Genomic DNA, 55286 nt, shown 5'->3' on the forward strand with positions numbered 1-55286 from the left:
CCATGGCCAGCCGCATGTCCTTCAACGCCAAATCCATCGTGAAGGCGCAGTTGTTGGACCCGTTCAGGACGAGCTGCCCTTCGGTCTCATGGGCGAAAGAGTTGCCGGACGAGATGCGAATGCCTTCGAAAGCCTTGGCCAGATCGACGCCGGAGCGCTTGGCTAGCATCATGCCTTCGGCGCTCGCCAGCAGGTGGATGAAGGCCAGCATGTTGGTGATGACCTTGACGATGGAGGCGTGGCCCATCGGCCCCATCAAAGCGATCTCTCCGCCCATCACCTCAAGCAGCGGCCGACACCGCTCGAATACGCCCTCCTCGCCGCCGACGAGAATGGAAATCTCCCCAGTCCATGCCCTGTTGGAGCCGCCGGTGATCGGCGCTTCCAGCGCATCGATCCCCAAGCCGGCGGCCTCCTCCGCGTTGCGGCGCATGTCGCCGACGTCGGTGGTGGACATCTCGATCCAGGCGGCGCCGCGCGGCATCGCCGACAGGATCCCCGAGGGCCCCGGCACCACGGCCGCCACGGCCCGCGGGTTGGGCAGGGAGGTGATCGCCACCTCGCAGCCGGCGACCGCGTCGCGCGCGCTCTCCGCCCAGCGCGCTCCGGCGGCCAGGAGCGGTTCCGCCCGACTTTTGTCGAGATCGAAGAGGGTCATCTCGTGACCCGCCGTCAAGAGGTTGCGCGCCAGGGGGAAACCGACGTTGCCGAGGCCGATGAAGGCGATGCGCATGCTGGGAGGCTCCTTAGATTTCGTCGTTGCGTGTCAGAGCGGGTCTTCACCCGGCATGAGGTGCAGGGCGTTCCCGTGATCGGGGTGGGCCCGCGCGACCTCCTCATCCAGTTCGATCCCCAGGCCCGGCTCTTTGGGCGGGACCACGTAGCCCTCCTCCCAGCGGATCGGGGTCGTGAGCAGCTCCGCATGGAAACCGCCCCAGGTCTCGATGGACTCCAGGATCAGGAAGTTGGGCGAGCAGGCGGCGAGATGCACGTTGGCCGCGCCCTCCACCGGGCCGCAGTAGAGATGCGGGGCGATCTGGGCGTAATGCGCCTCGGCCATGCCGGCGATCTTCTTGGCTTCGAGCAGTCCGCCGACGCGCCCCAGCGCCGGTTGCAGGATCGAGGCCGCCCCCAGTTGCAGGACCCGGGCGAACTCGTACTTGGTCGTGAGACGCTCTCCCGTCGCGATCGGCAGGCGGCAGGCGCGCGCGACCTTGGCCATCTCCTCGGGCATGTCGGGCGGCGTGGGCTCCTCGAACCAAAGCGGTTCATAGCGCTCCAGCCGCCGCCCCATGCGGATCGCGCCGGAGGCGGTGAACTGGCCGTGGGTGCCGAACAGCAGGTCGGCGCGCGTGCCGACCGCCTCGCGGATCGCCCGGCAGAATGCCTCCGAGCGCTCCAGGGACTCCAGATCCGGCTGACGCGGATCGTAGACGCCATAGGGGCCCGCCGGGTCGAACTTCAAGGCGGTGAAGCCCAGATCGAGGTACTCCAGCGCGCGCTCGGCGGCGGCGTCTGGATCGGTGTAGACCTTGGCCGACTTGTTGTTCGCGTCGCCCTCGCCCTTGTCCGAGCGGGGATAGAGGTAGGTGTAGCTGCGCACGCCCTCGTGCACACGCCCGCCCAGCAGTTCGTAGACCGGCTTGCCGCAGGCCTTGCCGATCATGTCCCAGCAGGCGATCTCCAGGCCGCTGATGACCCCGACCAGGGTCGGATCGGGACGGCCCGAATAGCCGCGCCCATAGGCGCGCCGCCAGAAGGCCTCGATATGGAAGGGCTCCTCGCCCTCCAGGTGCTTTTGGAACACGTCCTCGATCATGGCGACCACGACCGAGGGCGAGAAGGAGGCGCAGTAGACCTCCCCAAGCCCGGTCACGCCGTCGTCGCTGGTCAGCTTCACGAAGAGGAAATAGCGGCCGCCGTAGTGCGGCGGCGGGTTGCCGACGACGAAGGTTTCCAACTCCCGAATGCGCATGCCCGGCCTCTTCCTGCTGGCGCCCCTGGAAGTGGCAGCATGCACGGATTCCCTCCGGCGCGAAGCCCCTTTTTTCAGCGCGCTTTCAGGTCAGACGAACTGGCTTGCGACCCAGTGGTGGAAGCAGTGGGTGGGACTGTCCATGACGGGGGAAAACTTGCCGCCGTCGAACTTGTCTCCGTAGCGGCCCTTCTGCATGCCCTCGACCACGCCGATGTCCTCCACGAAGATGCCTTTCCAGAGGGTTGAGTTGCGCGCGCGCAGATCGGCGAGATCCCCGTAGCAGGCGTCCTGGGTGGCGTAGTAGAGCTCGACGTGCTCGACGGTGCGGGTCTGGCTGACCGGCTCCAGCAGGATCGCGTAGGCATGGTCGCGGTGCACGCCGAACAGCACGTTGGGGAAGAAGGCGACGTACTCCGCAGCCTTGTCCCACTTCCTATCCAAGCCCTCGAAGTCCGGGAAACGCCGGCCGCCCTCGTCGAGCGTCGGGCTGTAGACCAGCGTGCCCTGGCCCGCGTAGTGGCCCGGCTCCTCGATATGATAGTGATCCTCCAGCCGGGAGTAGCTGTTGAGGCCGGGGTGCACGAAGGGCAGGTGGTAGCTCTCGCAGTAGTTCTCCACCGCCAGCTTCCAGTTGCAGTTCACCTCCAGCTTGAACGAACTATCCGGCCCCGCATGGAATAGCGGCTGATCGAACTCCCGCCAGCGTCCGATCAGGCTGCCCGCCTGCTCCTCGAAGGAGGGCGCGTCGCCCGAGAGGTTGACGAAGATCACGTCCCTGTAGACCACGGAGCGGATCTCGATGAGGCCCAGGTCCTCCTTGCGGACGGCCTCATGGCTGTCGCAGCCACTGCCGCCCACGTGCGGCGTCTTCTTCAGCGCGCCCTCCAGGCTGTAGCACCAGGAGTGATAGGGGCAGCGGATGACGCGGTGCAGGCGCGTCTTCTCCTCCAGCAGGATCATGCCGCGGTGGCGGCAGGTGTTCTGGAACACCCGCACCTGATCGTCCTGCCCGCGCACCGCGAGCAGATGCCCAGGAAGGTGATGGGCAGCGCATCGCCGCGCTCGGCGATATCCTTTGCAAAGCCGATGCCGGCCCAGTTGCGCTGAAAGACGGCTTTCTTCTCAGCCAGGAAGGCGTCCTGATCGATGTAGAGCTCGTTGGGCAAGCCGCGGGCGCTTTCCACCGGCGCCAGAACGGATTTCAGGATAGAGGCGTCGAAGTGACCCATGGCTTTCCTCCAGCACAAGAAACAATGCCTGCTGGAACAGCGTAAATCCTAATTTCGTGCGTATGGCAATAGCAGTTCACTACAGAGGTCGATTGAGATCAAATCAATCGACCCTGGCCATCAGCTCTCCCTGGCCCGGGCCAGCAACCAAACCTTGAGCGCCTCGGCCTCCTTGCTGAGGGGCCGGGTGTCGTCGCAACCAACCTTTGAGGACCTCGGCCTCTTCACTGAGGGGCCGGCTGTCGTCCCAGGTGAGGTAGTGATGGTCCGGCGCGTCGATATGGGCCTGGCTGACGGGACAAAGCCGCCCGGCCTGGATCATGGGTGCGACCAGCCGCTCCCAGCCCAGCGCCACGCCCTGCCCCTCCTCGGCGGCCTGCAGCATGACCGAGTAGTTGGTGAAGACCTGCCCGCTGAGCGGCGGGGGGCGCAGGTGCAGGCGGCGGAACCACTCGGCCCAGGAGGTCCACTCCACGTTCTCGCTGCGCATATGCAAGAGCGGCAGCTCGGCGAGCCCTTCGGGCGTCACCTCGGCGTGCTTTCTTGCGAGCTCCGGCCCGGCGACCGGCAGGATGCGGTCGCCGAACAGGCGCTCGGCCTCCTCCCCCGCCCAGGCCCCGCCACCGTAGCGAATGCGCAACTCCACCTCCGGCACGCGCAGGTCCGCCGCGCGGTCGGAGATCATGTGGTTGACGGTGATTTCCGGGTGCGTGCGCCAGAACGCGCCGAGACGTGGCATCAGCCAGAGCGAGGCGAAGGCGTTGGAGCTGCCGAGCGTCACGTTCCGGCCCTGGCTGCGCCCGCGGAAATCGCGCAGCAGCAGCGCCACCTGACCGAAGCCGCGCGCCAGCACCCCGGCAAGTTCCTCGCCCTCGCGGGTCAGGGCGAGGCCCCGGTGCAGCCGTGTGAAAAGCGCCAGCCCCAACTCGGCCTCAAGCGCCTTGATCTGGCGGCTCACGGCGCCCGGCGTGACGTTCAACTCCTCGGCCGCCGCCTTCACGCTCAGGTGGCGGGCCGCCGCCTCGAAGCTGGCGAGCGCGGTCAGACTGGGCAGATCGTAATAGCGGCGCACGTGCTGGGCCTTTCTTCTTGGAACCGGCAACGGCATTTTAACCCTCTTGAGGGCAGGATGCCTTGCCTCGATGCTCCGGCGGGTCATTCAAGCCTGACAGGCCGAGCGGGGGGAAGGGAAGAACGAGGGGGAAAGCGCAGGAAAATGAGCATCAATCCAGCAGAAGGCGAGCCGCTGGTCAGCCGGCTTTTCGTCCTGGGCGGCGCGCGTTCGGGCAAGAGCAACTTCGCGGAGGCCTGGATTCAGGCGCGGCCCGGCCCGAAACTCTACATCGCGACCGCCGAGGCGCGCGACGCCGAGATGGCCGACCGGATCGCGCGCCACAAGGAAAGGCGCGGCGCGGGCTGGCGCACGCTGGAAGCGCCGCTGGATATCGTAAAGGCGCTCTCTTCCTATGACAGCGGCGGTATGTCGGTGCTGATCGACTGCCTGACGCTCTGGGTTTCGAACCTGATCGAGGCCGAGCGGGACGTCGAGGCCGAGTGCGAGCGCCTGGTCAAGCACCTGGGGCAGAGCCGCGCGCGCATCGCCCTCGTCTCCAATGAAGTCGGGCTCGGCATCGTTCCCGACAACGAACTGGCGCGGCAGTTCCGGGACGAGGCCGGACGGGTCAACCAGAGGATCGCAGCCGAGGCCAAGGCCGTGGTCTTCATGGCCGCCGGTCTGCCGATGCTGCTGAAAGGCCCGAAGGGTCCCCTGGACGGCGGCCGCTTCAGCGGCCGGGGACGCGGCGGCGAGGGCAGCGACCGCTAGACCGGCGCGGCCTCAACTGCCAGGGCCAAGAGCCCGTCGATATCCAGCACCCGTTCCAGCGCCTCGGCCAGTTCGTCCAGGGCGCTCTCCAGGCTCTCGCCATAGGCGAAAGAGCCACCGGTCACGCCGAGGCTCTCCAGATAGCTGCGGCGGTAGGCATCGGAGGTGAAGAGGCCGTGCAGGTAGGCGCCGGCGATGCGCCCGTCGGCGGAAACCGCGCCCTCGTCCCGCCCCTCCAGCTTCAGGAAGGGCCGCGCCAGCGCCGGGCCGCTGCTGCGCCCGGCGTGAATCTCATAGCCGGTGACCCGCGCGCCGCTCAGCGCGTCCCGGGCGTCCAGGGTCGCCGTCACCTTTTCCGGCTCGATCCAGGTCTCCAGGTCGAGCAGACCGAGACCCAGCGCGTGGCGCTCCAGGCCCTCGATCCCTTTGGGGTCGTGCACCGCGCGGCCCAGCATCTGAAAGCCGCCGCAGAGACCCAGTAGCCGCCCGCCGCGCCGCAGATGGGCCCGGATATCCAGATCCCAGCCCTGCGCCTTCAGGAAGGCGAGATCGGCGATGGTCGCCTTGGTGCCCAGCAGGACCACGAGGTCGGCATCGCCGGGGATCGCCTTTCCGGGCGGCACGAACTCGACGGTCACGCCCGGCTCCTGGCGCAGGGGATCCAGGTCGTCGAAGTTGGCGATACGCGACAGAAGGGGCGCCGCCACCTTGAAGGAGCCGCCCTCTCCCGCAGCGGGTCTGTCCAGCACCACCGCATCCTCCGCCGGCAGGCGGGTCACCACCGGCAGCCAGGGCACCACCCCGAAGGAGCGCCAGCCGCTGCGCCGCTCGATCTCCTTCAAGCCTTCGTCGAAGAGGCTGACGTCGCCCCGGAACTTGTTGATCAGGAAGCCGCGCACCTGGGTCCGGTCGGCTTCCTCGAGGACGCTGTGGGTGCCGACCAGACTGGCGATCACCCCGCCCCGGTCGATGTCCCCGACCAGGACCACCGGAACGCCGGCGGGCCGGGCAAAGCCCATGTTGGCGATATCGGCCTGGCGCAGGTTGATCTCGGCCGGGCTGCCCGCGCCCTCCACGATCACCAGATCGGCCTGGGCGCGCAAGCGCGCATGACTTTCGAGAACGGCCTCCAGCAGCAGGGCGCGGCGGCTCTGATAGTCGCGCGCGTCGGCCTCCCCCCAGACCTCGCCCCGCAGGACGATCTGCGCGCCGATGTCGCTGTGCGGCTTCAGGAGCACAGGTTTCATGTCGACCGAGGGCGCGCGCCCCGCCGCCAAGGCCTGGAGCCACTGGGCGCGGCCGATCTCCCCGCCGCCGGGACAGACGGCGGCGTTGTTCGACATGTTCTGCGGCTTGAAGGGGGCGACCGATACACCACGGTTCCGCGCCGCCCGGCAGAGCCCCGCGACCAGCAGGGACTTGCCGACATCCGATCCCGTGCCTTGTAGCATCAGCGCGCCGCTCACCGCGATTCTCCGTTCAAGCGGGAGAGAAGGCTGATATCGCCCTCCGCACTGCGCCGTACGCGTACGCGGTAGACGGACTCCAGAAGCTCCTCCCGCAAGACCTCGCCCGGCGTCCCTTCAGCCATCACACGCCCCTCGTCCAGAAGGCAGAGGCGGTCGCAGTAGCGGGCGGCGAAACCCAGGTCGTGCAGCACCACCAGGACCCCGCCGCCGCGTCCGGCTTCGGCGCGCAGCGTGTCCATGACGGAGAGTTGGTGATAGGGGTCCAGCGAGACGATGGGTTCGTCGACCAGCAGCAGCGGCGCTTCCACCGCCAGCGCGCGGGCCAGCAGCACGCGGGCACGCTCACCGCCGGAAAGGTCCGTGACGACCCGCCCGACGAGATGCTTGGCGTCGGCGGCGGCCAGCGCGCGCTCGACCGCGGCGCGGTCCTCTTCGCCCAGGGACTGCCAGGCGGTGCGGTGCGGCAGACGGCCCAGCGCGACGAGGCGCTCCACGGTCAGGGGCCAGTGGACTCCCTGCCCCTGCGGCAGATAGGCGGCCCGGCCCGCGAGCGCGTGGGCGGGCTCCTGAGAGACCTCGCGGCCCAACAGCGTGATGCGCCCGGCCTCCAGCGGCAAAAGCCGCAGGAGGGCGCGCAGCGCCGAGGTCTTGCCCGCCCCGTTCGGCCCGATCAAGCCGACCACCTCTCCCTTGCCAAGGGAGATATCCACACCGTCCAGGACGCGGCGTTCGCCCAGCTTCGCGGTCAGGCCCTCACCCTTCAGCAGCAGGTCGCTCATCGCATGGACCTCCGCGTGCGGTAGACCAGTGCGATGAAGAAGGGCGCGCCGAGGAGAGCCGTCACCACGCCCAGCTTCAGTTCCTGATCCGAAGGCGAGAGACGTACGGCCATGTCGGCCAGGGTCAAGAGCAGCGCCCCGCCCAAGGCGCTGGGCAGCAAGAGGCGGCCCGGCTCGTACCCGACGAAGGGCCGGAGCATGTGCGGGACCATGAGGCCGACGAACCCGACCGTGCCCGTGACCGCCACCGACGCGCCCACGGCCAGCGCCGTGCCGAAGATCACCAGCGTGCGGGTCCGGTTGAGGTTCACCCCCAAGGTCGCCCCCGCGTCCTCGCCCAGGGAAAGACCGGTCAGCGAGCGTCCCGCGGTGAAGAGCATGGCGCCGCCCAGCAGCATGAAGGGCCCGGCCAGCCAGAGGTCGGTGTAGCTGCGGTTGGCGAGCGACCCCAGAAGCCAAAGCACCATGTCGCTCAGGGAGAAGGGATTGGGCGCGAGATTCATGGCGAGCGCCGTGAGCGCGCCCGCCAGCGAGTTCACCGCCACGCCGATCAGGATGATCGAGAGGATCGAGGCCTCGCGCAGCGCCATCATCTGAAGGATCAGGGTGGCGACCAGCGCCGAGGCGATGGCGAAGAGCGGCACGGAAAGGGCGAAGGCGGCTGCGAAACCGTAGTAGATGGCGATCACGCCGCCGAGGCCCGCCGCGGCGGAAACCCCCAGCACGCCCGGATCGGCGAGCGGGTTGCGCAAAAGGCCCTGGAGTGCGGCGCCTGAGAGGCCCAGCACCGCGCCCACCAGCGCGCCCAATAGGAGGCGCGGGAGGCGGATATCCCAGACGATCACGGATTCGACCGTTCCGGCCCCCGGCGCGCCCAGCCCGGCGAAGACCTGGGTCGGCGACAGCGGCGCGAACCCGATCATCAGGCCGAGGAAGAGAGCGCCCAGCAGCAGCAGCGCCAGGACCGAAGCCACCAGAAGAGGCGAGCGCCCGAGGTCCATCAGCTGCCCCCGCCCGAAAGCCTGGGGTCGGCGGCCAAAGCCCTGTCGATCATCTCCACCGCCTCCACGAAGAACCAGGCCGAACAGGCCACGTAGCGGCCCGGCACGATGACGCTCGGCCGCTCCTCCAGAAGCTTGCGCACATAGCTGTGGCGCGCAACCGACCAGTGGTTCATGCGGCTGGTCCGAAGATCGAAGAAGCTGCCGATGATCAGGTCGGGCGGGTTCATCACGAGGTTCTCGATGTTGAGGTCGTACCAGCCCTGCCGCCCGCCCGCAGCACCCAGGTTGGTGAGACCGGCGGAGCGGATCACAGCATCGATGAAGGTGCCAGCGCCCGAGGTGAAGCCGCCCGGCGTAAGGTAGATCGCCGTCAGGCCGCCGCCCCGCCCGCGCGCCGCGACCTCGGCCAGCCGCCGGTCCATGTCGGCGATCAGGGCCTCGGCCCGCGCCTCCCGGCCCAGGGCGCGGCCCACCAGCCGGAGGTTGGAGCGCGCGCTTTCCGGCGAGTCCGAGAAGCCGAGCTGCACGACCTCGATCCCAAGGCGCTCCAGCATCGGCAGGATCGCGGACTCCCCGCCGAACTGGCGGATCGCGATGTCGGGGGCCATGACCAGGACCTCCTCCGCGCTGGCGCGCAAGCTGGGCAGCCCCTCGGCCTCCTCCGCGAGAAAAGAGTACTCCGAGGTGGCGTTGGGGGAGACCGCCAGAAGCTGGTCCGGTCCGGCCAGGGCGATCAGGTACTGATCGGCGCAGTAGTCCAGGGAGACGGCGCGCGGTCGCTCGCCCGCAAGCGAGATTCCGGCAAGCGGGACTCCGGCGAAGAGCGCGGTCAGCGCGAGCGCCGCCAGACCCGTTGCTCTCCGCCGGAAATCCATCACCAGCTCGCCCGGACGCCGAGATAGGCCGAGAGGCCGGGCGTGCCGTATCCGGGCACCTCCTGATAGTCCTCGTTCAGCAGGTTCTCGACCCGCCCGAAGAGCTCCACGGTCTCGCTCAGGCGGTAGCCGCCCGAGAGATCGACGCGGACCCAGTCATCGAGCATCGAGCCGTCCGGCTGCTTCTCCTGGCCGTTGTAGATGACGGCCAGCGTCAGGCTGCTGGCCGCGTCCGGCCGCAGCGTGGCGCTGGCGGTCGCGCTGTGCTTGGGCTGGCGGACCAGGAGCGTATCGTTGCTCTTGTCCTCGGCGTAGACGAAGGCGTAGTTGCCGCCGAAGGAGAGCCAGTCGTTGGCGCGCCAATCGGCCGCCAGCTCCACGCCCTCGGATTGCGCCTCGCCGATGTTCACGTAGCCGTTGACGGGGAAAAGGATCAGGTTGTCGGTCTCCTGCCGGAAATAGATCGCCTCCAGCGTCAGGCTGTCGCCGAGGAGCCGCTGCTCGACGCCCAGGTCCCAGGCGGTGGACTCCTCGGGCTGAAGGTTGCTGGCGGGCCCCGCGGCGGGCGGGACACAGAAGGTGCAGACGAAGGTCAGCTGATAGAGCGACGGCGCCTTGAAGCCCTGCCCCCAGCTGGCGCGGAACACCGTGTCGGTCTCCTCCAGCACGTAGGCGCCGGTGAAGCGGAGGGTGGTGGCGCTGCCGAAGTCGTCGTGGTCGTCGTAGCGTATCCCGCCGGTCAGGGTCAGGTTATCGATCGCCTCGGTCTGGATCAGCGCGAAGAGGCTGTTGATCGCCGTGTCGGCGGAGAGCGGCGTGCCGAAAGACACCTGATCGACGGAGGTCTCCTCGCGTTCCGCGCCGAACACCAGCGTCTCGGTATCGGTCATGTAGGCCGTGCCCTGGTAGTCGAAGCTCAGCCGCTCGCCGGTCGAATCGAAGTTCTGGAACCCGCCTGCGTAGTTCTCCCGCTGGGTCTCGTGATAGGTGACGGAAAAGCGGTTCTCCAGGCGGCCTTCGAAGCTGTCGAGCGTCGCCGATCCGCCGACGGTGAGCTCGTCCGAGTAGCCGACATCGTCGCCGTCGGCGGGCACGAAGGCGACGCCGTTGAAGGCGAAGGTGTCGAACTCGCTGCGGCTGTCGGAATAGCGGAAGAGGCCGTCGAGCCTCAGAATGTCCGTGATCGCCGCCCCGAGGTCGCTGGAGAAGGAGAGGTTGCGGTAGCCGTCGTCCTCGCTGTTGCCGACATCCTCCTCGGCGCGGGAGAAGCCGTCGCTGTCGGTTCCGGTGGCGGTCAGGCGGTAGTCGAAGATACCGCTGGCGCCGGAGACCGTGCTGGTGCCGCGGACGGTCTGGTAGCTGCCACCCTCCAGGCTGGCCGTGATCTTCGGATCGCCCGAACCGCGCTTGGTGATGATGTTGATGACACCGCCGATGGCATCGGCGCCGTAGAGCGTGGACTGCGGGCCGCGCAGCACCTCGATCCGCTCGATATCGGCGACGTCGAGGTTGGCGAAGTCGAAGCCGCCGCCGGTGCCGGACGGATCGTTCACCACGACGCCATCGATGATCACCAGCGTCTGGTCGCTGGAGTTGCCCCGGATGCGCACGGTGGTGAGGCTGCCGCGCCCGCCGTTGGAGTTGACCGTCACGCCGGGCAGCGTGCGCACCGCTTCGCCGACCGTCTTGATCTGGCGTTCTTCGATCTCCTCCGCCGTGATGCTGGAGACCGAGGCGCCGACCTTGTCCGTTTCGACCGGTATGCGCGTGGCGGTGACGACGATTTCGGGTTGGTCTTCGGCTTTCGCCAGGTCCGCGGCCAGAACGGCCGGCAGGCAGGCGGCGGACAGAAGGACCGCCTTTTCGATGGAACGTTTCATGAGCGTCTTCCCCCAAGGATGCGACGTTTGCCAAGGAGGCCCGCCTCAAGAAAAGAAACGCTCGGTCCTGCCGGAGAAGAAGTCGGATGAAAGGGTCGCCGAATGCCGCCCGATCGTCCTGTCCCGGCCCTGCCGCGCGCCCTTCCCTCAAAAAAGAGCCTCGCCAGTCGCCTCGGCGGAAGTCCGGTTCCCTGGGCTGACCCGGCCCTGGGAAGGGGCGACGCGATGGCAGGTTTCCTGGCTTTGCGGGTCTCGGCCGGCGGTCCGTCTTCCCAGACGCGACGACGCGTCCAGTGACAAAAGTGGACCGCAAGCTCGCCGCTCACAGTTGCGGGTACAGCCGCGGATTTAGCACCGCGTTCCCTTTTACCCCCGGTCCGATGAACCGGGGCACCATCTGATTAAGAGGCTTACACCCCGGCCTTATCGCGTGACAAGTGTGTTAGCGACGGTTTCGGACCTGATTCCGAAAAGGGCGCCGTCTTAGAAGTCGATGCCCTGCTTGGCCTTGATGCCCTGCTCGAAGGGGTGCCGGACCTGGCCCATCTCCGTGACGAGATCGGCGGCCTCCATGATCTCCGGTTTGGCGTCGCGCCCGGTCAGGATGACGGAGGTCCGGGGATGGCGGGCTTTCAGGCCCTCCAGCACCTCCGCCGCCTCCAACTGGTCGTAGCGGAGCGCGATGTTGATCTCGTCCAGAACCACCAGGTCGTAGTCGCCGGACTCCAGATAGGCGCGCGACTGCGCCCAGGCGGCCTTGGCGGCGGCGATATCACGCTGACGGTCCTGGGTGTCCCAGGTGAAACCCTCCCCCATGGAGTGCCAGTCGACCAGCCCCTCGAAGCGCTTGAAGAACTCCCGCTCGCCGGTCTTCCAGGTTCCCTTGATGTACTGCACCACCGCGACCGAATGGCCCCAGCCGAGCGCGCGGATCACCGTGCCGAAGGCCGAGGTCGACTTGCCCTTGCCGTTGCCGCTGTAGACCAGCAGCAGGCCGCGCCCGGCCTGTTCCATCGACTTCAGCCTACTGCGGTGTTCGGCCTGCACGGCGCGCATCTTCTCGCGGTGCCGGGCGTCCTTGTCCTGATCGCTCATGCTGCTGCTTTTCCCATCTTGCGTTGCCGCTGCGGGCGGGCGAGCCTGTCACGGAGCAGTCCCGGCAGACAAGCAAAAGGATGGCAGATGATCACCGGCGCCCAATCCCCCTGGAAAGTCGACTCGGAGACCGGCAGGCTGCGCGACATCCTGCTCTGCCGCCCGGACCACTACAGCTGGCAGCCGACCAACGCCGTCGCGCTCAAGACCCTGGCCGAGGGTTCCAAGGGCTTCGACATCGAGGGCGTGAAGGCGCAGTACGAGGGCATGGTCACAGCGCTTCGGGAGAACGGCGTCACCTGTCATTTCCTGGAGCCTGAGGCCCACCTGCCCTATCAGGTCTACACGCGCGATTCGAGCCAGGTGACGCCCTGGGGCCCGGTGGTGACCCAGCTCTACAGGCCCCAGCGGCGCGGCGAATACGCGGCCATCATCGGCTTCTACAACAAGACGGGCGGGCCCTGGGCCTATTCCACCACCGGCACGCTGGAGGGCGGCGACATCCACATCATCCGCCCGGGCCTGATGCTGATCGGCCATAGCGGCGAGCGCACCGACGAGGCCGGAGCCAGGCAGTTCGCCGGCTGGTTCGAGGAGCGCGGCTGGGAAGTGCGCCTGCAAGCCTTCGCCGAGCACTTCCTGCACCTGGACCTGCTGTTCTGCATGGCGGCCGACAACCTTGCGGTCGCCTGTCTGGAGGTACTGGACGATGACCTGGTCGATTGGCTGCGCGCCCACCAGATCCGCCTGATCCCGGTCAGCTACAAGGACGCCATGGCGCTGGCCTGCAACCTTCTGTCGCTGGGCGACGGCAAGGTCATCGCCGCCGCGCACGCCCGGGAGATGAACGCAGCGCTCAAGGCCGAAGGCGTGGAGGTGATCGAGCTACCGCTCGACCTGCTGACCCGGGGCGGCGGCGGGGCGCACTGCATGACCATGCCGCTGAGGCGCGATCCGCTATGACCGAGAACCTCCTCAGCGTCGACGGCGCGCGTTTCTGGTCGACCATCGAAGCCTCCGCCGAGCTGGGCAAGGGGCCGCGCGGCGGCTTGCGGCGGCTGGCCCTGGACGAATCCGACGCGGCCATGAGGCGTCTTTTCGTCGAATGGTGCGAGGCCGCCGGGGCCGAGGTCACCGTCGACCGCCTGGGCAACATCAAGGCGCGGCGAGCGGGCCGCGAGGACCTGCCGCCGGTCATGGTGGGCAGCCACCTGGACACCCAGGCCTCCGGCGGGCGCTATGACGGCATCGTCGGCGTGCTGGCGGGCCTGGAGATTCTGCGCTGCCTCGAAGAGCGCGGCATCGTCACGCGCCGCCCCATCGAGGTTATGGACTGGACCAACGAGGAGGGCGCGCGCTTCCAGCCGCCGATGCTCTGCTCGGCGGGCTTCGCGGGCAAGGTCTCGCTGGACTGGGCGCTTTCGCGCAAGGACGACGCGGGCATCACCCTCGCAGAGGCGCTGAGCCGGGCCGGGTTCGACGGCGCGGCGCCGCCGGGCGGCTACGAGATCGATTCCTACTTCGAGCTGCACATCGAGCAGGGCCCGGAGTTGGAGGCCAAGGAGGTGCCGGTCGGACTCGTGGTCGGCTCCGATGCCTCCGTCGGGATGCGCCTGGAGGTGACCGGCGACACCGCCCACGCCGGACCGACGCCCATGGCCGAGCGCAGGGACGCGATCTTCGGCGCGGCGCTACTGGCCGTCGGCGTGAACCAGATGGGCCGCCGCTACGCGCCCGAGGGCAAGGCCACCGCGCCCCGGATCGAGGCCTGGCCCAACAAGCCCGGCATCATCTCCGAGCGCGCGACGCTCTATCTCGATTTCCGCCATCCGGAGAAGAGCGCGGTCGAGGCCATGACGCGCGAGATCGAGGAACTGGTGGAGACCAGCGCGGCTGAGGCCCAGGTCCAGATCGAGATCGCCGAGCGCTGGTCCTTTGGCGGCGTCGACTTTTCCGAGGACCTGCTCGACCTGCTGCGCGCCACCGCCCGCGAACAGAAGATCCCGACGCTGGACCTGCTGAGTCAGGCCGGTCACGACGCCTATAATCTGGCGGCGATCTGCCCGACGGCGCTGATCTTCTCTCCCTGCGAGGGCGGGCTCAGCCATAACGAGCGGGAGGCCACGCGGCTGGAGGACCAGTTGCCGGCGCTCAACCTGCTGCTGAACGCCGTGCTGGCGCGGGCCGATCGGCCTTGATGCACCGCAAGGGTCGTGATCCGAAAGAAGCTGCCAGAACCATCTTTGGGGCGGACCCCCATGGCGGCCGGCTCGGCAAGCGGCAGGTCTAAGGGCTGCTCATGAATGAGGAGATCACCGTCTTGTGACGCGGGCTTGATGGCCTGACGCCTTTTCTCCTCCGCTTTGCGGCACCACTTCCTGACGGGTGTGAACCTGCACGGAGGAGCGCCATGACCAGCCGCCGAACCGTCCTGCGCGGACTCTGCTTCCTGGCGCTGTCGCCTGCCTTGATCGCCTGGCGGTCGAACGAGGGGCTCTTCGCGCCCTCCGCCAAGCGGATAGACTTCTGGGCCGACACCGCCGCCAGTACCGGTACGCAGCCCGATTTCTCGGCCTGGAGCGGCTGGCTGGCCGAACGCGTCCAGCTGGGCGGCGACGGCGTCGCGCGGCTCGACTACGGCGCGCAGGGCCCGGAAGACCGCGCAGCGCTGGAAGCCATCATCGCGGGCTGGGCCGCGCTCACGCCGCGCGGCTTTGAGAGGGACCTGCAGCAGGCCTACTGGCTCAATCTCTACAACGCCCTCACCGTGAAGGTCGTTCTCGACCACTACCCGGTGGAATCGATCCAGGATATCGACATCTCGCCCGGCTTCTTCTCTTCGGGGCCCTGGGACGCGCCGCTTCTGGAGATCGAGGGCCGCAAGGTGACGCTGAACGAGATCGAGCACGGCATCCTGCGTCCGCTCTGGGGCGACCCCCGCATCCACTATGCCGTCAACTGCGCCTCGGTCGGCTGCCCGAACCTGCGGGCCGAGGCCTACTTGCCCGACCGACTGGAGGCGCAACTGGACGAACAGGCAACCGCCTACGTCAACGATCCGCGCGGCCTTTCCTTCACCGAGGAGGGGCCGGTCGTCTCACGCATCTACGATTGGTTTCTTGAAGACTTCGGCGGGAACGAGAGCGGCGTGATCGCCCATCTGGTGAAGTACACGACGCCGGAGCGGGCGGAGCGGCTGAAGGCCGCTGGCGAACTGGCGGGCACGGCTTACGACTGGGCACTGAACGACGCGGCGGACTGACGAAAAAGGCCCCCGCCCCTTCTGAAGGGACGGAGGCCTCTTTTCATCTCGCGTGCTCCGCGTTGAGACGGCGGTTACGCAGCCTCTTCCTTGCCCTCGGACCGCACGTCGGCGACCAGCTTGTCGAGGATGTTCTGCGGGGAGGACTCACCGTAGGGGTCCGTCTCGCAGTTGTCGGAGAAGCCGGGCTCCTCGTACCACGCCTCGACCATGCCGTTGTTGACGACGGCGGCATAACGCCAGGAGCGCATGCCAAAGCCGAGGTTATCCTTGCAGACCAGCATGCCCATCTTGCGGGTGAACTCGCCGGATCCGTCCGGGATCAGCTTCACGTTCTTCAGGTCCTGCTGGCGGCCCCAGGCGTTCATCACGAAGGCGTCGTTGACCGAGACGCAGTAGATCTCATCGATGCCCTGCTCCTTGAACTCCTCGTAGAGCTTCTCGAAATCGGGAAGCTGGTAGGTCGAGCAGGTCGGCGTGAAGGCGCCGGGAAGCGAAAAGAGGACGACACGCTTGCCGCCGAAGAAGTCGGCAGTGGTCTTGTCCTCCCACTTGTAGGGGTTCGGGCCTTCGATGGACTCATCGCGCACGCGGGTCTTGAAGGTAACGTCGGGAAGCTTTCTGTTCATCATGGTAAAGGGCTCTCCTGTCTTTTCCTGCGGTTTCGCTCTAGCGCCAAGGTCGGCCCCCGAACTGCGGCGGGCCTTCTCGACGCTGTAAATTGGAATGATTCCAATATTGGGGCTAACCGCACGGCTTCAAGGGGCGGAACGCAAAAAATTTGTGCGTTGCAGCATTATTTTCAGAAAGCTTGTTCTCAGGCCTCTTCCGGGCGTGTTTCCGGGGCGAGCGTGACCTTCAGGCCATCGAACTCCGGCTGGAAGATGATCTGGCAGGAAAGGCGGGAGTTCTCCTCCTCGCTGGGGGCGTCGCCCAGCTTGTCCTCTTCCTCCTCGGTCTTCTCGGGCAGGCGGTCGAGCCATTCCTCGTCGACGAAGACGTGGCAGGTGGCGCACTCGCAAGCGCCGCCGCACTCGGCCTTTATGGGAACGCCCCAGTCGCGGATGATCTCCATGACGCGCCAGCCGACTTCGGCCTCCAGCGCGTGCTCCTTGCCCTCCAGGTCGGTGACGAAGATCTTCAAGCCGCCACTCCCAGCTTGTTGTGCAGGTCGGTGGAGCTGGTGGTGTACTGGAACCGCAGGCGGCGGTCCGGAAAGCAGATGCGGAAGGCCTGCTGGGACATGAGCGCCGCCTCATGGAAGCCCGAGAGGATCAGCTTCAGCTTGCCGGGGTACCAGTTGATGTCGCCGATGGCGAAGATGCCGGGGGTCGAGGTCTCGAACTTCTCGGTGTCGACCGGGATCAGGCCGTCTTTCACCTCGTAGCCGAAGCCGCCGACCGGCCCCAGCTTCATGGTCAGGCCGTAGAAGGGCAGCAGCGTGTCGCAGGGAATCTCGAAGTCGCCGGTTTCCTTGCTGGTGGCGATCACGGCTTCCAGCTTGCCGTTCTCTCCCTTCAGGCCCTTGAGCTTTGCGATGTGCTTGGCGACCTTCCCCTCCTTCACCAGCGTCTCCATCTTGTTGACGCTGTCGGGGGCGGCGCGGAAACCGTCGCGGTGGTGGATCAACCCGGTGGAAGCGGCCAGGGGCTGAAGGTTCAGGGTCCAGTCCAGGGCGGAATCGCCGCCGCCCGCGATCAGCAGCTTCTTGCCCCGGAACTTCTCCATCTGACGCACGGAGTAGAAGACCGAAGTGCCCTCGTAGGCCTCGATCCCCTCGATGGCGGGCTTCTTCGGCGTGAAGGAACCGCCGCCCGCCGCGATCACCACGACCTTGCAGTCGATCACGCTGTCCTGATCGGTGGTGACGCGCCAGCCGCCGTGAGGCAGGGCCTCGCTCTCGGCCAGCTTCTCCAGCCGGATCGCCATCTGATCGAAATGGAAGGTCGGGTTGAAGGGCGCGATCTGCTCCATCAGCCGGTCGGTCAGTTCCTGGCCGGACACCACCGGCAGCGCCGGGATGTCGTAGATCGGTTTTTCCGGGTAAAGCTCGGCGCACTGGCCGCCTGGCCGGTCGAGAATGTCGATCAGGTGGCACTTCATATCCAGAAGGCCCAACTCGAAGACGGCGAAAAGGCCCACCGGTCCAGCGCCGATGATGCAGACATCCGTTTCAGCCTTCATCTTGGCTTCACTCCTTCAAAACTCGCGTCCGTCATTTTTTCGCTGCGCAATATGCGCGAAAGCGTGATGGCTTGCAAAGGGGAGAGACTGTCGCATGCAAGACCCCGGCTGCTTCAGAAGACCAGATGGTCGCGGGCCAGTTCGGACCGGGCCTCCAGCTCCGCCATGCCTCCGCCATAGCGGATCGCGCCGCCCTCGATGATATAGGCGCGGTCGGCCAGCGCGCGGGCGAAGTGCAGGTTCTGCTCGGAGAGGAGGACGGTCAGACCTTCCTGCTTCAGGGCCGCTATAGTCTCGGCCAGTTGATCGACCAGGACCGGCGCGATCCCCTCGGAAGGCTCGTCCAGCAGCAGCAGGCGCGGGTTGCCCATCAGGGTGCGGGCGATGGTCAGCATCTGCTGCTCGCCGCCGCTCAGGTCGCCGCCCGCGTTGTTCCGACGCTCGTAGAGGTTCGGGAAGAGCTCGAACAAGCGCTCAGGCGTCCAGGGGTTCTGCCCGCCAGCCGCGGGGCGCCGCCCGACTTCGAGGTTCTCGGCAACGCTCAGCCCCGCGAAGACGCGCCTGTCTTCCGGCACGTAGCCCAGACCCAGACGGCAGATCTCATAGGACGGCCGCCCGGCGATATCCCGGCCCTCCAGCAGGATCGACCCGCTCCGGGGCGTCACCAGGCCCATGACGGTCTTCAGGGTCGTGGTCTTGCCCGCCCCGTTGCGGCCCAGCAGCGCCACCACCTCTCCGCGCCCGACCTCCAGCGAGAGGTCGCGCAGGATATGCGCGCCGCCGTAGTAGCTGTTCACCCGCTCCAGGCTCAGGAAGGGATCAGGCATGGCGCGCCCCTCCGCCCAGATAAACCTCGCGCACCTCGGGGTTCTGGCGGATCTCCCCCGCCGTTCCCTCGGCGATCAGCAGGCCTCGGTTCAGCACCAGGATGCGCCGGGCGTGGGCGAAAACCACGTCCATGTCGTGCTCGGTGAAAAGGATCGAGACGCCCTTCTCCTCGACCAGGGAGGCGGCCAGCTCCATCAGTGCGCCGCGCTCGGCCGGAGCCATGCCTGCCGTCGGCTCGTCCATCAGCAGCAGGCGCGGATCGTTGGCCAGCGCGATCGCCAGTTCCAGGCGCTTGAGGTCGCCGTAAGCCAGCTCGCGGGTTGCGCGCCCCGCCTGTTCGGCGAGGCCGACCCGCTCCAGCAGCGCCTCGGCCTCCTCCCGGTGGAGCCGCGCGGCGCGGGAGAAGAGGTTGAGGCCGCGCCCAGCCTTGGAGAGCAGGGCGACCTGGATGTTCTCCGCCAGGGTCATGGAGCCGAAGGTGGCGGTGATCTGGAAAGACCGCCCCACGCCCAGCCGCCAGATGCGGCGCGGCGGCAGGCCGGTGATCTCCTCTCCCGCCAGCGACACCGACCCGGAATCGGGCGCGAGCTGCCCGCCCAGGATGTTGAAGCAGGTCGATTTCCCCGCCCCGTTGGGGCCGATCATGGCGAGCAGTTCACCCTCGGCGAGCGTGAAGGTGACGGCGTCCAGCGCCTTGACCCCGCCAAAGGCCTTGGAGAGGTCGCGCACCGAGAGGAGCGTCATGGCCGCACCTCCCGCCGTGGCGCAAGCAACGCCCAGAGTCGCCGCAAGCCGCCCGCGATGCCATCCGGCGCGGCCGTCACGATGACCAGGATCACCACCCCCAGGATCAGCCGCCAGTAGTCCAGGCGGGAAATCCAGTCCTCCAGCAGCACGAAGGCGCCCGCGCCCAGCAAGGGCCCGAAGAGCGAGTGGAGACCGCCCAGCAGCACCATCACCAAGCCGTCGACCGAACGCGGGATCGCCAGTTCGTCGGGAAAGATGCTGCCCTTGGAAAAGGCGAAGATCGCCCCGGCCATCCCGGCGAAGGTCCCCGCCGCGATGAAGGCGAACCACTGTTGGCGCTTCACGTCGATGCCTATGGCCCCGGCGCGCTGGGGTGAATCGCGCCCGGCGCGCAGCAGGTAGCCGAAGGGCGCGTGGGCGAAGCGCCAGAGCAGCGCGATGCCACCCGCCGCGATCAGCAGCGTCAGCCAGTAGACCGCCTCGCGCGACGCAGCCCAGTCCGCGGGCCAAACCCCCAGAATGCCGTCGTCCCCGCCGGTCACCTCGCGCCACTGGAAGACCAGGGACCAGACGATCTGCGCGGCGGCCAGGGTCAGCATGGCGAGATAGACGCCCGTCAGCCGCACGCAGAACCAGCCGAAGAGCGCCGCCCCGGCGAGCGCCAGGAAGGGCCCGCCCAAAAGCGCCGGCACCATCGGCAGCGCCGCCTTGGTCGCCAGCAGCGCCGCGCCGTAGGCGCCGAGGCCGAAATAGGCGGCATGGCCGAAGGAGGTCATGCCGCCCAACCCCATCATGAACTGGAGGCTGGCGGCGAAGAGCGCGGCGATCATCACATCGGTCATCAGCACCAGCGTGAAGGACTCGGCGAACAGCGGCAGCGCGGCCAGCAACAGCAGTCCCGCCAGCAGCGCCGCCTTCAGGGCCGGGCCCGGCAGACTCAGGGGCCGCTCGGCCAGCAGCGTCTCATGACCGCCCCGTTCGGGCTTTCCGAGCAGGCCCCAGGGCCGGGCGATCAGGACGGCGGCCATGACCAGGAACGGCAGCACCAGCGTGATCTCCGGCAGCCAGAGCACGCCGAAGGCGTTGAGCTCCCCGATCAGGACGGCGGCCAGATACGCGCCGGGCACCGAGCCCATGCCGCCGATCACCACCACCACGAAGGCCTCGGCGATGACGTTCAGGTCCATCAAGAGGCTGACGGATTCGCGCGGAAGCTGGAGCGCGCCGCCCAGCCCGGCCAGGAAGGAGCCGACGAAAAAGACCGAGGTGAAGAGCCAGCGCTGGTTCACGCCCAGGGCGGCGAGCATCTCGCGGTCCTCGGTCGCGGCCCGCACCAGCACGCCCCAGCGGCTGCGGTAGAACAGCAGCCAGGTCGCGAACAGCACCAGCGGGCCGATGACGATCAGCGCCAGGTCGTACTCCGGGATCGCCTCGCCCAGGATGCGCACCGCGCCGTCCAGGCCGGGCGCGCGCGGGCCCACCAGATCCTCCGCGCCCCAGATCCAGAGGGCTACGTCCTGGATGATCAGCACCAGCGCGAAGGTGGCGACGAGCTGAAAGAGCTGCGGGGCCCGATAGAGACGGCTGAGAAGAGCGAATTCGATCAGGGCCCCGATCAGCCCGACGATCAGCGCCGCCAGCAGGACCGCGCCCCAGAAGCCCAGGACGCCCAAGGGCAGCAGCCCCACGATGCTGTAGGCCAGATAGGCCCCCAGCATGAAGAAGGAGCCGTGGGCGAAGTTCACGATCCGGGTGACGCCGAAGATGATCGACAGCCCGGCGGCCACCAGAAAGAGCGAGGAGGCCGAGGCGAGCCCGGTCAGGAGCTGCGCGATGAAAAAGCCCATGGCGTCGCTTTCCTTCCCGGACGGCGCGCCCGCGCGGCCCTCGGGCGCTTACTCCGCGGGACGGAGCTTCATGGCCTCCTCGGGCGACGGCAGGTAGTCGCCGCCCGGGGCATAGCGCCAATCGATCATCTTGGGCTCGCCGTCGACGACCGCCGTGCGCCCGACCCAGGCGCCCATGGTGGACTGGTGGTCGGAGGCGCGGAAGGTGATCTCGCCGATCGGCGAGTCGAAGGTCAGGTCCTCCATGGCGGCCAGCAGGTCTTCGGTTTCCAGGGACTCGGCCTGCTCCAGAACGGCGGCGATGGCGAGCATGGAGTTGTAGCCCACGAGCGAGCCGTTCTTGGGCGTCTCGTCCCAGCGCTCCTCATAGGCCTCAACGAAGGCCTGATGCGCGGGATCCTCGATGGCGTACCAGGGGTAGCCGGTGACGATCCAGCCCTCGGGCGCTTCCGCGCCCAGCGGGTCGAGATACTCCGGCTCGCCGGACAGGAGGCTCACCACCTCGCGGCCCTCGAAAAGGCCGCGCAGGGAGCCCTCGCGCACGAACTTGGCGAGGTCGCCGCCGAAGGTGACGTTGTAGATCGCATCGGGGTCGGCGGCTTCCAGCGCACGGGCCGTCGCGCCTGCGTCGATCTTGAAGAGCGGCGGCCACTGCTCCTCCACGAAGACCACATCGGGACGCAGCTCGGTCAGCGCCTCCTTGAAGCGCGCCACGGCGTCGGTGCCGTAGGCGTAGTTCGGCGCGACCGTCGCCCAGCGCTTGGCCGGCAGCTTGGCCGCTGCCTCCGCCAGCATGGCGGCCTGCATGTGGGTGGAGGGCCGCAGGCGGTAGGTGTAGCGGTTGCCCTTGGACCAGACCAAGGCGTCGGAGAGCGGCTCGGTCGCGATGAAGAGCTCCTGGCGCTGCTTGGCGAAATCCGTCACCGCCAGCCCGACGTGGGAGAAGAAGGTGCCCCAGAGCAGCACCACCTCGTCGCGGGTCACCATCTCCTCGGCGATGCGGATGGCGGTGCCGGGCTCGCCCGCGTCGTCGCGCGAAATGACCTCGATCTCGCTGCCCTTGACGCCGCCGGCGGCGTTGATCTCCTCCAGCGCCAGCTGCCAGCCCTTCTTGTAGGGCTCGGTGAAGGCGGGAAGGCGGGTGTAGCTGTTGATCTCCCCCACCTTGATGGTGTCGGCGCGCAGCTCAGAGGCCAGCAGCGAGGTAAAGAGGAGAGCCAGGGCGCAGACGGCGCCAAGCCCGGTGCGGAGAAGGATCATGTCCCGAAAACTCCCAATCGGCGGTCTCTTTCAGCCTGTCAGCGGGCTCGCAGCGCCGCGCAGGCCGGGTTCGCCGCCCAATCTGCGACTTCTGGCCGCCAATCTCAAGAGGGCTGGGGCCGAATCACGCGCGGGGCAGCCTTGCGCAGAAAGCCTCCACCAGCGCCTCGAAATCGCGGGAAATCGCCGCCGCCTTGGTTTTGGTCTCGCTATGGCTTGGACCTTGCGGGGTCATGCCCGCGCCAAGGTTGGTGACCGCCGACAGGGCGGCCACGCGCAGCCCCAGGTGGCGGGCGATCAGGGTCTCCGGCACGGTCGACATGCCGACAAGGTCCGCGCCCAGGCGCCGCGCCATCTCGATCTCCGCCGGGGTCTCGAAAGATGGGCCGGAGAACCAGGCGTAGACCCCTTCGTGCAGCTCGATCCCGCAGGCCTTCGCCGCCTCGGCGAGACAGGCGCGCAAGGCAAAGTCATAGGCGCCGACCATGTTGACGAAGCGGCTGTCGCCGGACAGCCCGATCAGGGGATTGGCGCCCGCCAGATTGATGTGGTCGCGGATCGCGACCAGAGACCCGGGCCCGGCCTCCGGGCGCAGCGATCCGGCGGCGTTGGTCAGCAGGACGCTCTCGCAGCCCAGTGCCGCCAGGCATTCCAGGGGGGCGCGCATGGCGCTGGCATCGCCCGCCTCGTAGTAGTGCGCCCGGCCCGAAAGTAGGGCGACGCGGCGCCCGCCCAGCGCGCCCAGGACCAGTTCGCCCTCATGCGCGCTGACGCCCAGGCGCGGGAAGCCGGGCAGGTCGCGATAGTCGATGGACTGGGAAAGTTCGAGGCGCGCGGCCAGCCCGCCGAGGCCCGAGCCGAGCAGAATGCCGAGCGCCACGGGCTCTGCGCTCAAGCGGGCCTTGATGACATCGGCAGCCTCGCTCATGGCGGCAAGGTCCTTCTTTAGCTGCGTTCGCGCACCCGGGAGAAGGTGATGTCGGGAAAGTTACGCTCAAGCCGGTCCAATTCCCAGCGGTTGCGCACAAGAAGCACCGGATTCTCGTCCCGGTCCTCGGCCATGGAGCCGCGGTTCTGGTCGATGAAGGTCTTGATGACCTGCTTGTCGGCGGCGCTCACCCAGCGCGCGGTCTCGTAGCCGGCATCCTCGTAGGAGACCTCGACCTTGTATTCGCCCTGGATGCGCGTCTTCAGCACGTCGAGCTGCAGGGCGCCGACCACACCGACGATCCAGTCGGACCCGAAGACGGGACGGAAGACCTGGGTCACCCCCTCCTCCGCGAGGTCCTCCAACGCGCGCTTCAACTGCTTGGCCTTCATGGGGTCGTCCAGGCGGATGCGGCGCAGAATTTCGGGCGCGAAGTTGGGGATGCCGGTGAAGCGCAGCGCCTCGCCGCCGGTCAGGCTGTCCCCGACCCTGAGCGTGCCGTGGTTGGGGATCCCGATGATGTCGCCGGGAAAGGCCTCCTCCACCAGTTCGCGCTCCTGGGCGAAGAAGAAGATGGGGTTGTGGACCGCCATGGGCTTTCCGGTGCGCACCAGGTTCAGCTTCGCCCCGCGCTCGAACCGGCCGGAACAGACGCGCAGGAAGGCGACGCGGTCGCGGTGGTTGGGATCCAGGTTGGCCTGCACCTTGAAGACGAAGCCGGAGAAGTCCTTTTCCTCGGGCACCACCTCGCGCGGCTCGGCGGGCTGCGGGCGCGGCGCGGGCGCGTGGGCCTCCAGCATGTCGAGAAGCTGATCGACGCCGCACTCCTTCAAGGCGGAACCGAAGAGGACCGGCGTCATGTGGCCCTCGGCGAAGGCCTGGGCGTCGAAGGGCTTGTAGGCCTCCCCGGCCAAGAGCGCCTCTTCCTCATAGCGGGCCTTGAGGTCGGGCGGCAGCTTTTCGGTCAGCGCCGGGTCCTCCAGACTCTCGTATTGGCGCTGCTCACCGCCGTTGGCGGGCGAAAGACGGAAGGTCTTGAGGTCGAGCGCGCCCTGGAAGGCGTTGCCGACCCCGACCGGCCAGGTGACCGGCGAGACGTCGAGGGCCAGCTGGGACTCGATCTCGTCCAGAAGCTCGAAGTTGTCGCGCCCCTCGCGGTCCAGCTTGTTGACGAAGGTGATGATCGGAATGTCGCGCAGGCGGCAGACCTCGAAGAGCTTCAGGGTCTGGGCCTCGATGCCCTTGGCCGCGTCGATCACCATCACGGCGGAATCGACCGCCGTCAGGGTGCGGTAGGTGTCCTCGGAGAAGTCGGCGTGGCCGGGCGTGTCCAGGAGGTTGAAGGTGAGCCCGCCGTGCTCGAAGGTCATGACCGAGGAAGAGACGGAGATGCCGCGCTGGCGCTCGATCTCCATCCAGTCCGAGCGGGTGCGCCGGCTCTCGCCCTTGGCGCGCACCTGTCCCGCCGCGCGGATCGCGCCGCTCCGGAAGAGCAGCTTTTCGGTCAGCGTCGTCTTGCCCGCGTCGGGGTGGGAGATGATGGCGAAGCTGCGCCGGTCGAACTGCCGTCCGCGCGCCGCCTGCCGTTCAAGGGCTGCGGTGTCGCTCAAGGGTGTCGCTCTTCTTCAATAAGGCACTACGGGCGCGCCTCATAGCGCGCCCGTAGCAGATTGTCACGGAAAGTCGGCTTTTGAAGGCCCCTCAGCCCCCCGCCATGCGGGAGAAGACGAAGACTTCGCTGTCCGGTTCGATGGGCTGGAACCAGGAGTCGCGGTAGATGCGCCCGTCGATGGAGACGGCGACGCCCCGGTCCAGGGCCGGTTTCAACTCCGGCGCCGCCTCGGCGAGGGCGTTGACCAGCTCGCGGACGTTCTTCGCTTCAAGCTCGAAGTCCGCCTTGCCCGCCATCGACTTCAGACCGCCCTGGAGCGTGACAGCGACCATCAGACCAGGCCCTTGTCCTCCAGCGCCTTCAGGACGCGCGGCGGCGACATGGGCAGCTCGGTCAGGCGCACGCCGACCGCGGCCGAGACCGCGTTGGCGACGGCGGCCAGCGGCGGCACGATGGAGGTCTCCCCCACCCCGCGCACGCCGTAGGGGTGGCCGGGGTTCGGCACCTCCACGATCACCGTGTCGATCATCGGCAGGTCGGAGGCGACCGGGATCCGGTAGTCGAGGAAACCCGCGTTCTCCATCTTGCCCTTGTCGTTGTACATGTAGCACTCGTTCAGGACCCAGCCGATGCCCTGCACCGCGCCGCCCTGGAACTGGCCCTCGACATAGGCCGGGTGGATCGCCTTGCCCGCGTCCTGCACGACCGTGTAGCCGTTGACCCAGACGCGGCCGGTATCGGGATCGACCTCGGCATCCACGATGTGGGTGGCGAAGGACGGGCCCGCCCCATCGGCGGAAACCTCGTAGTGCCCGGCGATGGGACCGCCGGTGTTGCCCGCCACCGCCGCGATGTCGGCGATGGAAAGCGGCTCGAACTCGCCCGCGTTGGGACCGGCGGGCCGCGCCTCGCCGTCGACCCACTCCACGGCCTCGACCGGGATGCCCCACATGGCCGCCGCCCGCTCGCAGAGCTTCTTCTTCGCCTCGCGCGCCGCCGTGATGGTGGCGAGGCCGGAGGCGAAGGTGACGCGGCTGCCGTCGGTCACGTCGTTGTAGCCGAGCGAGGAGGTGTCGGCGACGATGGCCCGTACGTTGTCGTAGGGAATGCCCAGCTCCTCAGCCGCCATCATGCACATGGACGCGCGGCTGCCGCCGATGTCGGGGGTGCCGACCGAGAGCGTGCAGGTGCCGTCGATGTTGACGTTGAGGCTGGTGCAGGTCTGGCCGCCGAAGTTGAACCAGAAGCCCGAGGCCACGCCCCGCCCCTGGTTGGGGCCGAGCTTCTTGGCGTAGTGCGGGTGGGCCTTGGCGGCCTCCAGCGTCTCGACCAGACCGATGGGGCCGAAGGTCGGGCCGTAGGAGGACTTGGTGCCTTCCTTGGCCGCGTTCTTCAGGCGCAGGTCGATGGGATCGATGCCCAGCTTGCCCGCCAGCTCGGAGACCACGGACTCCACGGCGAAGGCCGCCATGGGCGCGCCGGGCGCGCGGTAGGCCGCCTGCTTGGGCCGGTTGGTGACCACGTCCCAGCCGACGCACTTGACGTTCTCCAGGTCGTAACAGGCGAAGGCCGCCATGGCCCCCATCTCGACCGGGGAGCCGGGGAAGGCGCCGCCCTGATACTTCAGTTCGGCGAAACCGGCGGTGATGCTGCCATCCTTCTTCGCGCCGATCTTGACGTGGATCGCGGTGGAAGAGGTCGGGCCGGAGGCGAGGAAGACCTCCTCGCGGGTCATGACCAGCTTGACCGGCTTGCCGGCCTTGCGGGACAGCGCGAGCGCCGTCGGCTCCAGGAAGACCGTGGTCTTGCCGCCGAAGCCGCCGCCGATCTCAGAGGCCGTGACGCGCAGGCGCGAGACGTCGATGCCAAGCAGCGCCGCGCAGGTGTCGCGCACCATGAAGTGACCCTGGGTGCAGCCCCAAAGCTCGCCCGAGCCGTCCGCCGACATGTTGGCCAGACAGGCGTGGGGCTCGATGTAGCCCTGGTGCGTCGCCTCGGTCTTGAAGGAGTGCTCGACGATCACGTCGGCCTCGGCAAAGCCCTTCTCGACGTCGCCGTGGCCGACCTCGATCCGCTGGCAGACGTTGGAGGGGCTCGACGGCTTGGGCTCCACGCCCTCGGTGAAGATGTGGTCGTGAAGCACCGGCGCGCCGGGCTCCATGGCCTTCTCCACGTCGGTGACGTGCGGCAGCACCTCGTAGTCCACCTCGATCAGCTTCAGCGCCTTCTTGGCGATGGAGTTGGAGACCGCGGCGACGGCGGCGACGGCGTGGCCCTCGTAGAGCGCCTTCTCGCCGGCCATGACGTTCTCGAGCACGTTGGCGGTCTCGCCCTCCTCGACGTCCGTGGCGAAGTCGGCGCGGGTGACGACCGCCTTCACGCCGGGCAGCGCCTCGGCCTTGGAGGTGTCGATGGAGCGGATCCGGGCATGGGCGTGCGGGCTGCGCAGCACCTTGCCGAACAGCATGCCGGGCGCGAAGGCGTCGGCGCCGAAGCGCGCGCGGCCCGTGACCTTGTCGATGCCGTCGGGGCGCAGCGGGCGCTCGCCGACGACCTTGAACTGACGGGGCGAAAAGCCGTGTTTGCTATCGAGAGGCATGGGTCAGCCCTTTCTGATTTCCTGTGCGGCGTCCAGGACGGCGCGCACGATCTTGTCGTATCCGGTGCAGCGGCAGAGGTTGCCGGCCAGCCAGTAGCGGACCTCCGTCTCGTCGGGGTCGGGGTTGCGCTCAAGCAGCGACTTGGCGGCGACCACGATGCCCGGCGTGCAGATGCCGCACTGAAGCGCGGCGTGCTCCAGCAGCTTGGACTGAAGCACATGCAGCCGCTCGCCGTCCGAGACCCCCTCGATGGTGCCGATCTCGCGGCCCTGGGCTTCGGCGCCCAGCATGAGGCAGGAGCAGACCAGACGGCCATCGACCGTCACGGAGCAGGCGCCGCAGTCGCCGGTGCCGCAGCCTTCCTTGGAGCCGGTCATGCCGAGCCGGTCGCGCAGCACGTCCAGCAGGGTCTCCTCCGGCTCGCAGAGGAATTCCACGGCGTCGCCGTTGATGGTGGTGGATACAGGGATTCGCTTCATTGCTGTCGTTCCTTCAGGCATTGGCTTTGGCCCGGTCATAGGCGATGAGGGCGGCGCGGCGCGCCAGGACGCCCGCGACCTTGGTGCGGTACTCGACCGTGCCGCGCTTGTCGTCGATCGGCTTGCAGGCAGCCGAAGCGGCGGCCGCCAGCTTTTCCTGGGCGGCCTCCTCCAGCTTGCTGCCGATCAGCGCCTGGGCGGCCTCCTCCACCAGCAGGACCGTGGGCGCGACCGCGCCGAGCGATACGCGCGCGGCGGAAACGCTTCCGTCGGACGCCAGTTCCAGGCTGACGGCGGCGCCGACCACGGCGATGTCCATCTCCGTGCGCGGAATGAAACGCAGGTAGGCGTCCGACGCCCCCTTGGGCCGGGCGGGCAGGAAGATGGAGTGCACCAGCTCGCCCTTCTTCAGATTGGTCTTGCCGGGACCGGCGGCAACCTCCAGCACCGGGATGTCGCGGGTTCCTTCCGGCCCGATCACGCGGGCCAGCGCCCCGGCGGCGACCATCGCGGGCACGCTGTCGGCGGCCGGCGAGGCGTTGCAGAGGTTGCCGGAGACGGTGGCGCGGCCCTGGACCTGGGTCGATCCGATCAGGCCCGCCGCCTCGACCACGCCGGGCCAGAGCGCGGTCAGGCCCTCGTGCTCGTTCATCTCGGCGCCGCTGACAGCCGCGCCGATGCGGAAACCGCCCTCCTCCGCGACGATATCGCGCAGGCCGTCGATGCGCTTGATGTCGATGACCAGGTCGGGCTCCAGCCGGCCAGAGCGGAGCTGCACCAGAAGGTCGGTGCCGCCCGCCAGGACCTTGGCGATCCCGCTTTCAGCCGCCAGCAGGGCGACTGCGTCTTCCATGGAAGTCGGCGCTTCGTAACGCATGAGCTTCGTTCACTCCTCATTTCCCCCAAAAAGCCGGCGCACGGAACTCCGGCCCGGCCTCACCTCGAAAGGGGTCAGTACTGTTCGATGACTGTCTAAGGGAACGCTAGCGCGATTGAAAGGGCCGGACAATAGCCCGCCACGCAGCTTTCTGGCGTATTCCGGCTGGCTTGTGAAAAAAGCTTTCTAGTGCGCCAGGGCGGCGATCTGGGAAAGCCAGTCCTCGAGCCGGGCCCGGTTCGCGCCCAGATCCCAATAGCCCTCCCGCGAGGCGGAGTAGAGCGCGAGGGTCGAGCGTCCCGCCTCCAGCACGATGAACTGCGCGCAGACGTCGTCCTCGAAGCCCAAGAGGCTGGTCACAGCGACGACGCAGAGCAGGTCTTCGCCGCGCGCCGTCACCTCTTCCGCGCCCTCGGCCTTCGCGACGGCCTCGAAAAGTTCGCCCAGCCGCTCCGCCGAAACATCGAAGACCGGCGCCTCGGCGTCGGGCTCGCCGGGAAAGTCCGCCGGCGCGATCAGCCAGTCGTTGGGCGAGTCGGAGCGTTCCAGGTCCCTGAAGTAGCCGTTCGGCTCCTGGGCCACGGCGGTCCCCATCGCCATAAGCGCCAGCAAAGCCCCGGCAAGAAGGCGTCTCAGCGTCACAGCGGGAGTCCGATGCGATTCTCCAGGGGCTCCCCATCGCGCCAACGCGCCAGGTTTCCCGCGAAGAACTGCGCGAAGCGCAGCGGCCAGTCGGTGACGTTGTCGGCGGCGTGGGGCGTGATGATCAGGCGTTCCTCGGCCCAGAGCGGGCTGTCCTCGGGCAAGGGCTCCTGCTCGAAAACATCGAGGTAGGCGCCGCCCAGCCGCTCCGAGCGGAGAGCCGCCAGCAGCGCCGCCTCGTCCAGAACCGGCCCGCGCGCCGTGTTGAGCAGGATCGCGCCGGGCTTCATGGCGGCGAAGGCTTCAGGCCCGAAGAGATGGCGCGTCTCCTCATTGAGACGCAGATGGAGACTGACCACGTCGGCGCTTGGCAGCAGCGCCATGAGCTCCTCCGGACCGTGCACGCTCTCAGCCGAGGGATGCGGTTCGCGGCTCGCCCGCACCCCGATCACCTTCATGCCCAGCGCCTTGGCGTAGTCCGCGAGATAAGCGCCGATCGCCCCAAGGCCGACCACCAGGAGCGTCTTGCCGCGCAGCGGCTCAAAGGGGATCGGTCGCCAGACCCGCGCTTCCTGCTGACGCCGGTAGCCAAGGAGATTGGCGTTCAGCATCAAGAGCGCGCCCAGCGCCGTCTCGGCCAGGAACGGGGCCAGCACGCCCTTGGAGTTGGTCAGGATCAGGTCGTCCCGCTCCAACGGCAGCAGGTGATCGAAGCCCGACCCGCCGACCTGAAACCAGCGGACCGAGGGATGGTGGAAGGCGCGGCGGTGCAGCGGACCCGGAAAGGAAGAGGACTTGATCGAGAGCACGGCCTCGGGATCGCGCGCGAGTGCGGCCTCCAGCTCGGCTTCATTGCTGGCGTAAAGGAACTGCGCGCCCGAAAACGCCGGCTCAAGCGCGGGCTTCAGGCTGGGCGCGTCCTCATGAAGGATCAGAATGGGGCTCGGTAAGTCAGGCATGGCCGGGAGCTTAGCAGTCCCTGCGGGCCGCGCCACCCCGGAAGGAGGAGCGGGTCACCATGGCAGTCTTTCTCCGTCATAGGCGTAGAAACCGCCGCTGGCCGCGGCGTCCAGGCGGTCGATAACAGTGAGCAGCCGCGCCGCCGACTCTTCCGGTCGCTGAAGTTTCAACCCGCTTTTGGAGAAGGGCTTGGAAAGCTCGGTGTCCACCGTGCCGGGATGGAGCGCCAGGCAGAGCGCCTCGCGCTTTCTGCGGCCCAGCTCGATGGCCGCCGAGCGGACCATCTGGTTCAAGGCGGCCTTGGAGGCGCGGTAGGCGTACCAGCCGCCCATCCTGTTGTCGCCGATGGACCCGACCTTGGCGGAGAGGGTCGCAAAGCAGGCCTTGCCGTCGCGCGGGATCAGGGGCAGGAAGTGCTTCATCAGCAGCGCCGGGCCGCTGGCGTTGATCAGGAAGGCCCGCGCCAGATTCTCAGGCGTCAGATCGCGCCAGGATTTCTCCGGCTGCATCTCCCCGGCGTGCAGGATGCCGCTCGCGTCGATCAGGAGACGCAGGTCGAGGCCGCTCGCCTCTACCGCTCCGGCGGCGGTTTCGATGCTGGCCTCGTCCTCGAAGTCGAGGGGCGGCGCGCTGGTCCGCCCCAGCGCCATGACCCGGGCAAAGCGCCCACTGTCGCCGAGCAGCCGGACGAACGCCCCGCCCAGGCCGCCGCCGGCGCCCACGACCACGGCGAGGCCGCCGGCCGGGAAGCTCTCCAATGCTGGAACTGTGAACTGGTTCATAGGCGAAGAACTGGCGGCGGCCTAAGAGATTTCAACGCCGCCGGAAAGCGGAGAGATAGAGACAGAGGCCCTAGAGGAGCAAGCAACCCATGAGTCAGATCGTGACCGCCACCAGAACCGTCATACGCAGAGCCCGACCGGCGGACGCAGAAGCCCTGGTCGACTTCGTCGAATTCGCGAGCGAGGGCCTGGTCCACCGCGTCTGGGCCGCCATGGCCGAGCCCGGCGAGAGCCTGCGCGCCGTCGGCCTTCGCCGCGCCCGGCGCGAGAAGGGCGACTTCTCCTACAAGAAGGCCTTCCTCGCCGAAGATGCCGAAGGGATAGCCGCCGGAATGATCGGCTACGCCCTGCCCGAAGCCCCGGAGCCGCTGGACCTTGACGGCCTGCCGCCGCTCTTCAGGCCGCTGCTTGAATTGGAGTTGCTGGCGCCGGGTAGCTGGTACCTCAATGTCCTGGCCACCTACCCCGGATGCAGGGGCCAGGGCTTCGGAACGGCGCTCCTGGAGGAAGCGGACCGGCTGGCGGCGGACAGCGGCTGCCAGCAGCTGTCCATCATCGTCTCCGACGGTAACCCAGGCGCGCGGCGCCTCTACGAACGCCACGGCTTCCGGGAGCGGGCGAGCCGCCCCATGGTCAAGGAAGGCTGGGAGAACCCGGGGGAGAACTGGGTCCTGCTGGTGAAGGACCTCCCCGCCTGGGCAGCCTAGCTCTCGTAGAGATCGCCCAGGAAACGCTCGCGCCAATGGATCACGTCGTTGGTCCGGACCCGCTCCATCAGCTTGGCGTGGCGCTCCCGGCGTTCTTCCAGGGGCATGGTGACGGCGCGCTGGAGGGCGGCGGCCATGTCGTCCACGTCATAGGGGTTGACGATCAGCGCTTCGATCAGGTCCTCCGCCGCTCCGGCGAACTCGGAGAGCACCAGCACGCCGGGGTCCTCTGAATCCTGGGCGGCGACGTATTCCTTCGCCACCAGGTTCATGCCGTCGCGCAGCGGCGTGACGAGTCCCACCTGACTGCCCCGGAAGAGAGCGGCCAGCGTATCGCGCGGCACGGCCCGGTGGATGTAGCGCACCGGGGTCCAGTCGAAGTTTCCGAAAGCGCCGTTGATGGCGCCGGTCAGGCCCTCCAGCTCCTCGCGGATCTCGGTGTAGGCCTCGACCTCCTCACGGGTCGGCGGTGCGATCTGCAAGAGGGTCGCCTGCCGCCGGTTCTCGGGATAGAGCTCCAGCAGGCGGCGGAAGGCCTTGAGCCGTTCGGGCAGGCCCTTGGTGTAGTCCAGGCGGTCCACCCCGATGATGAGGGAGCGCTCGAAGGAGCGGCGGTGCATGCGCTCGATCAGCTCCTCGGCCTGCTTGGCGTGCGCCATGGCCGCGAAGTCCTCGACGTCGATGCCGATGGGATAGGCCTTGGCGATCACCGTGCGGCCGAAGGCCTTGAGACGGCCGCCCTCGGTCTCCTCGCCACCGGCCCGCTCCCTCACGTAGCGGGCGAAGTTCCCGCGGTCGCCGCTGGTCTGAAAGCCGATCACGTCGCAGGAGAAGAGCGAGCGCACCAGCCACTCGTGGTCGGGAATGGTCTGCAGGATCTCCGGCGGCGGGAAGGGAATGTGCAGGAAGAAACCGATCGGCACCTCGATGCCGCGGGTGCGCAGTTCGGCGGCCAGCGGGATCAGGTGGTAGTCATGGACCCAGACCGTGTCGCCTTCGGTCACCAGCGGCGCCAGCGCCTGGGCCATGCGCTGGTTGACCTTGCGGTAACCCTGAACGAAGGCGGTCTCGAAGTTGGTGAGGTCGATGCGGTAGTGGAAGGTCGGCCAGAGCACGTTGTTGGAATAGCCGAGATAGTACTGCTCGTACTCCTCGCGGGTCAGGGGCGTGGTCGCGAAGGTGACGCCCGCCTGCTCGCGCACGTTGGTGGCGAGCCGCCCGCCGTTCAGGATGTTGCCGTCCCAGCCGAACCAGAGCCCTTGCGCCTTCTTAAGCGCATCGCCCAGCGCAACCGCTAGGCCGCCGGACTGCGCGCCCTTCTCAAGGTCCGCGACGCGGTTGGAGACGACGATCAGGCGGCTCATATGACATGCTCCCAGGGCCGCGACAGTCTGACGGCGCCGTTGATGATCCCGACCATGGAGTAGGTCTGCGGGAAGTTGCCCCAGGGCGCGCCCGTGGTGGTGTCGGTGTCCTCGGACATCAGACCCAGCGGCGTGCGCGCGGCCAGCAGCGCGTCGAAGATCTCCCGCGCCTCGTCCTTGCGCCCGATGCGCACCAGCGCGTCGAGCCGCCAGAAGGCGCAGATGTTGAAGGCGGTCTCCGGCTTGCCGAAGTCGTCCGCCTCCTCGTAGCGCAGCATGAAGGGGCCGTGGCCCAGCACCTCCTCGATGCGCTCCACCGTCGCGATGAACCGCGGGTCCTTGGGGTCGAGGAAGCCGACCTCGGCCATCAGCAGGACCGAGGCGTCGAGGCTCTCGCCCTCGAAGGATTCCACGAAGGCCTGGCGCTTGTCCGACCAGGCGCGCTTCAGGATCGCTTCCTTGATGGTCTTGGCGCGCGCGCTCCAGAAACCGGCGCGCTCGCCCAGGCCAAGCTGACCGGCGATCTTGGCGAGGCGGTCGCAGGCCGCCCAGCACATGAGGCTGGAGGAGGTGTGGACCCGCGCCCGGGTGCGCAGTTCCCAGAGCCCGGCGTCGGGCTGGTCGTGCAGCCTGAAGGCCTGCTCGCCCAGAGCCTCCAGCCGGCGGAACTCGCCCTCGCCCACCGTCATGATCAGGCGGCGGTCGAAGAAGGCCTGGGCCGCGCCCAGGATGATGTTGCCGTAGGTGTCGTGCTGGAAATGCTCGTAGGCCTGATTGCCGATGCGCACGGGGCCCATGCCCTGATAACCGGTCAGCGCCGGTTCGATGCGCTCGACCAGGGCGTCTTCCAGGCCGATCCCGTAGACCGGCTGGATGTGCCCGTCCTTGGCGTTGGCCACCACGTTCATCAGCCAGCGGAAGTAGGTCTCCATGGTCTGGACGGCGGCAAGGCTGTTGAGCGCGCGCACCACGAAGAAGGCGTCGCGCACCCAGCAGTAGCGGTAGTCCCAGTTGCGCTCCGAGTTCGGCGATTCCGGGATCGACGTGGTCATGGCCGCGACGATGGCGCCGGTCGGCTCGTAGGAGCAGAGCTTCAGCGTGATGGAGGCGCGGATCACCGCGTCCTGCCAGTCGAGCGGCAGCGCGAGGCGGTGCGTCCAGACCCGCCAGTAGGCGACGGTCTCCTTCTCGAAGCTCTCGGCGATGGCCGCCGGGCCGTCGCCCAGCGTCTCGTCCGGCCCCAGGATCATGTTCACCGGCTCGTCCAGATTAAAGAGCGTCTCGCCCAGCAGATAGTCGATCGGCAGGTCGCTGGTGAGCCGGAGCGTGGTCGCGTCGTCCACGTAGCGGACATGGTTGGAGCCGGAGGTGATGCGCGGCGCCTTGGTGCCGTAGTTGAAGCGCGGGCGCACGCGAACGCGGACGCGCGGCGTGCCGCCGAGCGGCTTCAGGCGGCGCACGATCATCTGCGGACGGAAACTGCGCCCGCGCGCCTTGAAGCGAGGACAGAAGTCGATGATCTCGACCGAGCCCGAGGGCGCGTGCAGCACGGTCCGCAGCACCGCCGTGTTGGCGACGTAACTCTGTTCGCTGGCGGTCTGACCTTCCAGTTCGATGGCGAAGACCCCGTCCCGGCCCTTGCCCTTGGCGGCCGTCTCCTGTCTTCCGGCATCGCTGCCGCTGCCCAGAAGGCCATGGAACACCGGGTCCCCGTCGAAGCGCGGCAGGCAGCTCCAGACGATGGAGGCGTCTCTGTCGATCAGCGCGGAGATGGTGCAGTTTCCGATCAGCCCCAGGTTCAGGTCGCTCACGCTTCGCAGGCCTCCAGGTTCTTGTTCAGCCACTCGATCAGGGCCTCGGGCGAGGCGGCGCGGTAGCGGGCGCTGCTTTCCCCTTCTCCCACCTTAATGGTAAGGCCGCCGAGCGCCTCGACCACCCCGAAGGCGTCCTCGTCGGTCACGTCGTCCCCGGCGTAGAGCGGGCGGCGTCCGGAAAAGGGCGGCTCCTCCATGAAGTCCCGGATCGCCAGGCCCTTGTCACGGCCCTCCGGCTTCACCTCGATCACGAACTTGCCGTGCAGCAGCACGGCGTCGTCGATGTCCTCGATGGCGCGCTCCATGGCGGCGAGGCATACCGCTTCCAGATCAGGCCGCGCGCGGTAGTGCAGCGCGAGGCTGCCGCCCTTGGGCTCCAGCAGGAGCTCGGGCGCGCGCTCCAGCAGCGGCTCCAGACGGCTGGCCAAACGCTCAATCGGCAGCGTCGCCTGATGGCTGTCGTGATAGCGCCCGTCCGCGCCGCGCCGCACAACGCCGTGGACGCCCGCGACTGGCAGCGTGATGCTGGAGAGAAAGGCGTCGATCTGCTCGATCTCGCGCCCGGTCACGATTGCGACGGCCCCGCCGAGGCGCGCGCTGAGGCGCACCAAGAGGCTGCGCGCTTGCGCAGTAACCTCAACGTCTTCCGGCCGATCCACCAGATCGACCAAGGTGCCGTCGAAGTCCAGGAAGACGGCCAGCGTCTCCAGTTTATCCAACTCGGGCAGAGCCATTTTGAAAGAAGCTTCCAGCCCCCTGCTGTAGAGCGGTTCCTTGTCGCCGCCGCCCTTTGTTGCAGAGCAGCATGAGCCAAGGCTAGCGCAAGCCGGAGCCCTTTGCCAAATCGTTCGCGGCGGCCGGTCAGGCGGCGGGGGTGAGTTCGCGGATCAGCGCGGCCAGTTCGGTGACGCTTTGGTCGACCGTCTTGCCGGAGGTGTCGAGGCTGGCCTCCGCGCGGGAATAGAAGCGCTCGCGCGCCTCCAGGATCGCACGCAGCTCGTCCATCGCCGCCGGGTTTCCGGCCATGGGGCGGCGGTCGCCCTGGGCGCGCACCCGCTCCATGTGCTCTTCCGGGCTGGCGCGCAGCCAGATCGCGTGGAAGGATTTCAGGAGGATCTCATAGGTCGAGGGCTCGCCCACGATGCCGCCGGCGACGGCCAGCACCACCGCCGGGTTGCGCGCCACCACCATCTTCAGGCAGCGCTGCTCCAGCCGCCGGTACCCCTCCTGCCCATAGAGCGAGAAGATCTCGGCGACGGCGAGGCCGCTCTCGGCCTCTATCTCCCGGTTCAGTTCGATGAAGGGCAGCGCAAGACGCTCGGCCACCAGACGGCCCAGGGTCGACTTGCCCGCGCCGCGCAGACCGATCAGCGCGATACGGCCGGTCTTCATGTCGACCCCGCCGGCGTCGCGAATCTCCGACAGCAGCTCGAAGAGGCGCTTGCGCTCCTCCGGCGTCGTGCGCCGCACGGCGTCGAGGAGGCTCAAAGTCTCGGCGTCGGTCTCGCCCTCGCCCAGGAGGTCCTCGATGCGGATCGCCGTGGCGCGGGCCACCTGGCGCAGCAGCAGGATCGAGATGTTGCCGGCCCCGTTCTCAAGCTGCGCCAGATAGCGCTCCGACACGCCGGAGGCCTGGGCCAGCATCTTGCGGGACATGCCGAGACGGGTGCGCGCGGAGCGCACGCGCGCGCCGACGCGGCCCAGGAACTCGGCTTCCCGGTCCAGGGCCTCGGCGGATTTCTCTTCCCTATCGGCGCTCACGTCCTGCTTTTCCATTCGGGCAAGGGCCCCTGACGGGCCAGATAGTCCTCGATCGAGGCTCTCATGTTATCCGGAATCGCCACGGCCTTCATCTCGTTGGCGCCGACGAAGGCGGCGGTGGTGCGGCCGTAGAAGCAGACCGCATCCTCCTGGCGCGCCTCGACCAGATGGCTGAGGGAGGAGCGCCCCAGACGTTCGACATAGACCGAGACCAGCAGCGGCGCGCGCGGCGTCACCGGAGAGACGAAGTCGAAGCCCAGCGAGACGAAGGGCGTGCCGACGCCGTGGTCCAGGTTGATCTCGTACCAGTTGACGCCCAGACAGGCCTTGTACCAGGCCTCCACGGCCAGCAGTCCCCAGGCGGGGATGTTGGCGGTGTAGGCGATCTGCGCCGGGTCGCAGTCGCCCCAGCCGACGGTGATCTCCCGGATCAGCGGCACCTGGGCGGCCACGCGGGGCGCATCGAGGTCGCGAAAGGCTCCGGCGGGGCGCATGCCCCTTACGCCGCGCTCGCGGTGGTCAGTAGGTTTCGACATGGTAGCGTCCGCTGCTCCGCATCTCAGGCTTCAGGTCGGACCAGCTCATACCATGTTCGCGGCAGATATCGGATAGGGCTTCGTCCACGCCGTTCTCCATGCCCTTCAGGCCACAGATGAAGATGTGGGTCCGCTCGTCGCGCAGCAGCTCGGCGAGGCTGTCGCCGGTCTTGCGCATGCGGTCCTGCACGTACTCCTTGGGCTTATCCTCCAGGCGGGAGAAGACCTGGTGCTGCTCCAGCAGCGATGCGGGCACCTTCTTCAGGGGCCCGAAATAGGGCAGCTCGCCCGGCGTGCGCGCGCCGAAGTAGAGCACCAGCTTGCCGGGCGCGCCGGGCATGGCGCGGCGGCGGCGCTCGGTGAAGGCGCGGAAGGGCGCGGAGCCCGTGCCGGTGCAGATCATGACGATGTTGGCCGAGACGTCGCCCGGCATCAGGAAGGTGCCGCCGAAGGGGCCCGTCAGCTTCACCTCGTCGCCCTTCTTCAGGTCGCAGAGGTAGTTGGAGCAGACGCCCTTTTCCTCCCGCTTGACCGTGAGCGCGATGTTGTTGGCGTTGGGCTTCTCGCCGTCGCGCGAGGAGGAGATGGAATAGAGGCGGATGTCATGGGGCTTGCCGTTCTCCTGCTCGCCCGGCGGGATCACGCCGACCGACTGGCCTTCCAGGACCGGCATGGACTGCTCGCCCAGCGAGAGGATGATGTGGCGCACGTCCGATCCCGTCTCCGGGTCGGTGATGCGGTGGTTGCCCTGCACCGTCGCCACGGCCGGGTTCTGGCGGCTGAAGAGGTTGATCGAGGGCTTGGAGGCGGAGGCGGGGGCCACCGCCTTGCCGCCGGTCCCGGCGTGGGCCTCGGCCAGCAGCTTGGTGATCTCCTCCTCCATGGCCTCGGCCAGCTCGCCGCTGTCGGCCTCGCCCAGGTCCTCCTGCTCGGGCAGCTCGTCCCAGGAGAACTGCTCCTCCAGCGAATAGGGCTCCATGACCAGACGCCAGTTGTCGATGGAGCCGGTCGGACAGGGGGCGATGCAGGCCATGCAGTAGTCGCAGATCTCCGCATCCACCACGACGTTGTCGTCGTTGTGGGTGATGGCGTCGATGGGACACATCTCCTCGCAGGTGTAGCAGCGGATGCAGATCTCAGGATCGATCAGGTGCTGCTTCATCGGCGAGCCGCTGCTCTCGGCGCTCATGGTCACTCTCCCTAGTCAGTCGGGCCCTAGTCAGTCGGACCCCTAGTCAACCGGCCCTGGTCAGTCGGGCGCCGCCTCTCGGCGTGCGGCTTACCCGTGAATCTGAACGTACTCGAAATCGCCGGGCTTGTTGTCGATTCCGATGCGCGGCGCGGCGATCCAGTTGGCGTACTGCCCGGCCTCGGTAACCGGCTTCATCAGCGAGCTGATGAACTCGCCGTCCTCCTTGGAGGGCAGCCACTGGTCGCGCTTGGCAGCGAAATCCTCCTTGGAGATGAGGAGGCCATCCGGCGTCGCCTCGACATCGGCGAAGGCGCCGATCTGACGGTGGAAGGCGACGTGCGGCAGGGTGATCTGGAAGTTGATCCCGGCCTTCTCGATGATCTTGTTCCAGCGGCCAACGCCCTTCGCGGCGTCCGCGCTGTAGTCGTCGCGCAGGCGCATGTTGAGGGCGGTGAGCGCAGGCTCGTCGACCAGCTCCACCTTGCCGTCCACGACCTTGGAGACCGGGTAGGTCGCGTCCAGAAGACGGTGATCGTCGTCGATCTTGTCCTCCTGGTAGCGGCCCTTCAGACCGGCGTTGTAGGCGTTGGCGGCATTGGTCGAGACCTCGGACCCGAAGAGGTCGAGCGACAGCGTGTAGTGCAGGTTGGCCTTCTTCTGCAGGGTCGGCAGGTCGATGACGCCCAGCGCGCGCACGGCCTCGATGTCGTAGGGGTCTTCGATGCCGGCCTCCTTCATGGCCTCGCAGGTCCGCTGGATGGTGCGGCCCACGCCGGTCTCGCCCACGAACATGTGGTGGGCTTCCTCGGTCAGCATGAAGCGGCAGGTGCGCGACAACGGATCGAAACCGGACTGCGCGAGGCTTTCCAGCTGCATCTTGCCGTCACGATCGGTGAAGTAGGTGAACATGAAGAAGGAGAGCCAGTCCGGGGTCTCCTCGTTGAAGGCGCCCAGCATGCGCGGCTTGTCCTCGTCGCCGGAGCGGCGGTTCAGAAGCTCGTTCGCCTCCTCCCGGCCGTCCGCGCCGAAGTACTTCTGCAGCAGGTAGATCATGGCCCAGAGGTGACGGCCCTCCTCCACGTTGACCTGGAAGAGGTTGCGCATGTCGTAGAGCGAGGGTGCGGTCTTGCCCAGGTGGCGCTGCTGTTCGACCGAGGCGGGCTCGGTGTCGCCCTGGATGACCAGCAGGCGGCGCAGCATGCCGCGGTACTCGCCCGGCACTTCCTGCCAGGCGGGCTCGCCCTTGTGCTCACCGAAGCCGATCTTGCGGTCCTCCTCCTGCGGCGCCAGCAGGATGCCCCAGCGGTATTCCGGCATCTTCACATAGCCGAACTTGGCCCAGCCCTTGGGGTCCACGGACACCGCGGTGCGCAGGTAGACCATGGCCTCCTGAAAGCCCTCCGGCCCCATGTCGTTCCACCAGTTGATGTAGCCCGGATGCCAGCGCTCCAGCGCCTTCAGGACCCGGCGGTCGTCGGCGAGCCCGACGTTGTTGGGGATCAGGGTGTCGTAGTTGACGTCCAGCGTTTCGATCATGGTCCTTGCCTCCAGTTCCTTGCTCTCTCGCGCGTCACACGCGCTTTCGGTCTTTCGCGCGTTACACGCGCTCCTTGTCGAATTGGGCCTTCTGGCCGCTGCCGTAGCGCTTCAGCGCGCCCTCGCCGCCGACGGCGTTGGGGCGCTGGAAAATCCAGTTCTGCCAGGCGGTCAGCCGCCCGAAGATCTTGGTCTCCATGGTCTCAGGCCCGGCAAAGCGCAGGTTGGCCTCCATGCCGGTCATGGCGTCGGGGGAGAAGGAGGCGCGCTCTTCCAGGAAGATGCGGACTTCGTCCTCCCAATCGATGTCGTCGTAGGCGGCCGTCACCAGGCCCAGTTCCTCGGCGGCCTCGGCGTCCAGGGGCTCGCCGCACCTGGCCTCGGCGGCGCCGACGCTCTCGGGCTCGCCCAGGAAACGGGTCTCAAGCCGCGACAGGCCGTTGGACATGGGATAGGCGCCGAAGTTGGCAGCCGAAAGGCTCAGGGTCGCCTCCGGGCGGTTGTCGCCCTCGAAGGCGCCCAGCGCCATGAAGCTGCGGTCGCAGGCGAAGACGATCTCCGCCAGGAAGCCGGCAAAGCAGCTGCCCGGCTCGATCAGCGCCACCAGAGAGCGCGAGGTCATGTCGACCCGCTTCATGGTGCGCGTCCAGTAGAGTCGGCACTCGCGCACCAGCCAGTCGTCCGCGTGTTCTTCCAGGAAGGAGTCGAAGGCCAGGACCTTCTTAGGGTCGCCCGCGCTGGTGAAGGTGATGACGCCGATGGAGCGCTCGTTGTTGCGCAGATGCAGGATCGCGTCGTCCAGCTCGCGCGTCAGGCGCAGCGGCCAGAAGGCATCGCCCAGTTCCTTCATGGCGGCCAGGTCGGCGGGAACCTCCTGATCGGGCTCCTTGATCAGGATGTTGGCGATCCCGGCGGCGCGGTCGATCGAAACCTCGACGCAGGAATAGGTGACGCCGTCCTCGCCGAACTCTCGGGTGAGCGGCCCCAGCGTCACGCCCTTCTCGCCCGCGGGCCGGTCGGAGGTCGCGGCCAGCTTGCCGGCCTCCTCCTTCACGGTCTCGGCGAACTTGGAGTTGGGCACCACGGCGTCCACCAGCCGCCAGTCGGCGGCCTTCTTGCCCTTGATGCCTTCCTCGATGGAACAGAAAACGTCGGCGCGGTCGCGGCGCACCTTGCGCTTGTCGGTGACGCGCGTCAGGCCGCCGGTGCCCGGCAAAACGGCCAGCAGCGGCACCTCGGGCAGCGCCACGGAGGAGGAGCCGTCGTCGGTCAGCAGGATGCGGTCGGTCGCCAGCGCCAGTTCGTAGCCGCCGCCCGCGCAGGCGCCGGTCACCGCCGCCATGTACTTCTGGCCGCTGTGCTCGCTGGCGTCCTCCATGGAGTTGCGCGTCTCGTTGGTGAACTTGCAGAAGTTGACCTTGTGGGCATGCTCGGAGCCCGCCAGCATGCGGATGTTGGCGCCCGCGCAGAAGACCTTCTCCTTGCCCGAGCGCAGCACCACCACCTTGACCTCGGGATGCTCGAAGCGCAGGCGCTGGATCGCATCGTAGAGCTCGATATCGACGCCCAGATCGTAGGAGTTGAGCTTCAGCTCATAGCCCTCGAACAGGCCCGCCTTCTCGTCGACGTCCATGACCAGATCGGCGCGCTCGCCGTCGGTCTCGATGCGCCAATGGCGATACTTCGAGGGGTCGGTCTGGAAGTCGATGCGCATGGGGCTCTCCCGTTTTTTCGGTTCTTGTCTCCGGCCGGGCGGCTCTGCCGCCGCTCTCGCCTCACAGCCTGGAAAGGCCGTGACGCCACCTTATCGCCTCAAGGCAAGGAATCAAGAAAAAACTGCTCTAAAAAGCATATTATAAAGATGTAGAAGCATTATTATGCATGTTCTGTCTTGATTTCGCTTACAAGCTGCGCCAGACGTTCCTTCGAGACAGCCATGACGGGCGCGTCTTGCAGGCCGGGCTCGGCGCGCAGCCGGTCCACCTCCGCCAGCAGACGGGCGACGGCCTTCTCCTGGCCCATCACCGCTTTCAGGCGCGCGTTGGTCAGTTGGATCAGCGCCTGGAGCAAGAGCCGCTCCCGGCTCTGCGGTGCGCAGGCCAGCCAGACCGCCTCCCAGACCTCGTGCGCCTCCCAATAGAAGCCTTCCTCGTAGAGCCGCCAGCCGTAGCGGTAGGGCAGGTTCTCGGCCCAGGCATCCGGGTCGGTGCGGGCCGGCCCCTCGGCCTTGGCCCGCTCCAAGGGCGCGCTGTCCGGCACGCTCCCGCTGCCGGGGCGGTGCGGCGCGCGCGGCAGTGGCAGGTCCCCGGCCTGCATCTAGAGACAGGCGGAGGCCGAGTCCGCCGCCAGGGCATCGAGCAGCGCGGGCGAGCCCTGGATGGCGCTGCGCTGCATGTAGAAGGAAAGACCGCGCAGGCCGCCCAGTTCCTCGCCGTTGCCAGCCCGGCCCGGGCCGCCGTGCACGCACTGCGGCATGACGATGGAATGGCCGGTGTGGTTCTTGCCCACGGTCTCGTCCACCGCCAGCACGCGGCCGTGGTAGGGAGCGAGCCCCAGGGTCACGCGCTTGGCGAAGTCCGGATCGGCGGTGAAGAGGCTGGCGACCAGCGAGCCGCCGGACCGGCGCACCAGGTCCAGCGCCTCGGCCTCGTCCCGGTAGGGGATCAAGGTGGCGGCGGGCCCGAAGACCTCGGTCTCGAAGACGGCCTTGGCGCTTCCGGGTTCCGCGCAGACCAGCAGGGTCGGGGCCAGGAAGGCCCCCTTCTCCCGGTCGCCGCCCTTGAGCGACGGCGGAAGGTCGCCGCCGCAGACCACGTCGGTCTCGCCCGAGAGTTGGCTGAGGCCGGAGAGCGCGGCGTGCTGCTGGCGCTTGTTGATCAAGGGTCCCATGCGCACGCTCTCGTCCGCCGGGTCGCCGACCTCGACGCCCGCCAGCTTGGCGGCGACGGCTTCCTGCAGCGCCGGAAGGGTCTCGGCGGCGACCAGCACGCGGCGGATGTTGGTGCAGAGCTGGCCCGCCTTGACCGTGAGCGCCTTCACGACCTCCCGCACCATCAGGTCGAAGACGGCGTCGCCGGGCTTTGCGTCGGGCCCCAGGAGCGTCGCGTTGACGCTGTCTGCCTCGATGGTGATGCGCGGCGCCGCCGCCATGACCTGGGGATGCTTGCGCAGCGACTGCGCGGTGTCGGAAGAGCCGGTGAAGGCCAAGTGGTCGAAGGGCTGCAGGGCCTCCAGCAGCTCCTCGCCCGTGCCGCAGACCAGCGAGAGCGCGCCCTTGGGCAGGACCTTCGCCTCGACCACGTCGCGCAGCATCTGGTGCGACAGCCAGGCCGTGGCGCTGGCCGGCTTGGCGACGGCGGGGACCCCCGCCAGCAGCGCGACGGCGGCCTTCTCCCAGAGTCCCCAGGCGGGGAAGTTGAAGGCGTTGATGTGCAGCGCCACGCCGGGCCGGGTGGTCCAGAGATGCTGGGCGAAGAAGACCTCGTCGCGCGCCAGTTGTTCGCGCCCCGGCTCCAGCACGGAACGCGCCGCGCCCAGCCCCTTGGCGTAGCGCGCATAGACCTTCAGCGTGCCGATCGCCCCGTCGATGTCGATAGCGGCGTCCAGCGCGGTGTTGCCGGAGTTGCGCCGCGCGATCTCGGCGTAGGCCTCGCGATTGGCGGTCAGGCAGTCCGCGACGGCGCGCAGCAGGCCGCCCCGCTCCTCGAAGGTCAGGGCTTGCAGTTCAGCGCCGCCGGTCTCCCGCGCGAAGGCCAAAGCGGCCTTGGCGTCGATACCCGTGGCGTCGACCTGCCCCAGGACCTCGCCGCTGGTCGGGTTCACGAAATCGCGGCCCACGCCGCTTCCCTTCTTCCAGGCTCCCTCGACGTAGCTTTCCAGCTTCATCACCTATCGTCCCTCTCTGATGTTCGCGGCGGCGGGTTCCGCCGCCAAGGTCTTGCCGGGTCCCTCCAGGAACCGAGAAACGGCGGCCAGCGTCGCTTCGGGCTGTTCCTTGAAGGGGGCGTGTTTGCAATCGGGCAGCAGAACCAGTTCGACCGGGCCGCCCGCCTTCTCGGCCACCACCTCGACCTGACGGGCGGTGCCGTACTGATCGTCCTCGCCTTGAAGCGCCAGGATCGGCTGGCGGATGCCCGGCAGGAACTCTTCCAGGTTCCACTCCAGAAAGCCGGGGTCGAGCCAGGCGCCGTTCCAGCCCCAGAAGGCGCAGTCCACGTTGTCGCCGTGGTAGCGCTTCAGACGCTCGCGCAGCTCGGTGGTCTCGTAGGCGGTCTTGGCCTCCGCGATCGAAGCGACGGTGATCTCCTCGGTGAAGAAGTGCGGCGCCATCAGGATCAGGTTCTCGACCCTCGGGTCCTCGTGCGTACCGGCATAGACCGCCGCGATGGACGCGCCGTCGGAATGGCCGAAGAGCGTGCCCTGCTGAAAGCCCATGGCCTCCAGCACCAGCGGCAGCACCTCCCGGCCCTCCTCATGCATGTAGGTGAGCGGACGCGGGACCGCGCAGGGGCTGGAGCCGCCATAGCCCTGGCGCGAGTAGACGAAGACGCCCCGCCCCGTGGCCTCGGCCAGACGGTCCGGGAAGTCGCGCCACATGCCGACGCAGCCCAGCCCTTCGTGCAGCAGCACGATGGTCGGTGCGTCGCCGGGCCGTGGCCCGATCATGCGGTATTCCAGCTCGGCGCCGCCGACCGTCAGCAGACCCTGATCCTTCAGATCTTTCATTCAGACCCCTCGCGCAGCTTGAAGCGCTGGATCTTGCCGGTGGCGGTCTTGGGCAGCCCCTCGACGAAGACGATCTCGCGCGGGTACTTCCACTTGCCGATCTGCTCCTTCACATGCTCCTTCAGAAGGTCGTACTTGCCCTCGGCCTTCTCGCCCTCCTTCAGGACCACGTAGGCTTTCGGCTTGGTCAGACCCTCCTCGTCCTCATAGGGAACGACGGCCGCTTCCAGCACCGATACGTGGGAGATCAGGGCCGACTCGACCTCGAAGGGCGAAAGCCAGATGCCCGACACCTTGAACATGTCGTCCGTACGTCCGCAGTAGACCAAGCGGCCAGCCTCGTCCCGGACGTACTTGTCACCCGTACGCGTCCAGGCGCCCTCGAAGGTGTTGCGGCTTTTCTCCAGCTGGTTCCAGTAGGCGGTCGCCGAGGAGGCGCCGCGCACCAGAAGCTCGCCGACCTCGTCCACGCCTTCGACGTCCCGGCCTTTCTCATCGACCAGGCGCAGGTCGTAGCCGGGGACGGCCACGCCCGAGGTCCCGTAGACCACGTCTCCAGGCGCATTGGAGAGGAAGATATGGAGCATCTCGGTCGAGCCCACGCCGTCCAGGATGTCCACGCCAAAGCGCTTCTTCCAGTTTTCCCCGACCTCCTTGGGCAGAGCCTCGCCCGCGGAAACGCAGAGCCGCAGCTTGGGCGAGCCGATCTCCGGCCCGCTGCCGGGATGGGCCAGCATGGCGGCGTAGAGCGTCGGCACGCCGTAGAAAATCGTCGGCTGGTGCTTGGCCAGCATCTCGAACATGTCCTTGGGCGTCGGGCGGCCCGGCCAGAGCACCGTGGTCGCGCCGACCGACAGGGGGAAGGACATGCCGTTGCCGAGGCCATAGGCGAAGAACAGCTTGGCGGCGGAGAAGACGACATCGTCCTCGCGGATGCCCATCACGCCCTGACCATAGAGCTTCGCCGTTTCCATCAGGCTGGAATGCACGTGCGTCACGCCCTTGGGCATGCCGGTCGAGCCGGAGGAGTAGAGCCAGAAGGCGGTCTCGTCGCAGCAGGTGTCCGCCGCCTCGAAACTGTCGGACTGTTGGGCCAGCTCCGCGCCGAAGTCCCGGTGCCCTCCGGCTTCTCCGCCGACCTGGAAAAGGGTCTTCAGGCGCGGCAGGTCCGCCAGCACCGGCGCCACGGTCGGCTCCAGCAGCGCCGAGACGAAGAGCGCCTTCACCCGCGAATCGCTGAGGATGTAGCGATACTGCTCGGTCGAAAGCAGGGTGTTGATCGCGACCGGCACCACGCCCGCCTTGATCGCGCCCCAGAAGACCGTCGGGAAGTCCACCGTGTCGAGCATGATCATGGCGACGCGGTCCTCGGGTTCCAGCCCGCTGGCCCGCAAGAGGTTCGCGACCCGGTTCGCCCCGGCCTGAAGCTCCGCGTAGGTCAGGCTGCGCTCCGGGTCGATGAAGGCGGTCTTGTCGCCGCGCCCTTCCGCGACGTTGCGGTCCAGGAAGTCAGTGGCGGCGTTGTATTGCCTTGGATAGCTCATGATCGTTCCCTCCCGAGGAACCGTTTTCTTTGCGTCGTTTGCTTTATTTGCCGGTGAATTCGATCTCGCCGTCCGGCAGCAGGTAGAGCACGTAGGCCGAGCCCTTCGTGACGGTCGGCCAGTGCGCGCTGCCCGGCTCGTGCAGGTACCAGCCGCGCGGAAAGCCATCGAACTCAGCCGGCCCCTCGATCGGCATGATCATCCCGATCTCACCCTTCGGATGGACGTGATGGGGGCCCGCGCAGGGCTCCATGCGCACCACGTCCACGGAGAATCGGCCCGCGGCCCCGCCGGGCTTGATGGGGCGGCTGAACTTGATGCCGCCCGCCTCGCGCCCGCAGACCCAGCCCTCGGCCTCGCCCTCGCGGCAGAGCGCCTCGACGGCTTTGAAATCTTCCCCGTCGGGCGGGAAGCTGGCGGTCAGATGCGCGGCGAGATCCTGATCCAGAGGGCGCTCGCCGATGGTCTCGGCGATACGGCCCATGATGTCGTCGAACTGTTCTCGGCTCATCGCTGGTTTCTCCCTCTCAAGTCTTCTTGGCGGCGTTGAAGTCGGGGCGGCGCTTCTCCTTGAAGGCCGCCAGCCCCTCGGCGAACTCGGGCGAAGCGAAGCAAAGGCTTTGGGCCGTCGCCTCGCTCTCCAGGGCGGCGCGCAAGAGATCGGGCGGCAGGCGGAAGTGCCGCTTGACCGCCGCCACCGCCGGGCCCGCGCCCTCGGCGAGACGGGCGGCGAAGGCTTGCGCCGTCTCCAGCGGGTCCTGGGCGGCCAGTTCATCGGCAAGGCCGGCGGCCAGCGCGGCTTCCGCCTCCAGACGCCCGGCCTCCCAGCAGAGGCGCCGCGCCTCCGCCGCGCCCAGCCGCAGCGGCAGGGTCAGCGTGAGCCCCCAATCGGGCGCCAGGCCGATCTTCGCGAAGGACAGCGTGAAGCAGGCGTCCGGCCCCGCGATGACGCGGTCCGAGAGCAGCGCGAGCCCGACCCCAGCCCCAGCGGCATGGCCGGAAACGGCGGCGATCACCGGCTTGGCGCAGGCGGCGACGGCCAGCGCCGTGTCCCGAACCTCGGCCAAGCGCGCGGTGACGGCTGCCTGATCCATGTCCTGCATGGAGCCGAGGTCGCCCCCGGCGCAGAAATGCCCGCCCGCACCGGTCAGCACCACGGCTGTCACCGCGTCATCGGCGGAGGCTGCGGCGAAAGCGGCCCGAAGCTCGGCGCGCAGTTCCCCATCGATGGCGTTGCGCGCTTCGGGCCGGTTGAGGGTTAGCGTGAGGACGCCGTTTGCGGCCTGCTCTTTCAAGAGAACGCTCATCCCGCCGCCTCCGTCAGAAGCGAGAGGCCGAGCTCGGCGCGGCGGCGCAGCCAGAGCGAGGGGCGATAGCGCGGGTCGCCGGTCGCCACCTCCAGGCCGCGCAGGATCTCCAGCACCCGCTCCGGCCCCAGGGCGTCGCCCCAGGCCAAGGGGCCGTGAGGATAGCCGAGGCCGAGGGTGACGGCGGCGTCGATGTCGTCCGGCGCGGCAATCCCCAGTTGGGCGATCTCCGAGGCGAGGTTGACGATGCTGGCGACCAGCCGTTGCATCAGCAGGCCGGGCGAATCCTCGATCAGGGTGGCGGGCGTGCCGTCCTTGCGCGCCAGCGCCAGGGCCTCGCCTGCCTTTTCCGGCAAGGTCGCCGGGTTTGCCGCGAGCGTTCGGTGGCTCTCCAGCCCGAAGACCACATCCATGCCCAGCGTGTGCCGGGGATCGAGGCCGAGCCGCGCGCAGAGAGAGGAGACGTCCTCGCCCAGCGGGGCCACCAGCACCAGCGCCGCATCGCCCGGCGGCAGCAGATCGAGCCCTTGGGCCCGCGCCCAATCGCGCAGCGCCTCGGCGGCCCAGCCCTCTCCGCCAACCGCGATGTTGGCGGGGGCCTTGCCGCTCGGCTCCTCCGGCAGCGCGGGCTCCAGCTTCTTTCCGTCCTCGCCGTAGCGGTAGAAGCCCTCGCCCGTCTTGCGTCCCAGCAGGCCGGCCGTCAGGCGGCGGCGGCCAATCTCGGCGGGCTTCAGGCGCGGCTCCTCATGAAAGCCGTGATAGATCGATTCCATTACGGGGATGGAGACGTCCAGCCCCGTCAGGTCCAGAAGCTCGAAGGGGCCCATGCGGAAGCCGCCGGCCTCGCGCGCCACGCGGTCCACCGCCGCCGGCGGGGCCACACCCTCCTGCAAGAGACGCAACGCCTCGGTCCCGTAAGCCCGGCCCGCGTGGTTCACCAGGAAACCCGGGGTATCGCCGACCTTAACGCCGCGATGGCCGGTGGCCGCGACCAAGGCGGCAAGGCGCTCGGTGACCTCCGGCGCGCTCAGCTCCCCGGCGACGATCTCCACCAGTTTCATGAGCGGCACGGGGTTGAAGAAATGCAGGCCCGCGACCCGTTCGGGCCGCGCGCAGGCCGCGGCGATCGCCGTGATCGAAAGCGAGGAGGTGTTGCTGGCGAGGATCGCATCCTCCGCGACGACGCCTTCCAGTTCGGTGAAGAGCGCGCGCTTGACCTCCAGCTTCTCGACCACCGCCTCGATCACCAGATCGCAGTCCTTGAACTCGGTGAGGGCGGAGGCGGCTTGGAGACGGCCCTGCGCCTCGGCCATCTGCGCTTCGGTCATGCGGCCTTTCTCGACCAGGCGCCGCCAGATCGCGGTCACCGCCTCGCGCGCCGCCGCGACGGCCTCGCCCTCGATGTCGTAGAGCCGGGCCTGGACGGAGTTCTGGGCCAGAAGCTGGGCGATCCCGCGGCCCATGGCCCCGGCGCCCACGATCCCGACTTTTCCTATTGCTCCGGCGGTCATGCCCGTCACTCCCCCTTGAAGGCGGGTTTGCGCTTCTCGAGGAAGGCGGCCATGCCCTCCTTCTGGTCCGCGCTGTCGAAGAGCTTCTGGAAGGCGGCGCGCTCCACGGCCAGCGCCTCTTCGAGCGGCAGGTCTGCGGCCTCCGCGATGCTGCGCTTGATCGCCGCCTGCGCCAGGGGCGCGCCCTTGGCGAGCTTGCCGGCGACCTCCAGCGCGAAGGGCAAGGCGTCGCCCTCGACCCGCCAGGAGGTAAGGCCCCAGGCCTCCGCCGTTGCGGCGTCGATGATCTCTCCGGTCAGGGTCAGGCGGTGGGAGCGCGCCTTGCCCAGCGCGCGCACCAGACGCTGCGTGCCGCCTGCGCCCGGCATGATGCCGAGCCGCACCTCGGGAAGGCCGAACTGCGCCGTTTCGCCCGCGACCAGCAGATCTGCGATCAGCGCCAGCTCGCAGCCGCCGCCCAGCGCGTAGCCGTTGACGGCGGCGATCAGCGGTTGCGGCAGGGCGCTCATGGCCTGCCAGTATTGCTCCAGCGCCAGGTCCCTGACCTCGGCTGCGGACTTGTCGGCGAGCAGGCGGATGTCGGCCCCGGCGGCGAAGACCTCCGGCCCGCCGGTCACGACCACGGCGCGGACCGACGCATCCCCGGCCAGACGCCGGGCGGCCTCCGCCAGGGCCTGGCGCAGCTCCAGATTGAGCGCGTTCCTCGCCTCCGGCCGGTTCAGGGTCAGCAGCACGACGGCGGCCGAGCCGGTGACCTCGGGATCGCGGGTTTCTGTCAGCAGGCTTTCAGTCATCACACGCCCAGCCAGGTCCGCTGGACCTCCTCGTCTTCCAGGATCGCCTTGGCGCTGCCGGACCATTGGATCGTGCCCTTGCCCAGCACGTAGACCTGATCGGCCAGGCTGGTCGCGAAGCGGAAGTTCTGCTCCACCAGCAGAACGGTCATGCCGGTCTCCTTGACCAGCCGCAGCCGCTCGCGGATGTCTTTGACCACGATGGGAGCCAGGCCCTCGGTCGGCTCGTCCAGGATCAGCAGTTCGGGGTTCAGCAGCAGGGCGCGGGCGATCGCCAGCATCTGCTGCTCTCCGCCGGAAAGCTGCGCTCCGCCGTTGGCGCGGCGCTCCTTCAGGCGCGGGAAGAGGTCGTAGACACCCTCCAGGGTCCAGGCGCCCTTGCGGCGGCCCTCGACCAGGGTCAGGTTCTCCTCCACCGACAGCGAGGGGAAGATGCCGCGCGATTCCGGCATGTAGGAAAGGCCGAGGCGCGCCAGGGCATAGGGCCGCAGCCCGGTGATGTTCCGATCGCGGAAGAAGACGCCGCCGCGCCGGGGCGGGGTCAGTCCGATGATCGAGCGCAGCGTCGTGGTCTTGCCCGCGCCGTTGCGCCCGAGCAGGGCGACGACCTGCCCCTCCGGCACGTCGAGCGAGACGCCCTGGAGGATGTGGCTGGCGCCGTAATAGGTATGGATGTCCTGCACCTGAAGCATCGCGCCTAGTCCTCCACGCCGCCCAGGTAGATCTCCTGCACCACATCGGAGCCGCGCACCTCCTGCGGCGTTCCCTCCATCAGCACCTGCCCGTAGTTCAGCACGGTGATGCGGTCGGCGTGGGTGAAGACCAGATCCATGTCGTGTTCGATCAGAAGGACGGCCAGGTCGCGCGGCAGGTCGTCGACGAGGCGCAGCATGCGGCCCGTCTCCTCCGGGCTCATGCCCGAGGTCGGCTCGTCGAGCAGCAGGACCTTGGGCCGCGCGATCAGCGCGAGCCCGACTTCCAGCTGGCGCTGCGCGCCGTAGGAGAGCTCGGAGACCTGCCGTTCGAGTTCCTCCGACAGCCCGACCTGCTCGGCGATGGCCTCGGCGCGTTCATGCGCCGCGCGCTCCTTGGACAGCAGCGGCCAGAAGCGCTTGCCGGTGCCCCAGGCGGCCATGTCGGCAAGCAGCAGGTTGTTGCGCACCGACTGCGACTGGAAAAGGTTGTTGCGCTGGAAGGAGCGGGCGAGGCCGAGCCGCGCGCGCTTGTCCGGCGAGAGCCGCGTCGCATCGCGGCCGCCGATCTCGATCCGGCCGGAGGTCGGGCGCAGCTCCCCGGCGATCAGGTTGAAGAGCGTCGTCTTGCCCGCGCCGTTGGGCCCGATGATGGCGTGGCGCACGCCCTGCGGCACCTCCAGAGAGACCTCGCGGGTCACCTGCAGCGCGCCGAAGGATTTCACCAGGCGGTCAAGACGCAGCATCGTCCGCCTCCTTCGCCGCGGCCAGCGCGTCGCGGCGTGTCTTGCCGCTGACCAGATCCCAGCCCCACTCCAGCCATCCGAGCAGGCCGTTGCGCCCGCCCAGAACGATGGCGATCAGGAACAGCCCCATCCAGAAGCCCCAGTACTGCGTGTACTCGCTGAGCTCATGGCGCAGCAGCACCAGGGTCGCAGCGCCGATCACCGGCCCGACCAGCGTGCCCAGTCCGCCCAGGATGATCATCACCAGCACCTCGCCGGAGGTGGTCCAGTGCAGCAGGTTCGGTGAGATGAAAAGCGTGTGCTGCGCGGTCAGGGTGCCCGCGAACCCGGCGATCATGCCGGAGAGCGCGAAGGCCGAGGTCTGATAGGCGCGCACCGGAAGACCGAGCGCGCGCAGGCGGCCGGGGTTGTCGTGCAGCCCGGCCAAAACCTTGCCGTAGGGCGAGGCCAGAAGCCGGAGCAGCAGCAGGTAGATGACCGCAGCCGCGACGATCACGAAGAGCGCGAAGCTCGCCGGGTCCATCAGGTCGACGCCGATGAAGCCCAGGTCCAGCCGGTCGATCCCGGCAAAGCCGTCGTCGCCGCCGAGGGTGCGGTTCTGGAAAAAGAACTCGTAGCCCATCTCGCCGATGGCCAGCGTGATCATGATGAAGAATATGCCCTGGACGCGCGTCACGACACTGCCGACGATCAGCGCGATCAGGCCGGTGAGCGCCGTGGAGGTCGCCATGGCCAGCCAGACCGGCCATTCCAGCACCACGGAGAAGTAGGCCAGCAGGTAGGCGCCGGTCCCAAAGAGCGCGGCATGGCCCAGCGAGACCAGACCGGCGTAGCCCGCGATGATGTCCAGGCTCATGGCCAGGATCGCGAAGACGCCGATCTCGGCGATGATCTCGAAGCCGAAGTAGTCCGCCTGACTCCAATAGCCGACCATCGCCAGGAGTACGAGGAAGGCCAGGACCTGCCGGAAGAGCCTGCGCTGTTCCATGACCGCCTAGCTCCTGACCGGGAAGAGGCCGGCGGGGCGCAGCAGCAGCACCACGACCAGCAGCAGGTACATCAGGATGCCCGCGAATTCCGGGAAGAAGACCTGACCGAAGGTGAGCGTGGTGGCGATCAGGAGCGAACCCGCGAGCGCCCCGGTCAGGCTGCCGAGACCGCCCACCACCACCACGACCAGCGTCGGCACCAGGATCGAGACGCCCATGCCCGCCTCCGCCGAGAAGGCCGGCATCGCGACCGCGCCCGCCAGCCCGGCAAGCGCGCAGCCGATCAGGAAGACCACGAAGAAGGTGCGCTCGACGTTGACGCCGAGACAGCTCGCCGTCTCCGCGTCGTCCACGCTGGCGCGCACCTCCGCGCCCAGGCGCGTGCGCTCCAGAAGGAAATAAAGCAGGCCGAAGACCGTCAGGCCCAGCAGGATGATGAAGATGCGGTAGGCCGGATAGGTCTGGCCCAGGATCTCAAGGGAGCCGGAGAAGGGATACTCCGTCACGCCGAGCTGGTCGGTGCCCCAGAAGTAGCGCTGCGCATCCATGATCACGAAGATCAGGCCGAAGGTGACAAGCACCTGCTTCATGGGTCCGGCCCGTCTCAAGCGGTCGATCAGCGTCACGTAGAGCAGGGCGCCCACCGCCATCACGAAGACCGGCGCGAGCAGGTAGGCCGCCCACATGCCGCCCAGCGTCTTGGCCAGGCTGTAGCCGCTGAGCGCGCCCAGGGCATAGAGCGATCCATGCGCCAGGTTGACGAAGTTCATCAGGCCGAAGATCACGGTGAGGCCCACCGAGAGCAGCAGCATCAGCATGGCGAGTTGAAGGCTGTTCAGTATCTGGACGATCCAGAAGCCGCCATCGTTCAGCATGCCTTTTCAAAGCCTCCTCAAAGGATGCAGTTCAGGGCTGGTGCGCGCCCCTCGCCGGGCGGCCCTGGAACAAGATCAAGGTCTCTTTGTGCTGCACTGGGTCCCGGCGGGTCCCGGCGGAGAGGCTCTACTCTCCGCCGGGCCGGGTCTTGTAGTCTCAGGCTTTGTGCCCGGGACCTCTTCTTACATGACGCAACCGTTCGGCGCGTCCTGAACGTCTGGAACGGTCTCGAGGATGGTCTGCACGACCTTCCCGTCCTTCCACTCGTTCTTATAGATGTAGACGTTCTGGATCACGTTGTTGGTCGCCGGGTCGATGCGCAGCGGACCGCGCGGACCGTTGAAGGAGACCTTGGAGAGCTCCGACTTGAACTTCTCCTTGTCGCCGCCGGCGGCCTTGGCCGCCTCGATCACCAGACGCGCGGCGTCGTAGCCCGCGACCGCGAACTCGGAGGCGAGCTTGCCCTCGTACTTGGCCTGATAGGCCTCCTGGAAGGCTTTGTTCTCCGGCGTGTCGATCGAGGGCACGTAGTGCAGCGCCACGGTGGTCCCGTCCGCCGCCTCGCCCTGCACGTGGACATAGGCCGCCGAGGTCAGGAAGCCCGACCCGTAGAGCGGGATCTCGTCGCCGATTCCGAAGTCCTTGTACTGCTTGACGAAGGTGATGGCCGCGCCGCCCGCGAAGAAGACGTAGATCGCATCGGGGTTGGCCGCCTTCGCCGCCGTCAGATAGGGACCGTAGTCGGTGGTGCCCTGAAGCGGGGGATAGGCCTCGCCCACGATCTCGCCGCCATTGGCGACGAAGCCCTCGCGGAACGCCTCCATCATCTGGTGGCCGGCCGCGTAGTCAGGCGCCATCAGATAGACCTTCTTGATGCCCTGAGCGGCCATCCAGGGGCCCATCGGGCGGTTGATCTGCGAGTTGGAGAAGGACACCCGGACGATCGAAGGGCTGCAGTCTTCGCCCGTGGCGTTGTCGTTGCCCGCGTTGGCCACGATCAGGGGCGTCTTGGACTGATGCACGAAGTCGCGCAGCGCGCCCAGAACCGCCGAGGAGACGAGACCCACCAGCGCATCGGACTTGTCCTGCAAGACCATCTTCTTGGCCTTGGAGAGCGAGGAGGCCGGATCGGCCTCGGTATCCGCCTTGTCGACCACGATGGTGTCGCCGTCCAGCTCACCCGCGTAGTGCTCGAGGCCCAGGTTGAAGCCGTTTTCGATGTGGGTTCCAAGACCGGCGTAAACGCCGGAGAACGGCAGCAGGAGACCGATCTTGTACTCCTCCGCCTTTGCAAGCGCGCTTGAGGTCGCCAGACCCGCGATCACCGCCAGCGCCGTGCCCGTTTTCCTGAGATTCACTTATATCCTCCCTTGAATGCATTGGTCATTTTGCTTGACCCGCGTGACGGAAGGTCGCATGTAGTTTGATGCATGTCAATAAGTTTGTATCGCAGAATAATGCATTATAGTGCAGAAAATGGGCGCTTTTGGGCGCTAAATCCCGCGAACCCCGATCCCGGCCTCCGCTGCGCGCTTTCCTTTGAGCCGGAGCGCGGCTTGCCTTATCTTCCGGCCTTCGGAGCGTTCCTGAAAGGGTGAATGAGAAGCAATGGTGGCCTTTATGAGCCTGCCCGATGCGATCGGGAGTTTTTTGAAGGACGGAGACCGGGTCGCCTTTGAGGGGTTCTCCCATCTGATCCCGCACGCCGCCGCCCATGAGACCATCCGTCAGCGCAAGACCGACCTGACCCTGATCCGCATGACGCCGGACATGATCTACGACCAGCTGATCGGCATGGGCGCCGCCAGGAAGATGATCTTCTCCTACGCCGGAAACCCGGGCGTCGGGCTGTTGCACCGCTTTCGCGACGCCGTGGAGCAGGGTTGGCCCCGCCCCCTGGAGCTGGAGGAGCATTCCCACTCCGCCATGGCGAACGCCTACGGCGCGGGCGCCGCCGGGCTTCCCTGCGCCGTCTTCCGCGGCTACATCGGGGCGGAGTTGAAGCGGGTCAATCCGAACGTGCGCAGCATCACCTGCCCCTTCACGGGTG

54 protein-coding genes and 1 riboswitch (1 of these 55 running past the window's edge) are annotated in these 55286 nt (G+C 67.9%); of the genes, 6 read left to right on the forward strand and 48 right to left on the reverse strand.

Going from position 1 to position 55286, the window contains the following annotated elements; translation table 11 throughout:
• The 5 genes from P8X75_00680 to P8X75_00700 all read right to left on the reverse strand — a co-directional run.
• The coding region (locus P8X75_00680) for an NAD(P)-dependent oxidoreductase (GenBank protein MEJ1993712.1) at window positions 1–733 on the reverse strand (733 nt) is incomplete at its 3' end.
• A gap of 33 nt (window positions 734–766) precedes the next feature.
• A complete protein-coding gene (locus tag P8X75_00685; GenBank protein MEJ1993713.1) occupies window positions 767–1975 on the reverse strand; it encodes a mandelate racemase/muconate lactonizing enzyme family protein in 1209 nt (402 codons plus the stop codon).
• Between the two features lie 90 nt (window positions 1976–2065).
• Entirely contained in the window at window positions 2066–2995 is a 930-nt protein-coding gene (locus tag P8X75_00690; protein MEJ1993714.1) for an SRPBCC family protein, read from the reverse strand.
• Window positions 2935–3207: a hypothetical protein gene (locus P8X75_00695; GenBank protein ID MEJ1993715.1), complete on the reverse strand. Its 273-nt coding sequence runs from the start codon at window positions 3205–3207 to the stop codon at window positions 2935–2937. The genes P8X75_00690 and P8X75_00695 overlap by 61 nt, the downstream gene beginning before the upstream one ends.
• Window positions 3208–3310: 103 nt before the next feature.
• Window positions 3311–4315 (reverse strand): LysR substrate-binding domain-containing protein, encoded by a 1005-nt coding sequence (locus P8X75_00700; protein MEJ1993716.1) that lies wholly within the window; start codon window positions 4313–4315, stop codon window positions 3311–3313.
• Between the two features lie 108 nt (window positions 4316–4423).
• On the opposite strand from P8X75_00700, the gene cobU reads away from it, so the two are divergent.
• Complete coding sequence (gene cobU, locus P8X75_00705; GenBank protein MEJ1993717.1) at window positions 4424–5032, forward strand: bifunctional adenosylcobinamide kinase/adenosylcobinamide-phosphate guanylyltransferase; 609 nt, start codon at window positions 4424–4426, stop codon at window positions 5030–5032.
• Here the strand turns inward: cobU and P8X75_00710 are convergent.
• From P8X75_00710 to cobO, 6 genes are all read right to left on the reverse strand, one after another.
• Window positions 5029–6498, reverse strand: a complete 1470-nt coding sequence (locus P8X75_00710) for a cobyric acid synthase (protein MEJ1993718.1) — start codon at window positions 6496–6498, stop codon at window positions 5029–5031. The genes cobU and P8X75_00710 overlap by 4 nt on opposite strands.
• Window positions 6495–7280, reverse strand: a complete 786-nt coding sequence (locus P8X75_00715; protein ID MEJ1993719.1) for an ABC transporter ATP-binding protein — start codon at window positions 7278–7280, stop codon at window positions 6495–6497. Before P8X75_00715 ends, P8X75_00710 begins: the two co-directional genes overlap by 4 nt.
• On the reverse strand, window positions 7277–8281 hold the full coding sequence (locus tag P8X75_00720) for an iron ABC transporter permease (GenBank protein MEJ1993720.1): 1005 nt from the start codon (window positions 8279–8281) through the stop codon (window positions 7277–7279). Before P8X75_00720 ends, P8X75_00715 begins: the two co-directional genes overlap by 4 nt.
• A complete protein-coding gene (locus P8X75_00725; GenBank protein ID MEJ1993721.1) occupies window positions 8281–9159 on the reverse strand; it encodes an ABC transporter substrate-binding protein in 879 nt (292 codons plus the stop codon). Before P8X75_00725 ends, P8X75_00720 begins: the two co-directional genes overlap by 1 nt.
• Window positions 9159–11039 carry a TonB-dependent receptor gene (locus P8X75_00730; GenBank protein ID MEJ1993722.1) on the reverse strand — a complete coding sequence of 627 codons (1881 nt, stop codon included), beginning with the start codon at window positions 11037–11039 and terminating at the stop codon, window positions 9159–9161. The genes P8X75_00725 and P8X75_00730 overlap by 1 nt, the downstream gene beginning before the upstream one ends.
• Before the next feature lie 209 nt (window positions 11040–11248).
• Window positions 11249–11452: riboswitch (cobalamin riboswitch) on the reverse strand.
• 70 nt (window positions 11453–11522) lie between these two features.
• Window positions 11523–12134 carry a cob(I)yrinic acid a,c-diamide adenosyltransferase gene (gene cobO, locus P8X75_00735; protein MEJ1993723.1) on the reverse strand — a complete coding sequence of 204 codons (612 nt, stop codon included), beginning with the start codon at window positions 12132–12134 and terminating at the stop codon, window positions 11523–11525.
• Window positions 12135–12221: 87 nt separating this feature from the next.
• On the opposite strand from cobO, the gene P8X75_00740 reads away from it, so the two are divergent.
• The 3 genes from P8X75_00740 to P8X75_00750 all read left to right on the forward strand — a co-directional run bounded on the left by P8X75_00740 (window position 12222) and on the right by P8X75_00750 (window position 15396).
• The gene (locus P8X75_00740; protein ID MEJ1993724.1) at window positions 12222–13097 is read left to right on the forward strand and encodes an arginine deiminase family protein; all 876 of its coding nucleotides are present in this window, start codon (window positions 12222–12224) and stop codon (window positions 13095–13097) included.
• Window positions 13094–14332, forward strand: a complete 1239-nt coding sequence (locus P8X75_00745; protein ID MEJ1993725.1) for a Zn-dependent hydrolase — start codon at window positions 13094–13096, stop codon at window positions 14330–14332. The genes P8X75_00740 and P8X75_00745 overlap by 4 nt, the downstream gene beginning before the upstream one ends.
• A gap of 212 nt (window positions 14333–14544) precedes the next feature.
• Window positions 14545–15396, forward strand: coding sequence for a DUF547 domain-containing protein (locus tag P8X75_00750; protein MEJ1993726.1), 852 nt, complete (start codon window positions 14545–14547; stop codon window positions 15394–15396).
• A 74-nt stretch (window positions 15397–15470) separates the two neighbouring features.
• Here P8X75_00750 and P8X75_00755 read toward each other — a convergent pair whose 3' ends face one another.
• The 16 genes from P8X75_00755 to P8X75_00830 form a co-directional block, all read right to left on the reverse strand.
• Window positions 15471–16028, reverse strand: a complete 558-nt coding sequence (locus P8X75_00755; GenBank protein ID MEJ1993727.1) for a peroxiredoxin — start codon at window positions 16026–16028, stop codon at window positions 15471–15473.
• Window positions 16029–16213: 185 nt separating this feature from the next.
• On the reverse strand, window positions 16214–16540 hold the full coding sequence (locus tag P8X75_00760; GenBank protein ID MEJ1993728.1) for a 2Fe-2S iron-sulfur cluster-binding protein: 327 nt from the start codon (window positions 16538–16540) through the stop codon (window positions 16214–16216).
• On the reverse strand, window positions 16537–17580 hold the full coding sequence (locus P8X75_00765; GenBank protein MEJ1993729.1) for an NAD(P)/FAD-dependent oxidoreductase: 1044 nt from the start codon (window positions 17578–17580) through the stop codon (window positions 16537–16539). The genes P8X75_00760 and P8X75_00765 overlap by 4 nt, the downstream gene beginning before the upstream one ends.
• Window positions 17581–17693: 113 nt before the next feature.
• Entirely contained in the window at window positions 17694–18407 is a 714-nt protein-coding gene (locus P8X75_00770; GenBank protein ID MEJ1993730.1) for an ABC transporter ATP-binding protein, read from the reverse strand.
• Window positions 18400–19152: an ABC transporter ATP-binding protein gene (locus P8X75_00775; protein MEJ1993731.1), complete on the reverse strand. Its 753-nt coding sequence runs from the start codon at window positions 19150–19152 to the stop codon at window positions 18400–18402. The genes P8X75_00770 and P8X75_00775 overlap by 8 nt, the downstream gene beginning before the upstream one ends.
• The gene (locus P8X75_00780; GenBank protein ID MEJ1993732.1) at window positions 19149–21002 is read right to left on the reverse strand and encodes an ABC transporter permease; all 1854 of its coding nucleotides are present in this window, start codon (window positions 21000–21002) and stop codon (window positions 19149–19151) included. The genes P8X75_00775 and P8X75_00780 overlap by 4 nt, the downstream gene beginning before the upstream one ends.
• Before the next feature lie 48 nt (window positions 21003–21050).
• A complete protein-coding gene (locus tag P8X75_00785) occupies window positions 21051–22262 on the reverse strand; it encodes an ABC transporter substrate-binding protein (GenBank protein MEJ1993733.1) in 1212 nt (403 codons plus the stop codon).
• A 124-nt stretch (window positions 22263–22386) separates the two neighbouring features.
• Window positions 22387–23190 (reverse strand): purine-nucleoside phosphorylase, encoded by an 804-nt coding sequence (locus P8X75_00790; protein MEJ1993734.1) that lies wholly within the window; start codon window positions 23188–23190, stop codon window positions 22387–22389.
• A 17-nt stretch (window positions 23191–23207) separates the two neighbouring features.
• Entirely contained in the window at window positions 23208–24800 is a 1593-nt protein-coding gene (locus tag P8X75_00795) for a peptide chain release factor 3 (GenBank protein ID MEJ1993735.1), read from the reverse strand.
• 91 nt (window positions 24801–24891) lie between these two features.
• Window positions 24892–25134, reverse strand: a complete 243-nt coding sequence (locus P8X75_00800; protein ID MEJ1993736.1) for a MoaD/ThiS family protein — start codon at window positions 25132–25134, stop codon at window positions 24892–24894.
• Window positions 25134–27401 (reverse strand): xanthine dehydrogenase family protein molybdopterin-binding subunit, encoded by a 2268-nt coding sequence (locus P8X75_00805; GenBank protein MEJ1993737.1) that lies wholly within the window; start codon window positions 27399–27401, stop codon window positions 25134–25136. The genes P8X75_00800 and P8X75_00805 overlap by 1 nt, the downstream gene beginning before the upstream one ends.
• 3 nt (window positions 27402–27404) lie before the next feature.
• Window positions 27405–27881 carry a (2Fe-2S)-binding protein gene (locus P8X75_00810; protein ID MEJ1993738.1) on the reverse strand — a complete coding sequence of 159 codons (477 nt, stop codon included), beginning with the start codon at window positions 27879–27881 and terminating at the stop codon, window positions 27405–27407.
• A gap of 13 nt (window positions 27882–27894) precedes the next feature.
• Window positions 27895–28758 (reverse strand): xanthine dehydrogenase family protein subunit M, encoded by an 864-nt coding sequence (locus P8X75_00815; GenBank protein MEJ1993739.1) that lies wholly within the window; start codon window positions 28756–28758, stop codon window positions 27895–27897.
• A gap of 186 nt (window positions 28759–28944) precedes the next feature.
• Window positions 28945–29358, reverse strand: a complete 414-nt coding sequence (locus P8X75_00820) for a DUF1499 domain-containing protein (GenBank protein MEJ1993740.1) — start codon at window positions 29356–29358, stop codon at window positions 28945–28947.
• Between the two features lie 38 nt (window positions 29359–29396).
• Complete coding sequence (locus P8X75_00825; protein ID MEJ1993741.1) at window positions 29397–30359, reverse strand: D-2-hydroxyacid dehydrogenase; 963 nt, start codon at window positions 30357–30359, stop codon at window positions 29397–29399.
• A gap of 54 nt (window positions 30360–30413) precedes the next feature.
• On the reverse strand, window positions 30414–31142 hold the full coding sequence (locus tag P8X75_00830) for an SDR family oxidoreductase (GenBank protein MEJ1993742.1): 729 nt from the start codon (window positions 31140–31142) through the stop codon (window positions 30414–30416).
• Between the two features lie 89 nt (window positions 31143–31231).
• Between P8X75_00830 and P8X75_00835 the strand changes: the two genes are divergently transcribed.
• Window positions 31232–31849 (forward strand): GNAT family N-acetyltransferase, encoded by a 618-nt coding sequence (locus tag P8X75_00835; GenBank protein MEJ1993743.1) that lies wholly within the window; start codon window positions 31232–31234, stop codon window positions 31847–31849.
• On the opposite strand, the gene otsA is transcribed toward P8X75_00835, so the two are convergent.
• The 21 genes from otsA to P8X75_00940 all read right to left on the reverse strand — a co-directional run bounded on the left by otsA (window position 31846) and on the right by P8X75_00940 (window position 54594).
• Window positions 31846–33213, reverse strand: coding sequence for an alpha,alpha-trehalose-phosphate synthase (UDP-forming) (otsA, locus tag P8X75_00840; protein ID MEJ1993744.1), 1368 nt, complete (start codon window positions 33211–33213; stop codon window positions 31846–31848). The two genes, P8X75_00835 and otsA, sit on opposite strands and share 4 nt — an antisense overlap.
• Window positions 33210–35024 carry a glycoside hydrolase family 15 protein gene (locus tag P8X75_00845; protein ID MEJ1993745.1) on the reverse strand — a complete coding sequence of 605 codons (1815 nt, stop codon included), beginning with the start codon at window positions 35022–35024 and terminating at the stop codon, window positions 33210–33212. Before P8X75_00845 ends, otsA begins: the two co-directional genes overlap by 4 nt.
• Window positions 35021–35761, reverse strand: coding sequence for a trehalose-phosphatase (gene otsB, locus P8X75_00850; protein MEJ1993746.1), 741 nt, complete (start codon window positions 35759–35761; stop codon window positions 35021–35023). Before otsB ends, P8X75_00845 begins: the two co-directional genes overlap by 4 nt.
• A 127-nt stretch (window positions 35762–35888) precedes the next feature.
• Window positions 35889–36803, reverse strand: a complete 915-nt coding sequence (locus tag P8X75_00855) for a helix-turn-helix transcriptional regulator (protein ID MEJ1993747.1) — start codon at window positions 36801–36803, stop codon at window positions 35889–35891.
• A complete protein-coding gene (locus P8X75_00860; GenBank protein MEJ1993748.1) occupies window positions 36785–37324 on the reverse strand; it encodes a thioesterase family protein in 540 nt (179 codons plus the stop codon). The genes P8X75_00855 and P8X75_00860 overlap by 19 nt, the downstream gene beginning before the upstream one ends.
• Window positions 37308–38513: a benzoyl-CoA 2,3-epoxidase subunit BoxA gene (gene boxA, locus P8X75_00865; protein MEJ1993749.1), complete on the reverse strand. Its 1206-nt coding sequence runs from the start codon at window positions 38511–38513 to the stop codon at window positions 37308–37310. The genes P8X75_00860 and boxA overlap by 17 nt, the downstream gene beginning before the upstream one ends.
• A 90-nt stretch (window positions 38514–38603) precedes the next feature.
• Complete coding sequence (gene boxB, locus P8X75_00870; protein MEJ1993750.1) at window positions 38604–40052, reverse strand: benzoyl-CoA 2,3-epoxidase subunit BoxB; 1449 nt, start codon at window positions 40050–40052, stop codon at window positions 38604–38606.
• Window positions 40053–40113: 61 nt separating this feature from the next.
• Window positions 40114–41766: a 2,3-epoxybenzoyl-CoA dihydrolase gene (gene boxC / locus P8X75_00875; protein MEJ1993751.1), complete on the reverse strand. Its 1653-nt coding sequence runs from the start codon at window positions 41764–41766 to the stop codon at window positions 40114–40116.
• 161 nt (window positions 41767–41927) lie between these two features.
• Window positions 41928–42311 (reverse strand): DUF309 domain-containing protein, encoded by a 384-nt coding sequence (locus P8X75_00880; GenBank protein MEJ1993752.1) that lies wholly within the window; start codon window positions 42309–42311, stop codon window positions 41928–41930.
• A 57-nt stretch (window positions 42312–42368) separates the two neighbouring features.
• Window positions 42369–43937: a 3,4-dehydroadipyl-CoA semialdehyde dehydrogenase gene (locus P8X75_00885; GenBank protein ID MEJ1993753.1), complete on the reverse strand. Its 1569-nt coding sequence runs from the start codon at window positions 43935–43937 to the stop codon at window positions 42369–42371.
• Window positions 43938–43940: 3 nt separating this feature from the next.
• Window positions 43941–44777: an alpha/beta hydrolase gene (locus P8X75_00890; GenBank protein ID MEJ1993754.1), complete on the reverse strand. Its 837-nt coding sequence runs from the start codon at window positions 44775–44777 to the stop codon at window positions 43941–43943.
• Window positions 44774–46321, reverse strand: a complete 1548-nt coding sequence (locus tag P8X75_00895; GenBank protein ID MEJ1993755.1) for a benzoate-CoA ligase family protein — start codon at window positions 46319–46321, stop codon at window positions 44774–44776. Before P8X75_00895 ends, P8X75_00890 begins: the two co-directional genes overlap by 4 nt.
• Window positions 46322–46364: 43 nt before the next feature.
• The gene (locus P8X75_00900; GenBank protein ID MEJ1993756.1) at window positions 46365–46832 is read right to left on the reverse strand and encodes a DUF4863 family protein; all 468 of its coding nucleotides are present in this window, start codon (window positions 46830–46832) and stop codon (window positions 46365–46367) included.
• Between the two features lie 16 nt (window positions 46833–46848).
• Window positions 46849–47628: an enoyl-CoA hydratase/isomerase family protein gene (locus P8X75_00905; protein ID MEJ1993757.1), complete on the reverse strand. Its 780-nt coding sequence runs from the start codon at window positions 47626–47628 to the stop codon at window positions 46849–46851.
• Window positions 47625–49139 (reverse strand): 3-hydroxyacyl-CoA dehydrogenase, encoded by a 1515-nt coding sequence (locus tag P8X75_00910; GenBank protein ID MEJ1993758.1) that lies wholly within the window; start codon window positions 49137–49139, stop codon window positions 47625–47627. Before P8X75_00910 ends, P8X75_00905 begins: the two co-directional genes overlap by 4 nt.
• Before the next feature lie 5 nt (window positions 49140–49144).
• On the reverse strand, window positions 49145–49933 hold the full coding sequence (locus tag P8X75_00915) for an enoyl-CoA hydratase-related protein (protein MEJ1993759.1): 789 nt from the start codon (window positions 49931–49933) through the stop codon (window positions 49145–49147).
• Window positions 49933–50625: an ABC transporter ATP-binding protein gene (locus P8X75_00920; GenBank protein MEJ1993760.1), complete on the reverse strand. Its 693-nt coding sequence runs from the start codon at window positions 50623–50625 to the stop codon at window positions 49933–49935. Before P8X75_00920 ends, P8X75_00915 begins: the two co-directional genes overlap by 1 nt.
• Before the next feature lie 5 nt (window positions 50626–50630).
• Window positions 50631–51371, reverse strand: coding sequence for an ABC transporter ATP-binding protein (locus P8X75_00925; protein ID MEJ1993761.1), 741 nt, complete (start codon window positions 51369–51371; stop codon window positions 50631–50633).
• Window positions 51358–52359, reverse strand: a complete 1002-nt coding sequence (locus P8X75_00930) for a branched-chain amino acid ABC transporter permease (GenBank protein ID MEJ1993762.1) — start codon at window positions 52357–52359, stop codon at window positions 51358–51360. Before P8X75_00930 ends, P8X75_00925 begins: the two co-directional genes overlap by 14 nt.
• 6 nt (window positions 52360–52365) lie before the next feature.
• The gene (locus tag P8X75_00935) at window positions 52366–53235 is read right to left on the reverse strand and encodes a branched-chain amino acid ABC transporter permease (GenBank protein MEJ1993763.1); all 870 of its coding nucleotides are present in this window, start codon (window positions 53233–53235) and stop codon (window positions 52366–52368) included.
• Between the two features lie 183 nt (window positions 53236–53418).
• Window positions 53419–54594, reverse strand: coding sequence for an ABC transporter substrate-binding protein (locus tag P8X75_00940; GenBank protein MEJ1993764.1), 1176 nt, complete (start codon window positions 54592–54594; stop codon window positions 53419–53421).
• A gap of 250 nt (window positions 54595–54844) precedes the next feature.
• Here P8X75_00940 and P8X75_00945 point away from each other — a divergent pair, with 250 nt between their 5' ends.
• Window positions 54845–55286 carry the 5' portion of a CoA-transferase gene (locus P8X75_00945; GenBank protein ID MEJ1993765.1) on the forward strand. The gene runs 416 nt beyond the window's last position, so the window shows 442 of its 858 coding nt (coding positions 1–442); it begins with the start codon at window positions 54845–54847; its stop codon lies beyond the right edge, outside the window.

It is taken from the genome of Limibacillus sp. (assembly GCA_037379885.1).
Classification (GTDB): Bacteria; Pseudomonadota; Alphaproteobacteria; order Kiloniellales; family CECT-8803; genus JARRJC01.

What these genes read in the sequence shown, in the direction of transcription:
- P8X75_00730 (MEJ1993722.1), bottom strand. Translation starts at nt 11,039, where the DNA reads ATGAAACGTTCCATCGAAAAGGCGGTCCTTCTGTCCGCCGCCTGCCTG.
- cobO (MEJ1993723.1), bottom strand. Translation starts at nt 12,134, where the DNA reads ATGAGCGATCAGGACAAGGACGCCCGGCACCGCGAGAAGATGCGCGCC.
- P8X75_00920 (MEJ1993760.1), bottom strand. Translation starts at nt 50,625, where the DNA reads ATGCTTCAGGTGCAGGACATCCATACCTATTACGGCGCCAGCCACATC.
- P8X75_00830 (MEJ1993742.1), bottom strand. Translation starts at nt 31,142, where the DNA reads ATGAACCAGTTCACAGTTCCAGCATTGGAGAGCTTCCCGGCCGGCGGC.
- boxB (MEJ1993750.1), bottom strand. Translation starts at nt 40,052, where the DNA reads ATGATCGAAACGCTGGACGTCAACTACGACACCCTGATCCCCAACAAC.
- P8X75_00860 (MEJ1993748.1), bottom strand. Translation starts at nt 37,324, where the DNA reads ATGTCGAAACCTACTGACCACCGCGAGCGCGGCGTAAGGGGCATGCGC.
- P8X75_00910 (MEJ1993758.1), bottom strand. Translation starts at nt 49,139, where the DNA reads ATGACCGCCGGAGCAATAGGAAAAGTCGGGATCGTGGGCGCCGGGGCC.
- P8X75_00725 (MEJ1993721.1), bottom strand. Translation starts at nt 9,159, where the DNA reads ATGGATTTCCGGCGGAGAGCAACGGGTCTGGCGGCGCTCGCGCTGACC.
- P8X75_00790 (MEJ1993734.1), bottom strand. Translation starts at nt 23,190, where the DNA reads ATGAGCGAGGCTGCCGATGTCATCAAGGCCCGCTTGAGCGCAGAGCCC.
- P8X75_00750 (MEJ1993726.1), top strand. Translation starts at nt 14,545, where the DNA reads ATGACCAGCCGCCGAACCGTCCTGCGCGGACTCTGCTTCCTGGCGCTG.
- P8X75_00935 (MEJ1993763.1), bottom strand. Translation starts at nt 53,235, where the DNA reads ATGCTGAACGATGGCGGCTTCTGGATCGTCCAGATACTGAACAGCCTT.
- P8X75_00885 (MEJ1993753.1), bottom strand. Translation starts at nt 43,937, where the DNA reads ATGAAGCTGGAAAGCTACGTCGAGGGAGCCTGGAAGAAGGGAAGCGGC.
- P8X75_00895 (MEJ1993755.1), bottom strand. Translation starts at nt 46,321, where the DNA reads ATGAGCTATCCAAGGCAATACAACGCCGCCACTGACTTCCTGGACCGC.
- P8X75_00890 (MEJ1993754.1), bottom strand. Translation starts at nt 44,777, where the DNA reads ATGAAAGATCTGAAGGATCAGGGTCTGCTGACGGTCGGCGGCGCCGAG.
- boxA (MEJ1993749.1), bottom strand. Translation starts at nt 38,513, where the DNA reads ATGAGCGCCGAGAGCAGCGGCTCGCCGATGAAGCAGCACCTGATCGAT.
- P8X75_00815 (MEJ1993739.1), bottom strand. Translation starts at nt 28,758, where the DNA reads ATGCGTTACGAAGCGCCGACTTCCATGGAAGACGCAGTCGCCCTGCTG.
- P8X75_00800 (MEJ1993736.1), bottom strand. Translation starts at nt 25,134, where the DNA reads ATGGTCGCTGTCACGCTCCAGGGCGGTCTGAAGTCGATGGCGGGCAAG.
- P8X75_00695 (MEJ1993715.1), bottom strand. Translation starts at nt 3,207, where the DNA reads ATGGGTCACTTCGACGCCTCTATCCTGAAATCCGTTCTGGCGCCGGTG.
- P8X75_00765 (MEJ1993729.1), bottom strand. Translation starts at nt 17,580, where the DNA reads ATGAAGGCTGAAACGGATGTCTGCATCATCGGCGCTGGACCGGTGGGC.
- P8X75_00915 (MEJ1993759.1), bottom strand. Translation starts at nt 49,933, where the DNA reads ATGACTGAAAGCCTGCTGACAGAAACCCGCGATCCCGAGGTCACCGGC.
- P8X75_00925 (MEJ1993761.1), bottom strand. Translation starts at nt 51,371, where the DNA reads ATGCTGCGTCTTGACCGCCTGGTGAAATCCTTCGGCGCGCTGCAGGTG.
- P8X75_00900 (MEJ1993756.1), bottom strand. Translation starts at nt 46,832, where the DNA reads ATGAGCCGAGAACAGTTCGACGACATCATGGGCCGTATCGCCGAGACC.
- P8X75_00745 (MEJ1993725.1), top strand. Translation starts at nt 13,094, where the DNA reads ATGACCGAGAACCTCCTCAGCGTCGACGGCGCGCGTTTCTGGTCGACC.
- P8X75_00820 (MEJ1993740.1), bottom strand. Translation starts at nt 29,358, where the DNA reads ATGGCGATGGGGACCGCCGTGGCCCAGGAGCCGAACGGCTACTTCAGG.
- P8X75_00930 (MEJ1993762.1), bottom strand. Translation starts at nt 52,359, where the DNA reads ATGGAACAGCGCAGGCTCTTCCGGCAGGTCCTGGCCTTCCTCGTACTC.
- P8X75_00780 (MEJ1993732.1), bottom strand. Translation starts at nt 21,002, where the DNA reads ATGGGCTTTTTCATCGCGCAGCTCCTGACCGGGCTCGCCTCGGCCTCC.
- P8X75_00785 (MEJ1993733.1), bottom strand. Translation starts at nt 22,262, where the DNA reads ATGATCCTTCTCCGCACCGGGCTTGGCGCCGTCTGCGCCCTGGCTCTC.
- P8X75_00855 (MEJ1993747.1), bottom strand. Translation starts at nt 36,803, where the DNA reads ATGGAAAAGCAGGACGTGAGCGCCGATAGGGAAGAGAAATCCGCCGAG.
- P8X75_00755 (MEJ1993727.1), bottom strand. Translation starts at nt 16,028, where the DNA reads ATGATGAACAGAAAGCTTCCCGACGTTACCTTCAAGACCCGCGTGCGC.
- P8X75_00685 (MEJ1993713.1), bottom strand. Translation starts at nt 1,975, where the DNA reads ATGCGCATTCGGGAGTTGGAAACCTTCGTCGTCGGCAACCCGCCGCCG.
- P8X75_00770 (MEJ1993730.1), bottom strand. Translation starts at nt 18,407, where the DNA reads ATGCCTGATCCCTTCCTGAGCCTGGAGCGGGTGAACAGCTACTACGGC.
- cobU (MEJ1993717.1), top strand. Translation starts at nt 4,424, where the DNA reads ATGAGCATCAATCCAGCAGAAGGCGAGCCGCTGGTCAGCCGGCTTTTC.
- P8X75_00805 (MEJ1993737.1), bottom strand. Translation starts at nt 27,401, where the DNA reads ATGCCTCTCGATAGCAAACACGGCTTTTCGCCCCGTCAGTTCAAGGTC.
- otsB (MEJ1993746.1), bottom strand. Translation starts at nt 35,761, where the DNA reads ATGGCTCTGCCCGAGTTGGATAAACTGGAGACGCTGGCCGTCTTCCTG.
- P8X75_00810 (MEJ1993738.1), bottom strand. Translation starts at nt 27,881, where the DNA reads ATGAAGCGAATCCCTGTATCCACCACCATCAACGGCGACGCCGTGGAA.
- P8X75_00715 (MEJ1993719.1), bottom strand. Translation starts at nt 7,280, where the DNA reads ATGAGCGACCTGCTGCTGAAGGGTGAGGGCCTGACCGCGAAGCTGGGC.
- P8X75_00740 (MEJ1993724.1), top strand. Translation starts at nt 12,222, where the DNA reads ATGATCACCGGCGCCCAATCCCCCTGGAAAGTCGACTCGGAGACCGGC.
- boxC (MEJ1993751.1), bottom strand. Translation starts at nt 41,766, where the DNA reads ATGCGCATCGACTTCCAGACCGACCCCTCGAAGTATCGCCATTGGCGC.
- P8X75_00775 (MEJ1993731.1), bottom strand. Translation starts at nt 19,152, where the DNA reads ATGACGCTCCTCTCGGTGCGCGACCTCTCCAAGGCCTTTGGCGGGGTC.
- P8X75_00700 (MEJ1993716.1), bottom strand. Translation starts at nt 4,315, where the DNA reads ATGCCGTTGCCGGTTCCAAGAAGAAAGGCCCAGCACGTGCGCCGCTAT.
- P8X75_00825 (MEJ1993741.1), bottom strand. Translation starts at nt 30,359, where the DNA reads ATGCCTGACTTACCGAGCCCCATTCTGATCCTTCATGAGGACGCGCCC.
- P8X75_00835 (MEJ1993743.1), top strand. Translation starts at nt 31,232, where the DNA reads ATGAGTCAGATCGTGACCGCCACCAGAACCGTCATACGCAGAGCCCGA.
- P8X75_00905 (MEJ1993757.1), bottom strand. Translation starts at nt 47,628, where the DNA reads ATGAGCGTTCTCTTGAAAGAGCAGGCCGCAAACGGCGTCCTCACGCTA.
- P8X75_00720 (MEJ1993720.1), bottom strand. Translation starts at nt 8,281, where the DNA reads ATGGACCTCGGGCGCTCGCCTCTTCTGGTGGCTTCGGTCCTGGCGCTG.
- otsA (MEJ1993744.1), bottom strand. Translation starts at nt 33,213, where the DNA reads ATGAGCCGCCTGATCGTCGTCTCCAACCGCGTCGCGGACCTTGAGAAG.